This window comes from Streptomyces sp. NPDC045899, assembly GCF_056431485.1.
The window spans coordinates 1-55,955 of record NZ_JBWKKP010000013.1 but is presented as its reverse complement, the minus strand read 5'-3'; the positions used below and the strand labels follow the sequence as shown (position 1 = coordinate 55,955).

The following is a 55,955-nucleotide window of genomic DNA, read 5'->3' as shown; positions in this document are numbered from 1 at the left end:
CCGCCGCTGGCGTCGACCTGGATACCGGTGGTCGACGGATCGGCGATGAGGGCCGCCGCGAGCGCGCGGTCGTCGCTGGAGCGCACCAGATAGCGGTGCGGACGGTCCGTCATCAGCCGGCGGATCTTGCGGAAGTCACCGGAGGCGGCGTGCCGTCCGGCGACGATCACCTCGATATGGGAGGCGAGTTGCTCGACCTCCTCCAGGATGTGCGAGGAGAACAGCACGGTCGTGCCGTCGTCGCCCATCCGCCGCAGCAGCTCCATCAGCTGCATCCGCTGGCGCGGGTCCATCCCGTTGAACGGTTCGTCGAGCAGCAGCACCGACGGTTCGTGCACCAGGGCGGAGGCCATCTTCACCCGCTGGCGCATGCCCTTGCTGTAGGTGGAGATCTTCCGCGACCCGGCGTAGTCCATCTCGACGGTGTCCAGCGCCTTGCGGGCGGCGCCGCGCGGATCGGGCAGCCCGTGCAGTTCGGCGTTGGCGATGACGAACTCGCGGCCGGTGAGGAAGTCGTACATCCCCTCCCGCTCGGGGACCAGCCCGATCTGGCGGTACACCTGCTCATTGCGCCAGATCGGGGCGCCGTCGAGGGTGACCGATCCGGTGGAGGGGGCCAGGAAGCCGCCCATCATGTTGATCAGGGTGGACTTGCCCGCGCCGTTGGGTCCGAGGAGGCCGGTGACCCCGGGGCCGATCGTCATGGTCACGTCGTTGACGGCCACGACGTTCCCGAACCAGCGGGAGACATTGTCGATGGCGATCGTGGTCACAGCCCGACCTTTCGGTAGCGGCGCATCAGCAGGCCGTACGAGCCGGCGGTCAGGCCGAGGAGGACGAGGAGGTAGACGAGACCGGTCCCGGTGGAGGGGCCGTACTCGCCGGGAAAGGCGGAGGTGGCGCCGAGGAACGCGGTCTGCACCCCGTCGACGAGGGTGATCGGCGAGAAGAGGCCGAGCCAGCTGATCGCGTCGGTGCTGCCCTGGTCCCAGGAGATGGCCTGAACGGTGCTCACCGCGCCGTAGGAGATGGTCAGTACGGCGATGACGGCGGCGACACCGAAGCCGCGGCGCGGTGTCATGGCGGCGAGCACCAGGCCGATACCGGCGAAGAGGAGCGAGAGCAGAGCCACGGAGACCAGTCCTTGTGCGAAGCCCTTCGTCTGTTCGGCGAAGTCCAGCTTGGCGAGCAGGGCTCCGACGTACAGGATCAGCAGGGGCATCGCGGTGAGGAAGAAGATCGCGGAGGCCAGGGCGGCGAACTTCGCCGTCACGTAGTCCACCGTCTTGATGGGGCGCGAGAAGTACAGCGAGATCGTCTTGAAGCGCAGATCGCGGGAGACGGCCTGGGGTGCCTGGGCGGCGGTGTAGAGGCCGATCACGGCCTGGAGCATGATCGCGTAACCGGTGTACTCCACGGGGAGCTTGTTCGCCTGGGTGGCGACCGCCACCGCGACGATGATCGCGGCGGGCAGGCACATCACGGCGAGCATCAGCATCGGCCCGACCTTGGACTTCGCCGAGCGGCCGAGGCCGTAGGCGCCGCGCAGGCTCTGCGAGAAGAGTGAGCGGCGGGCGTAGGCGCGGCCCAGGCGGGCGCCCTCGTAATGCCGGTAGCCGATGTTGTGGATGACGTCGGCGCGCTGCTGGGGCACGGTCTCAGGCGGCATCGACGGCACCTCCCTTCCCGTGGGCGCCGGTTCCGTCGGTGCCGGGTGCGTCGGTGCCGGTGCCCCTGGCGGGGGCGTCGGCGGCGGCGGGTTCGTCGTCGGAGCGGAAGATCTCCGCGATGCGGTGGCGGCGCTGCTCCATGCGGACCAGACCGAGGCCGAGTTCGGCGATGGCGTCGCGGACGGTGTCGTAGGTCTCGTCCCCCGCCACGTCGACCAGCAGTACGTGGTCCGAGGCGGGCGCCCCGTCGGCCCCGCGTCCGGCGGGCTGGACGGTGAGCCCCGCGCGGTCGAGCGCGGCGCGCAGCACCCCGGTGCCGTCCGGGTGTTCCGCGGTGTCGGTGACCTCGACCGCGAGGGAGGCGGTGGCCTGGGTGAAGTCGCTGGTGGAGCTGGAGCGGAGCAGCTTGCCGCCGTCGATGACCACCACGTGGTCACAGGTGCGCTCCAGCTCGCCGAGCAGATGTGAGGTGACCAGGACCGAGATGCCGAAGTCGGTGTGCACACGGCGGATGAGGGCGAGCATGTCGTCCCGGCCGACCGGGTCCAGACCGTTGGTCGGCTCGTCCAGCAGCACCAGCCGCGGATCGTGCACCAGCGCCTGGGCCAGCTTGACCCGCTGCTTCATACCCGTCGAATAGCCGCCGATGGGCCGGTACCGCTCCTCGTACAGGCCCACATGGCGCAGGGTGTCGGCGGTGCGCTCACGGGCGGCGGACGGTGGCAGCCCGGACATGCGCGCCATGTGGACGACGAACTCGGTGGCCGAGACATCGGGCGGCAGACAGTCGTGCTCGGGCATGTAGCCGACGCTCTCGCGGATGGCGCTGCCGTCCTTGGCCACGTCGAGGCCGAGCACGGTGGCGCGGCCCTCGGTGGCGGGGGAGAGACCGAGCAGGATCTTGATCAGGGTTGACTTACCGGCACCGTTGGCACCCACCAGGCCGGTGACGCCCGGTGTGATGTCGACGGTGAGCCGGTCGAGGGCGGTGACCCTGGGGAACCGCTTGCTCAGGCTTTCGGTGGCGATCACAGTCACGTGTTCGACCGTAGTGGGCCGAGCCACATCCGGCGTCAGTCCTGATGGCTGGATTTACGTAGTCCTCGGGTCGGAGGCGCCCGTAGGGGAACGGCACCCCCAGGAGGGGGTTACCCGTGGTATCCACAGGAGGAGGAGGCCCTCTTGACGGCGATTTCGAACGCCGCGCATGGTCGTCCTGGGCACGGTTCGCCGGGTTCATGCGTGGAAGACGCCGTGAAGACGCCGTCTCCTGCGGGGACGACGCCGGATTCATGCGCGGAAGCCGATTCCCGCGCGGAAGGGGAGGACAGCGTGAGGGACGGGATCGCGGGAGCGGCCGAGCGCACGATCCGTACGGGAGGGGTGGAGCTGTGCGTCGCCGAGCTCGGTGATCCGGCGCGGCCCACCGTGGTGCTGCTGCACGGCTATCCGGACAGCAAGGAGGTGTGGTCGGAGGTCGCCACCCGCCTCGCCTCGGGCGGATCGGGCTTCCATGTCGTGCTGTACGACGTGCGCGGCTGCGGCCGCTCCACCGCCCCGGAGCCGCTGCGCGGCGGCTTCACCCTGGAGAAGCTCACCGATGACTTCCTGGCCGTGGCGGACGCGGTCTCGCCGGACCGGCCGGTCCATCTGGTGGGCCACGACTGGGGCTCGGTGCAGGGCTGGGAGTTCGTCACGGTCCCGCGCGCCCAGGGGCGGATCGCCTCGTTCACCTCGCTGTCCGGCCCCGGCCTGGACCACTTCGGTCACTGGATCAGGAAGCGGATGACCCGGCCCACCCCGCGCCGCGTCGCCCAGTTGCTGGGCCAGTCCGCCCGCTCCTGGTACGTGGGCGCGCTGCACACCCCGAGGCTGCCGGAGGCGCTGTGGCGCGGTCCGCTCGGCCGGTCCTGGCCGGGCGTCCTGGAGCGGCTGGAGCGGGTGCCGAGCGAGAGCTATCCGACCGCCTCGCTGCCCGGTGACGCGGCGCACGGCGCCTGGCTCTACCGGGACAACGTGCGCGAGCGGCTGCTGCGCCCCCGGGAGGACGCCCATGCCCACGCCCCGGTCCAGCTGATCGTCCCGACCCGGGACCCCTTCCTCTCCCAGCGGCTCTACGACGATCTGGAGGGCTGGGTGCCGGACCTGACCCGGCGCACCCTCGCCGCCCGCCACTTCATGCCGCGCTCCCGGCCCGATCAGCTCTCCGCGTGGATCACCGAGTTCATCACCTCCGTGACGGAGGGCGCCCCGCGCCCGGGTTCTGCCTCACCCGGTCCGTACGCCCAGCGGTTCGGCGGCCAACTGGTGCTGGTCACGGGCGCTGCCGGGGCCGTCGGCCGGGCCACCTGCGTCGCGTTCGCCGAGGCGGGCGCCCGGGTGATCGCCGTGGACCAGGACGCGGAGGCCGCGGCGCACATCGCCTCGCTGGCGCGCTCGGCCGGGGCGCCGCACGCCTGGGCCGAGGCGGTGGACATCGCGGACGAGCGGGCCGTGGAGAAGCTGGCCCACAAGGTCTCCGCCGAGTACGGCGTGGTGGACGTGCTGGTCAACAGCGCCGAGGAGGGGCTGTCCGGCTCCTTCCTGGGCACCTCGGCGGACGCCTGGCGCCGGGTGCTGGACACCAATCTCTGGGGCGTGGTCCACAGCTGCCGGGCCTTCGGCGGTCAGATGGCCGACCGCGGCCAGGGCGGCCACATCGTCAACACCGCTTCGGCCGCCGCCTTCCGGCCGTCCCGGTCGCTGGCCGCGTACGGCGCCTCCCAGGCCGCCGTGGTGCGGCTGAGCGAATCGCTCCGCGCCGAGCTCGCGGACCGGGACATCGGCGTCTCGGTGATCTGTCCCGGTTACGCCCGCACCCGGGACGACCGGCCCACCCGGCGGCTGGCCCCCCGGGCCTATCCGCCGGAGAAGGTCGCGGACGCGATCCTGCGCGCCGTGCTGCGCGACGCGGCGGTGGTGCCGGTGACCCCGGAGGCGAAGGCCGCGGCCGTGCTGTCCCGGGTCGCCCCCGTGGCGCTGCGCGCAGCCGCCCGGCTGGGGCGCCGCCCCAGGTGAGGCCAGGAGGCGGTGCGGGGGCGGCGCCGGTCCGGGCCTACAGGCCCGGCGCGCCCCACACCGGGAACCAGCGGCCCAGGTCCTCCTCGATCGTCAGATCGTCCCCGAGCATCGCCCGCACCTGGAGTTCAAGTCCGTTGTCGCGCTTCTCGGCTCCGCCCGGCAGCGGTGCGAAGGGGTAGAAGGTGCCGCGTTTGTAGAGGTAGACCAGCGCCAGCGACCGGCCGTCGGAGGCGTTCCGGAACCCCAGCAGCGAGCACAGCAGCTGAGGGCCGAACCCCCCGTCCTGGAGCAGGGTGTTGACCGCGTGCAGATCGTTCACCAGGGCGGCCGTATCGTCCGGCGGCTGCCGCGCCAGCAGCCAGGTGTAGCCGTACGTGTCCCGGCTGAACTCCACCGGCACCCCGTCCCGTCCGGCCCCCGTGTCCGCGTCGAGCAGCTCCCCCACATCCTGCCGGAGCCGGGCGAAGGCCCCGCCCTCCACGCTCGCGAAGCACACCGACCCCAGACCGGTGGGGGTGAACCCCGCTCCCGCCTCCAGGGTGACCGCCGCCCCCGGCAACCCGAAGAGCCGGTCGAGGTCGGGGCGTACGGGCTTGCTGCGGCCGAGCACGGCGTCCCAGAACCCCACGCCGCTCAGCCCCTTCCCGCCTGGCCGAGCTGTGCCGAGATCCGGCCGAGCTGGTCCAGCCGCTGCTCCAGCGTCGGATGCGAGGAGAGCAGCCGGCTCATGCTCCGGCCGGAGAGCGCCGGGGCGAACCAGAACGCGTTGTACGGCTCGGCCTTGCGCAGATCGCGGGTGGGGATCCGGGCCATCTGCCCGGTCACCTTGGTCAGGGCGGCGGCGAGCGCCGAGGGCCGCCCGGTCAGCAGGGCGGCGGCCCGGTCGGCGCTCAGCTCGCGGTAGCGGGACAGCAGCCGGGTCAGCAGAAAGCTGATCGCGTAGACCACGGCGCTGACCAGCGGGATCAGCAGGACCGCGATCGCGGTGTTGTTGTCGCGGCTGCCGCCGCGGGTCAGCCCGCCCCACAGCGCGACCCGGGTCATCATCCCGGCCAGCACCCCGAGGAAGGAGGCGATGGTCATGACCGCCACATCGCGGTGCGCGACATGCGACAGCTCATGGGCGAGCACCCCCTCCAGCTCATCCGGCTCCAGCCGCCGCAGCAGACCGGTCGTCGCACACACCAGGGCGTTGCGCTGGTTGCGTCCGGTGGCGAAGGCGTTGGGCACATCGGTGTCGGCGATGGCCACACGCGGTTTGGGCATATCGGCGAGGGCGCACAGCCGGTCCACGGCACCGTGCAGCTCGGGCGCCTGCTCCGCGGTGACCTCCTTCGCGCCCATGCTGTAGGCCGCGATCCGGTCGCTGAACCAGAACTGCGCCACGAACAGTCCGCCCGCGATGATCAGGATCAGTGGCCAGGCGCCCCGCACCAGCGCCAGCAGTACGCCGACGAAGACCACGTAGAGCAGACCGATGAAGAACATCGTGGTCACCATGCGGGCGGTCAGCCCCCGGTCCGGGGCGTATCGGGTACGCGCCATGGATGCCTCCACGGGACTACGGCAGCGAAAGCCTCTATACCCGATTCTGCCCCTTATGTCGGCCTTCACCGCCTGTGCGGGTCCTGACCGCCCCGGAGCCCCTTGGCGAGGGGCGCGAGGCGGCGCGAGGCGGCGGCTCAGCCGGTGCCGAGCTGCGCGGCACCCTCCGTGGCGATCCGCTCGAAGACCCGCTGGTACGCCGCGAAGATCGAGTCCGGGATCGGCCAGTGCACCACGATCTCGTCGAAGCCCAGCGCCGCATGCTGCCCGGCGAAGTCGACGAAGGCGTCCACCGAGGCCAGCGGACCGGCGCCGTCCGGGGTGAACCCGGTGAGCAGGATCTTCCGGAGCTCGCCCGCGTCCCGTCCGGCCTCCGCGCACGCCTTGCCCAGCGCCTCGACCTGGCGGGCGATGGCCTCCACCGAATCGGCCGCGGTACCGGTGGCGGACACCTTCGGATCCCCCGTGGTCACCCACGCCTGGCCGTGGCGCGCGGCCAGCCGCAGCCCGCGCGGACCGGTCGCGGCCACCGCGAACGGCAGCCGGGGCCGCTGCACACAGCCCGGGATGTTGCGCGCCTCCAGCGCGCTGTAGTGCTTCCCCTCGTACGTCACCGCGTCCTGGGTCAGCAGCCGGTCCAGCAGCTCCACGAACTCACCGAAGCGGTCCGCGCGCTCCCGCGGGGTCCACGCCTCCTCATCGGCGCGGCGCAGCGCCGTCGCGTCGAAGCCGGAGCCGCCCGCCCCGATCCCGAGCGTGATCCGGCCGCCGGAGACGTCGTCCAGCGTGATCAGCTCCTTGGCGAGCGTCACCGGGTGCCGGAAGTTGGGCGAGGTCACCAGCGTGCCGAGGCGCAGCCGCGAGGTGGCCGCCGCGGCGGCGGTCAGCGTGGGCACCGCGCCGAACCAGGGGCCGTCGCGGAACGGCACCCGCCAGGACAGGTGGTCATAGGTGTACGCGCCGTGGAAGCCCAGCTCCTCGGCGCGCCGCCACAGCTCCCGGCCGCCCTCGGACCAGCGCTGGACGGGAAGGATCACGGTGCTCAGTCGCATACGGACGAGCCTAAGCGGTTCCGCGGACAGCTCCGCACGCCGACGACCGGCGGCCGGGACCGGTGGGCCGCGGCTCGCGACCGGCGGCCGGGGAGGACGGGCGTAGGGCCCGCACCACCGGGCATACGTACGCACCCGAGCCCCTTCGCACACCGATGAGCGGCATATGCGGGAGGATGGTTGCCGTGACTCCAGCAACCGAGCGGCCCGGGAATCCGGCCACAGACCGTTCCGGCACCGGCTCACCCCGGCCCCGGCTGATCGCCACCGACCTCGACGGCACCTTGCTGCACGACGACAAGACGGTCTCCGACCGCACCGTCGAGGCACTCGCCGCCGCCGAGCGGGCGGGCATCGAGGTCTTCTTCGTGACCGGCCGCCCGGCCCGCTGGATGGATGTCGTCAGCGCCCATGTGCACGGCCACGGCCTGGCGATCTGCGCCAACGGCGCCGCCGTGGTCGATCTGCACCAGGGCGGCAAGCTGATCAAGGTCCGCCCGCTGGACCCGGACGCGGCGCTCTCCGCCGTCATGGCGCTGCGGGCGGCGGCCCCGGGCACCTCGTTCGCCGTGGAGCGGACCGAAGGCATCTTCTACGAGCCCGAGTACCCGCCCTTCCACCTCGACCCGGGGGCGGTCCACGCCTCCGCCGAGAAGCTGCTCGACGACGGCTTCGCCCACGCCGACCAGCCGATCATCAAGCTGCTCGCCCACCACCCGGAGCTGGCCCCGGACGCCTTCCTCACACTCGGCCGCTCCGCCGCGGGCGAGCACGGTTCCTTCACCCGCTCCAGCCCGACCGCCCTGCTGGAGATCAGCGGTCCCGGCGTCAGCAAGGCCAGCACCCTGGAGCAGTGCTGCGCCGAGCGCGGCATCACCGCCGAGGAGGTCGTGGCCTTCGGCGACATGCCCAACGACCTGGAGATGCTGAGCTGGGCGGGCACCTCGTACGCGATGGCCAACGCCCACCCGGACGTACTGGCCGCGACCACCCACCACACCGCCGCCAACACCGAGGACGGCGTCGCCGCCATCATCGAGCGGATCCTCGCGGGCTAGGCGCTGTCCTGCCGGAACGTTTCGGGAACCACCCGCCTCCCGCCCTCACACGACCGCCCCCCGGTCCGAGAGGGCCGGGGGGCGGTCAGCCGGACCGGATGATCCGTCGGGATCACCAGTAGATGACCGTGTAACCGTCGCCGCCCTCTTCCCCGGCGGGACCGTTGGAGCCGGGGGTGCCGCCGCCCGGGCCGCCGGCGCTGCCGTCGCCGCCCTCGGCGGTGTCATCGGTGGGCAGCTCGACGATGCCGTCGGCCGAGTCACCGCCCTCACCGCCCTGAGCGCCGTCCTCGCCGTCCTCACCGGTGCGGTTCACCGCGGAGGGGCTGTCGCACGAACCCGTGCCACCGTCACCGCCGGTGCCCGGGATACCCGGGGCGGCGCCACCGCCGCCACCGCCGGTGCCGCCCGTGCCGCCCGTGGCGGCGAGCAGGATGTCACCGCCGTCGTCGGTCACGGAGGTGGCCGACCCGGTCCCACCGGTGCCACCGCTCCCACCGGCGTTGCCGCCCGCGGGACCACCCGGCCCGGCGGTACCGGCGGTACCGCCTTCGCCGAGGTCCACGCTGTAGGACTGTCCGGGCGTGACATTGAGGACGCACCAGGTGAAGCCACCGGCTCCGCCGCCGCCACCGGTGCCGCCGGTGCCGGTCAGCGTGGCGCTGGCACCGCCGCCGCCACCGCCGCCACCGCCGCCCGCGCCCCATGCCTGGACGTGGACCGAGGTGACGCCGGGGGGAGCGATGAACGTCCCGTCCTCGGTGAACTCCTGAACACCGCTGACATCGGCCGGCGGCCTCGGGGGCTTGGGATGACCGCCGCCGCGCGCACCGTCATCGGCCTGCGCGGCGGGCGCCAGGGTCAGGCCGGAGGCGGCGAGCACCGCGGCGGCAGTGGCGAAGAGGACCCGACGACAGGTCCGGGAACGCTGGGGAGTTGAGCTCTGACTCTTCACGTGATGGCTTCCTTCCCCGTGCCGGCCCGGCGGCGCTCGGCGCCGCCCGCTGTCACGGAGTGGGTTGGGATACGTGAGGGCCGGACGGCCCGCGAGCCTCATCCCACCGTCGGCCGGGGGACACCGCACTCCGGAGAAGCGCGGCTTGCGCCTGACAGGTGAGGGTTTCCACTGGCCGGGCTACCCGGCCGTGTCCTACCCGCATCTCCGGCTACAGCGGGACCTCCCACACCACCGACGTGCCACCGCCGTCCGCGCCGAGCCCCGGCCCCACCCGGCTCGCACCGCCCAACGACTCGGCCCGGCGCGCCAAGTTGGCCAGACCGCTGCGCCGTCCGCCCGCCGGAGTACCCACCCCGTCGTCCGCGACCGTCAGCCGTACCCCGGCCCGCCCCCGCGCGAGCCGCGCGGTCGCGTCCACGACCACCTCGACACGCCCCGCGCGGGCGTGCCGGACGACATTGGACAGCGCTTCGCGCAGCGCCGCGATCAGATTCGCCCCGGCCGGTTCGCCGACCCGCGTATCGACCGCTCCCACGAAACCCAGCGACGGCTGGAACCCCAGCGGCACCGCGGCCGCCCCCACCTCCCGCAGGACCCGGGCGCGCAGCCCGGCGGGCGGCTGCGACGGGTTCTGACGCAGTGTGAAGATCGCCGTCCGCACTTCCTGGATGGCCGCGCCCAACTCCTCCACGGCCCGCTCGATCTGCTCCCGCACCTCCGGCGCGGCCGACCGGCGCTGGACGCTCTCCAGCGTCATCCCGGTCGCGAACAGCCGCTGGATGACGAGATCGTGCAGATCCCGCGCGATCCGGTCGCGCTCCTCCAGTACCGCGACCCGCTCGCGGTCGCGCTGCGCCTCGGCCAGCACCAGCGCCACCGCGGCCTGTGCCGCGAACTGAACGGCGAGCGTGCGCTCCGCGGCCGTGAACGCGGGCGCGCCGGGCGCGCGTGGCGTGGCCAGCACCCCCAGCACCCGGTCACCACCGCTCAGCGGCAGCATCATGGCCGGTCCGTACCGGCCGAGCACCCCGGTGATCAGCCGGGGACGGGATGACGGGTCGTCGAGGAACACCGGCTTCCCGGCCAGCAGCCGCGGTACGGCCGGGGCGCGGGCCGGGAGGACGGTGCCGAGCAGTGCCGACGGATCGTCGGCGTCCGCCGCCACGATCCGCAGCCCCCCGGACGCCTCGGGCAGCAGCACCACCCCCGCCGCCGACCGGGCGAGCTGACGGGCCTTCTCCGCGACGACGGCCAACGCGTTCTCGGCATCGCCGGAGAGCAGGGAGTGGGTGACCGCCACCGAGCCCTCGATCCACCGCTCGCGCTGCCGGGTGGCTTCATGGAACCGGGTGTTGCCGATCGCGATCCCGGCCTCGGTCGCCAGCACCTTGACCATGTGCAGATCGGAGACGGTGAACTCGCCACCGCCCCGCTTCTCGGCGAGGCACAGATGACCGAAGGTCTCCTCCCCGACCCGGATCGGCACCCCGATGAACGCGTGCGGCAGCGGGTGGTCCAGCAGGAAACCGGCCGGATGCGCCCCCGGCGGCAGCCCCGCGAACAGCGCCCCGCACCGCTCCCGGTCCGCCTCGGTGGCGCCGTAGCTGACCACTCCGGCCAGCCCCTGGCCCGCGGCGTCGTTCACCCCGATCACGGCGCAGCGCGCCGCCGCCAGCTCGGCGGCGGTCTCCGCGATCCGGTCCAGTACGGTGCGCAGCTCCAGCCCGGTACCGATGGAGCGCATCGCCTCCAGCAGCCGGGGCAGCCGCGCGGTCAGCTCGGTGGACAGGCCCCGGAGCCCGCGGGTCGCCTCCGCGGCGACCTCCAGGGGGTCCGGAGTGGGGGCTGCGGCCACCATGCATCGAGCGTAATGAATGCCGCCCGGCCCTGCCGCCGGACGGCAGGGCCGGGCGGACGGCCCACGGCGGAAGGCGGGCGCGCAGACCCGTCGGCGCGACGGTCCCCCGGGGCGCGGGCGCCGAAGGCGGGCGCACAGTCGTCGGGGCGACGGTCCCCCAGAGGACGGGCGGCATCCGCCCCGGGAAACGGGCTCGCGCCGCCCGCGCGCGCACCCCCGGCCCGCCACAGGACCACGGCCGAAGCCACACGCACAGGCCTTACGGCGGCACGACGGTCGTCCAGAGCGCCGGGGGGCATCCGCCCCGGGAAACGGGCTCGCGCCGCCCGCGGCGCGCACCCCTGCCCCGCCACAGGGCGGCGGTCGGCGCCCTGTGGCGGGCCCGTCGGCGCGACGGTCGCCCAGAGCGTGGGCGGCATTCGGCCCCGGGGCACGGACCGCGCGTCCGCCGCGTGGCCCCGGGCACGGGTGCCGACCCCCGCCCGGGGCCACGCCCCGCGCCCGAGGGCGAGCGCGGACGCGGGTCAGACGGCGGTGGGTACCGGGATCCGCCGCGCCCTCGCTTCCGTGCCCGCCGCGAGGCGGGCCTCCGCGGCTTCGCGGGCCAGCAGACGGCGGAAGGGGCCGTCGGCGGCCGCCAGCTCACGCGGGGTGCCGCGCTGTACGGCCCGGCCGCCGTCCAGCACGATCACCTCGTCGACCGCCTCCAGACCGGTCAGCCGGTGCGTGATCAGCACCGTCGTCCGGCCGTGGGTCGCGGAGAGGAGATCGGTGGTCAGGGCGTCGGCCGTCGGCAGGTCCAGGTGCTCCGCGGGCTCGTCCAGCACCAGGACCGGGAAGTCCGCCAGCAGCGCACGGGCCAGGGCGAGCCGCTGCCGCTGACCGCCGGAGAGCCGGGCTCCCAGTTCACCGGCCATCGTGTCCAGGCCGTCCGGCAGTCCGTCCACCCAGTCCAGCAGCCGGGCCGCGGCCAGCGCGGCACGCAGCGCGTCGTCGTCCGCGCCGGGGCGGGCCAGGCGCAGGTTCTCCCGCAGCGAGCTGTCGAAGACGTGCGCGTCCTGGGCGCAGAGTCCGACCAGCCGCCGTACCTCGTCCCCGTCCAGGGCCGTCGCGTCCCGTCCCGCCAGGGTGTACGTACCGGGTCCGGCGTCCAGGAACCGCAGCAGCACCTGGGCCAGCGTGGTCTTGCCGGCGCCGGACGGGCCGACGACGGCGATCCGGCGGCCCGGGGTCAGCTCCAGGTCGAAACCGTCCAGCGCGGGCGTCCGCCGCCCCGGGTGGTACGCGGTGACCCCGCGCAGCACCAGCGGGAAGGGCGCGTCCGGCGCCCCCTGCCGGACCGTCGCCTCCGGCTCGCGCACCGGCGGCCGGGCGTCCATCACCTCGTACACCCGCTCCGCGGCCCGCCGCGTCCGCTGCCGGTGCCGCACCGCGAGCGGCAGCCCGGCGACCGCCTCGAACGCGGCGAGCGGAATGAGGACGACAGTGGCCAGCCACACCCCCTGGATCCGTCCGTCCGCCACGGCGCCCACTCCCGCCCACGCCGCGGCGGCGACGGTCAGTCCGCAGGCCAGCGCCGAGAGCCCGGCACCCACACCCGTGGCGGCGGCACCGCGCCGGGCGATCCGGGTCAGTACCCCGTCGGTCCCGCGCACCGCGTCCAGACGGCGCGGCAGCGCGCCCGCGACCGTCAACTCCGCGGTTCCGGAGAGCAGATCCACGACCTCGGCGGACAGCGCGCCGCGCACCGGCGCCAGCCGCCGTTCCGACCGCCGCGCGAACGCCCCGGAGACCAGGGGCACTCCGGCCCCGGCCACCAGCAGCCCGGCGGCCAGGACCGCCCCGGCCTCGGGCAGCACCCACGCGGTGAACCCGACGGATGCCACGGCGACCGTCACGGCGGTGGCCACGGGCAGCAGCCAGCGCAGGAAGTAGTCCTGCACGGCGTCCACATCGGCCACCAGCCGGGAGAGCAGATCGCCGCGCCGCGCCCGGCCGAGCCCGGCGGGTGCCAGCCGTTCCAGCCGGCGGTAGACGGCGACCCGCAGATCGGCCAGTACGCGCAGCGCGGCGTCGTGTGAGACCAGGCGCTCGGCGTAGCGGAGGACGGCCCGGGCGATCCCGAACGTCCGGGTCGCGGTGACCGCCACCATCAGATAGAGCACGGGCGGCTGCTGCGCGGCCCGTGAGATCAGCCAGCCGGAGACGGCCATCAGGCCCACGGCGCTGGCCGGCGCCAGACCGCCCAGCAGCAGCGCGAGCGCGAACCTCCCGCGCGATCCGCGCGCGGCCGCCCGCACCCGGGCCAGCGCGCCGGATACGACGGCGGCCCCCGTCGCCGCGTCGTCCGCCATCCCATGCGCCTCGTCACGCGGAGACCCGGCCGCCCATGCGGCGGGTACGGCTGCCGCGGCGCCGTCGGCGTCCGGTCCGGCCGGCGCGAGCGTGTCGCCCGTACCGGACCCGCGCTCGTCCTCCACCAGGCCCATGTCATGCGCCGCCGCACCCCCACCGGCCCCGGACTCATCGGACGTCCGCTCCCCGCCCGGCAGGCTCAGCACACGGTCGGCCAGCGGCAGCAGGGCCGGGCGGTGGACCACCATCAGGACCGTGCGGCCGGCCGCCAGGCGGCGGACCGCCGCCACGACCGCCGCTTCGGTCTCACCGTCGAGATTGGCCGTCGGCTCGTCCAGCAGCAACACCGGCCGGTCGGCGAGGAAGGCGCGCGCCAGCGCGATGCGCTGGCGCTGCCCCGCGGACAGGCCGGAGCCCAGTTCACCGAGGCGGGTCGCGGGCCCCTCCGGGAGCGCGGTGACGAAGTCGAGCGCGCCCGCGTCCCGCAAGGCGGCCCGTACGGCCGCGTCATCGGCGTCCGGCCGGGCCAGCCGGACGTTCTCGGCGATCGTCCCGGCGAAGAGGTACGGCCGCTGGGGCACCCAGGCGATCTGCCGCCGCCAGCTCTCGGGGTCGAGTGACTTCAGGTCCTGCCCCCCGAGCAGGATCCGGCCCGCGGACGGCTCCGCGAAACCGAGCACGGCGTTCAGCAGGGTGGACTTCCCCGCGCCGCTGGGGCCGACGACGGCGACCGTCTCCCCGGGCCGCAGCTCGAACGACGTCGTGGCCAGGGACGGTTCACCGCGTCCGGGGTGGCGGACGACCAGTCCGTCGACGGTGAGCGCGGCCTCCCGGGCGTCGGGGGCGCTCGTCCGCCCCGCGGCCGACGGTTCACGCTCCAGCACCGCGAACACCTCGTCCGCCGCCGACAGTCCCTCGGCGGCGGCGTGGTACTGCGCACCGACCTGCCGGAGCGGCAGATACGCCTCGGGTGCCAGCACCAGCACCACCAGCCCGGTGTACAGCTCCATCTCGCCGTGGACCAGCCGCATTCCGATGCCCACCGCGACCAGCGCGACCGAGACCGTCGAGAGCAGTTCCAGCGCGAAGGAGGAGAGGAAGGCCAGTCGCAGGGTCTTCAGGGTGGTCCGCCGGTAGTCGGCCGTGATCGCGCGGATCGACTCGGCCTGGGCCTTGGCCCGCCCGAAGACCTTGAGCGTCGGCAGTCCGGCGACCACATCGAGGAAATGCCCGGAAAGCCGGGACAGCAGCCGCCACTGACGGTCCATCCGCCCTTGGGTGGCCCAGCCGATCAGCATCATGAACAGCGGGATCAGCGGCAGGGTCACCATGATGACCAGGGCGGAGATCCAGTCGGCGGTGACGATGCGGGCGAGCACCGCCACCGGCACCACCACCGCGAGACCCAACTGCGGCAGATAGCGCGCGAAGTAGTCGTCGAGCGCGTCGATCCCCCGGGTGGCCAGGGTGGTGAGCTCACCGGTCCGCCGTGAGTCCAGCCAGCCCGGCCCCAGCCGGACCGCCCGTTCCAGCAGCCGCACCCGCAGCTCCGACTTGACCGCGGCGCTCGCCCGGTGGGCGGTCAGCTCGGTCAGCCAGGAGACGGCCGCCCGGCCGACGGCGACCACGGCCAGCAGGATCAGCGGGCGGGTCAGCGCGTCCACGCCCGCACCGCGCTGGAAGGCACCGACCACCACCTCGGCGATCAGCATCGCCTGCGCGATGACCAGACCCGCTCCGGCCAGGCCCAGCGCCACCGAGGCGGCGAGGAAGAACCGGGTGGCCCGTGCGTACCGCAGCAGCCGGGGGTCGATTGGTTTCACGTGAAACACACCCTCCCGCGAGACTCAGTGAGCGCTCGGCTCGGGGATGTGCTGGGTTCCGATCCGCTTGCGGAACACCCAGTACGTCCACGCCTGGTAGGCCATGATCAGCGGCGCCATGATGACCGCGACCCACGTCATGATCTTCAGCGTGTAGGGGCTGGAGGCCGCGTTGGCCGCCGTCAGGCTCCACCGCGGATCGAGCGAGGACGGCATGACGTCCGGGAAGAGCGCGAGGAAGAGCATGGCCACCGCCGCCGCCACGGTCACCCCGGACAGGGCGAACGCCCAGCCCTCCCGCCCGCGCCGGTTCATCACCAGTGCCACGGCCAGGGCCAGAACGGCGATCACCACGGCCACCAGACTGCGCCCGTCACCGCTGTGGGCCTGGGTCCAGACCAGGAACGGCAGGGCGACCGCGACGGTGGCCAGGCCGAGCACACCCGCCAGGCGCCGCGCCCTGGTCCGGATGTCACCGGTCGTCTTGAGCGCGGCGAAGACGGCGCCGTGGAAGGTGAAGAGCACCAGGGTCACCACACCGCCGAGCACGGCGTACGGGGAGACCAGGTCCATCAGCCCGCCGGCGTAGTTCTTGTCCGAGCCGATCGGCACCCCGCGCACCAGATTGGCGAAGAGGGCGCCCCAGAGGAACGCGGGCAGCAGCGAGCACCAGAAGATCGCGTTCTCCCAGTTGCGCTGCCAGCGCTCCCCGGGCCGCTTGTGCCGGTACTCGAAGGCCACGCCGCGCAGGATCAGACAGACCAGGACGGCCAGCAGCGGCAGGTAGAACCCGCTGAAGAGCGTGGCGTACCAGTCGGGGAAGGCGGCGAAGGTCGCCCCGGCCGCGGTGATCAGCCACACCTCGTTGCCGTCCCACACCGGGCCGATGGTGTTGATCAGCACCCGGCGTTCGGTGCGGTCGCGCGCCAGCAGCTTGGTCAGCACACCGATGCCGAAGTCGAAGCCCTCGAGGAAGAAGTAGCCCGTCCAGAGGAAGGCGATCAGCACAAACCAGATGTCGTGCAGGTCCGGTGACATGGCTCTCTCAGCTCTCTTCCACTCGTCTCTTCCGCGCGGTCCGTCAGTACGCGAAGGTCAGCGGCTTGTCGGCGTCCGCGTCGGCCTCGGCGGCCCCGCCGCCCGGGCCGCCGGAGGGCAGCCGCAGCCTGGGGTCCTTCGCGGGCGGCTTCTCGTCGGTGTCCGGTCCGGCCTTGGCGTACTTGGCCAGCAGCCGTATCTCGACCACCGCGAGCACCCCGTAGAGGAGGGTGAAGACGCCCAGTGAGATCAGCACCTCGGTCTGGCCGACCCCGGGGGAGACCGCGTCGGAGGTCTTCATCAGGCCGTAGACCACCCAGGGCTGGCGGCCCATCTCGGTGAAGATCCAGCCGAAGGAGTTGGCGATCAGCGGGAAGCCCATGGTGAGGATGCCGATCCGCCAGGACCAGGTGGTGAACAGCGGGCTCATCTCGCGCTTCTTGGTGAGCATCAGCCGCGGCACCTCGTACTCACCGGTGCGGAACGCGGGGTCCAGCCATCGCTTGCGGCGGGTCGTCCACAGTCCGATCAGTCCGGCGGCGAACGAGGTCATGCCGAAGCCGATCATCAGCCGGAATCCCCAGAAGGTCATGAAGATGCTGGGGATGTAGTCCTCGGGCTCACCGCCGTAGGCGGCGGCCTCCTGGCGGGCGATGTCGTTGATCCCGGGCACCGCGTCGGTGAAGTTGCTGTGCGAGAGGAAGGAGAGCAGTCCGGGCACCTCCAGCTCCACGCTGTTGTGGCCCTCACCGACATCGCCGACGGCGAAGACCGAGAAGGGGGCGGGCGCCTGGGTCTCCCACAGCGCCTCGGCCGCCGCCATCTTCATCGGCTGCTGCTCGAACATCACCTTGCCGAGCTGGTCACCGCTGATCGCCGTACCGAGCCCCGCGATGACGGCGATCACCAGACCCACCCGCAGCGAGCTGCGCATGGCGCCGATCTGCTGGGTGCGCTTCTCGCTCAGCCGCTCACCGCGCAGCGTGGCGCGCTTGGCCCGCCACAGGTGGAAGGAGGCGATACCGATCACGAAGGCGCCGCCGGTGAGGAAGGCCGCGGTGAGCGTGTGGAAGACCACGACCAGGGTGGTGTTCTGGGTGAGCACCGCCCAGATGTCGGTGAGCTGCGCCTTCCCGGTGGCCTTGTCGATCGTGTAGCCGATGGGGTGCTGCATCCAGGAGTTGGCGGCCAGGATGAAGTACGAGGACAGCACGGTGCCGAGCGAGACGATCCAGATACAGGCGCAGTGGATCTTCTTGGGCAGCTTGTCCCAGCCGAAGATCCACAATCCGATGAAGGTGGACTCGAAGAAGAAGGCGAGCAGCGCCTCCATCGCCAGCGGGGCGCCGAAGACATCACCGACGAAGCGCGAGTAGTCGGACCAGTTCATACCGAACTGGAACTCCTGCACGATGCCGGTCACGACGCCCATCGCGATGTTGATCAGGAAGAGCTTGCCCCAGAACTTGGTGGCGTGGAAGTACTTCTCCTTGCCCGTGCGGACCCAGGCGGTTTCCAGACCGGCGGTGATCGCGGCGAGAGAGATCGTCAGCGGGACGAAGAGGAAGTGGTAGACGGTGGTGATTCCGAACTGCCATCGCGCTAGCGACTCCGGCGCCAGAGCCAGATTCACGGATCTCTCCTTACGGTCTTGCCTGCGCCCCCGGGGGAGCTTGTGAACGTATTCACATTCACAAGCCATCATCGCACATGCCTTCGCCCCCTCCCACCTGGGGGTGGTAGGGGGCGAAGGGGGTACGTAGGGATATCCTTTGCGCTTCGGTCAGGGGCCGGTGAACCCCTTGACAGCGCCGGGTCCGGGCGCCCGGACCGCCGGGTTCAGAGCTCCTTGCGGAACCGCTCGGCGACCGTCAGGAAGAGGTCGTTGGCCTCCCGCTCACCGATGGTCGCGCGCATCCCCTCACCCGGGAACGGCCGCACCACCACACCCGCCGCCTCGCACGCCGCCGCGAAGTCGGCCGTCCGCTCCCCCAGCCGCAGCCACACGAAGTTCGCCTGCGAGTCCGGGACCGTCCAGCCCTGGCCGGTCAGCGCCTCCCGCACCCGGGCGCGCTCCGCCACCAGCGCGTCCACCCGCTCGCGCAGCGCGTCCTCGCTGCGCAGCGAGGCCACCGCCGCGTCCTGGGCGAGCTGGCTGACACCGAAGGGCACGGCCGTCTTGCGCAGGGCCGCGGCGACCGGCTCATGGGCGATGGCGAAGCCCACCCGCAGCCCGGCCAGGCCGTACGCCTTGGAGAAGGTGCGCAGCACACAGACATTGGGCCGGTCCCGGTAGAGCTCGATGCCGTTCGGCACCCGGTCGTCCCGGATGAACTCGATGTACGCCTCGTCCAGCACCACCAGCACATCGGACGGCACCCGGTCCAGGAAGCGCTCCAGCTCGGCCCGGCGCACCACGGTGCTGGTCGGATTGTTGGGGTTACAGACGAAAATCAGCCGTGTGCGATCGGTGATCGCGGCCGCCATCGCCTCCAGATCGTGTTCCTCGGCATCGTTCAGCGGCACCCGCACCGAGGTCGCCCCCGCGATCTGCGTGATGATCGGATATGCCTCGAAGGACCGCCAGGCGTAGATCACCTCGTCACCCGGTCCGGCCGTGGACTGGACCAGCTGCTGGGCCACGCCGACCGAGCCGGTCCCGGTGGCCAGGTGGTCCAGCGGTACGTCGAAGCGGCTCGCCAGCTCGGCCATCAGCCCGGTGCACGCCAGGTCGGGGTAGCGGTTGAAGGAGGCGGCCGCGCCGACCGCGGACTCCAGCACCCCTGCCAGCGGCGGATACGGGTTCTCGTTGGAGGACAGCTTGAAGGCGCGCGGGCCGCCCGCGGCAGCCGGTTTGCCGGGCTTGTACGTCGGAACGTCATCCAGCGCGGCGCGCAGCTTGGGGCTCTTCTCGGTCACCGACAGTCCTCCTCGACCCATCCCGTCGCGTCCCGTGCGCAGCGTCGCGCAGGGCAATACTGCACACCTTATGAGGATTCCCCCGTCCCGCGTACCCGCCGGAGCGGTCCGCGCAGCCGCCGCCCGGGCCGCGTGGTGAACGGGGGGAGCGCCCCGTTTTTGGATGCGCGCCGGTGGCGAGCGCCGTGGCGCGCGTCACCCGTGAAGGTGAGTTGAGACCTCTTCGAGACATGGAGCAATCAGCAGGCGTGGATATGCCAGAGGCGATGAGAAATCCGCCGAATCCCTCAACTGGCTTCACTTCCAAGGGGATTGAGGAAGGCGCTCATGCAGAAACGTGCCTTCCGAATACCGATGGCGAATTCGCGCAGACTCCCCGCGCGCGCCCTACTATCGGCTGGCCATGACAGCAGCAGGGAAGCACCAGGTGAGCCGGTCGACCGGCCGCCGGTTAGGGCGGGCGGGCATCCGGGACGTGGCCGCCGCCGCCGGGGTCTCCATCACGACCGTCTCCGACGCGCTCAACGGCAAGGGCCGGCTCCCGGACGCCACCCGCCGCCATGTCCGCGAAGTCGCCGAGCGGCTGGGCTACCGCCCGTCCGCCGCGGCCCGCACCCTCCGTACCGGAAAGTCCGGCCTGATCGGCCTGACCGTGACCACGTACGGGGATGAACCTTTCACCTTCACCGAGTTCGCCTACTTCGCCGAGATGGCGCGGGCCGCCACCTCCGCCGCGCTCGCCCGCGGCTACGCCCTCGTCATCCTCCCCGCCACCTCCCGTCACGACGTGTGGTCCAACGTCGCGCTCGACGGCACGGTGGTGATCGACCCCTCCGACCACGATCCGGTCGTCACCGAACTGCTCCGCCAGGGCATCCCGGTGGTCAGCGACGGCCGTCCGGCCGGCACCCTCCCGGTCACCGCCTGGGTGGACAACGATCACGAGGCCGCCGTGCTGGGGCTGCTGGACCATCTCTCCGAGGCCGGGGCCCGTCGGATCGGACTGCTCACCGGAACCTCCACCGACACCTACACCCGGCTCTCCACCACCGCCTATCTGGACTGGTGCGAGCGCGTGGGCCAGGACCCGGTCTACGAGGAGTACCCCGCGCACGACCCCTGTGCCGGGGCCGTGGCCGCCGACCGGCTGCTCGCCCGGCCCGACCGCCCCGACGCGGTCTACGGTCTCTTCGACCCCAACGGCACCGATCTGCTCGCCGCCGCCCGCCGCTACGGTCTGCGCGTCCCGGAGGACCTGCTGCTGGTGTGCTGCAGCGAGTCCGCGGTCTACCGGACCACCGAGCCGCCCGTCACGACGCTCTCCCTCAAACCGCGCCGGATCGGCACCGCGGTCGTACAGTTGCTGATCGACGCCATCGAGGGGGTCGACACCGACCAACCGGTGGAGCAGGTCATACCCACGGAATTGATGGTGCGGGCGTCGTCACAGCGCCGCCCGCCCCGTACGACGGTCAGCGCGCCGCGCAGCCGTGCCGGAGGCTGATCTGAGAGCGACTCAAGGATGACCCGAGCAGGACCTGGGGCCGATGGACTTCCCCTACCGGGCCAATCCGGGATAAAAGTCCGCCCGAGCAGGATCGAGTACCGATTGACAGCCCCCTGGTGCGTCACAAGCCCTCACCGTCATTCCTATGATGGGCGGACGACACCGCGGACCGCCGTCGACCAGGCAAGGTCCACAAGGTGGCACGGCGGCGCGATGGTGGAGGGGTCGATGACTCAGGGGGCCGGTCTGGAAGCCACGGCAGGGAACACGGCGGCGACTCCGCACGTGCCCGCGTACGGGGCGTCCACGCCGCCCGGAGCGGTTCCGCCCGCCCCCCTGCCGTCCGTGCCGGGGGGCCAGGTTCCGGTGCCGTCCGGGCCGTCCGCACCGCCGGTGCCCGTGACGCACGGGCGGGTGCCACGCGGTCAGTCACCGGCGCCCGCCCCGGCGCCCGCGCCCGCCTCCCCGGCGCCCGCGCCGTCCGCACCGGAGCCCGCCCCGGCCGCGCCCGCCCAGGCGCCGCCGCCGCGCGAGTACACACCGACCGAGCGGCTGCCCATCATGGGTCCGGGCCACACCCTCCCGGACACCCCGCTGGTCCCCCCGCAGGACCGGCCGACCGTGGCCTTCACCCCGGTGCCCGAGCCCGAGGAGGGGCCGCTCGCCGAGGACGAGGGGCCCGGCCCGCTGTACGTCGTGGGCGACGTCCACGGCTACTACGACGAGCTGCGCGAGGCGCTCGCCGCCGAGGGCCTGATCGACGCCAAGGGCAACTGGTCCGCGGGCAACACCCGCCTGTGGTTCCTGGGCGACTTCACCGACCGGGGCCCGGACGGCATCGGGGTCATCGACCTCGTCATGCAGCTCTCCGCCGAGGCCGCCGCCGCCGGTGGCTACTGCAAGGCGCTGATGGGCAATCACGAACTGCTGCTGCTCGGTGCCAAGCGGTTCGGGGACACCCCCGTCAACTCCGGTGCGGGCACCGCCTCCTTCCAGGCCGCCTGGCTGCTCAACGGCGGCCAGCGCAGCGATATGGAGCGGCTGGAGGACCACCACCTCCAGTGGATGTCCCGGCTGGACGCGATGGCCGAGGAGGACGGCCATCTGCTGGTCCACTCCGACACCACCGCCTATCTGGAGTACGGCGACTCGATCGAGGCGGTCAACGACGCCGTCACCGAGGCGCTCCAGCGCGGTGACGCCGATGAGTGCTGGGACATGTTCCGCAAGTTCACCAAGCGGTTCGCCTTCCGGGACGAGGACTCCGGTCCGCTGGCCGCCCGCGAACTGCTCGACGCCTACGGCGGACAGCGCATCGTCCACGGCCACAGCCCGATTCCGTATCTGCTCGGCGAGGTCGGCTCCGAGGACGACGAGGACGGCGGCGCGCCGGTCGTCGAGGGACCGCATGTCTATGCCGACCAGCTCGCCGTGGCCATGGACGGCGGCGTCACGATGGCCGGGAAACTGCTGGTCGTGCAACTTCCGCTGAGTGAATGAGGGTTCAGCGAGCGCTTACGCGGGAAGATAGAGGGTTTCACCGACGCGGAAGCAATTCGCGAAACTTGCTGTCACCTCGCGCCGGATCGGCTCTACCATCGGCTTATCCGTCGCAGGCTCTCCTCCGTTTCCGCCGGACGGCCCGGTGTACGCCGGGCCACAAGGCCCTACGGAGTATCGGGGGATGCACCATGAAAAGCGCTCCGCACCTGCTGATCGAGGACCGCCCGGAGTTCGAGCGCGTCCTCGACGAGGCGCTGCGTACCGCGGACCTCCATCCGGACCTCACCGGTACCGGGCGGCTCACCGCAGACCAGCTGCGCACGATGGCGCTCGGCGCCTCGGCCGCCATAGCGGCCTGCGCCGCGCCCGAGTACCAGGACTTCGTGGCGGCACGCGCCCGGCTGCGCGAGCCCGCCCCGGCCCGTCCTCTCGCGGGGCTCGCGGACCCGGCGGAGGAGGACGGCGCCACGGGCCTGGCCGGGGCGGTGCAGGATGCCGCGGGGGCGGGGCTGGTGGCCATGCTCGCCGTGCTGGCCCCGGTGCTCGCGGGGACGGCCGCGATCATCTTCCTGCTGGTCGGCTATGTGCTGAGCGTCCTGGACCCCGCACCGTCCATCGCCCACCCCATGGTCACCGCGGGCTGGTTCTTCGCCGCGCTCGCCGCCACGGCCATGCTGATCGCCGCGGTCGGTCTGCTGCTGACCGCGCTGCGCAACGGCTCCAGCGCGATCAGGGGCGGTGCGCGCAGTGAGGGTCTGGAGGAGATGGACCGGGCGCGGGAGGTGTGGCGCCGGGCCCTGATGCAGCGCGGTGTGCTGCCCTTCCTGCGCGAGGCGCTGGCGAATCCGTCGGCTCCGGCCAAGGCGTCCGACGCCTATGTCCCGAGCCGGTCGGAGGCGGTCGGGCGGACCCCGCACCTGGGGTACAGCCGCCCCGGTTTCAGCACGGACGACGAGGGGCCCAAGGCCCGCCCGCGCTACAGCAGTCCGGACTACTCCAGCCCGGACTACGGCGGTCCGGAGCACCAGCCGGACTGACCGAGCGGTCCACCGGTCCCGCCCCGGGCCCGGTGGACCGGAGCTCAGGTCGCGTCCCCGGGCCGGAGCTCAGGTGAGCTCCAGCCCGCCGTCCACCGTGAGCACCTGGCCGGTGAGCCAGGCCGCCCCGGAGTCGGCGAACCGCAGGATCCACCCCGCGACCTCGTCCGGGTCCCCGCGCCGCCCCAGCGGGATACGGGCCTCCTCGTCCGCCGTGATCTGGTCGATCACCGCGAACGGCAGACCGGAGGCGGCCAGCGCCTCGCTCTCGGTCGGACCCGCGGCCACCGCGTTGACCCGGACCCCGTCGGGCGCCAGCTCCAGCGCCCAGCTCCGGGTCAGCGCCTCCAGCGCGGCCTTGGCGGCACCGTAGTGCGCGGCACCGGCGAGCGGACGGTGTCCGAAGGTGCTGGACACATTGACGATCGCGCCCCGCGCCGTGCGCAGCGACGGCAGCGCCGCGCTCACCAGCACACTGGGCGCGACCACGTTGACGTCCAGCAGCCGGACCACCCGGGCCGCGGTGACCTCCGCCAGGGGCATCGCGGCGAACACCCCCGCGTTGTTGACCAGTACGTCCAGTCGGCCCCAGCGCTCCAGCACGGCCCGGACGACCTCCTCGGCGGAGCCGTCCGCGGTGACGTCCGCGGGGTGCGAGGCGATGCCCGGATGGCAGGCCGCGGTCTCGGCCAGTGCCTCCGCCCGCCGCCCGACCCCCAGCACCCGCGCGCCCTCCTCCGCGAACGCGGTCGCGGTGGCCCGTCCGATCCCTGATCCCGCTCCGGTCACGATCGCGACCCGCCCCTCGAGTCGGCCGGCCGTCGCCCCCGGCCCGGTCATGGGTGCCCGGCGGTGCGTGCGGATGTGGACACGGTTCCAGCATGACGCCGCCGCGGCAGAGCGGCCACCCGGCCGCGTTGCCGCCCGAATCCGCCGGGTCTAGGCTCGGATTGACCATAGGCGCGCCTCTATCGATGACATCGACACGAGGGGCAATGGGATGCCTGCGACGAAGAAGATCCTGGTCGTCGTCACCAATGTGGACGAGTACGAGAAGACCGGGATGCGGACGGGGCTGTGGCTGGGCGAGCTGACCCACTTCTGGGACGTCGCCGAGCGGGGCGGTTACGCCATGGACATCGCCAGTCCGTCCGGCGGGAAGGTGCCGATCGACCCCGAGAGCCTGTCCCACGAGGTACTGGGCGAACTGGGCACCGGCAAGCGCTACGCGGACCGGGAGTACATGGATCTCCTCGAGGACACCAAGAGGATCTCCGAGGTGAACCTGGACGACTACGACGCCATCTACCTCACCGGCGGCCACGGGGTGATGTTCGACTTCCCGCAGAGCCAGGACCTGGAGGACCTGATGGCGCGGTTCTACGAGACCGGCCGGGTGGTCTCGACCGTCTGCCACGGCGCGACCGGCCTGCTGAACGTGGTGCTCAGCGACGGACAGCCCCTGGTGCGGGGGAAGCGGGTGACCGGCTTCTCCTGGCCGGAGGAGGAACTGGCGGCGCGCGCGGACGCGGTGCCGTACAGCCTCCAGGAGGAGCTGACGAAGCTGGGCGCCGACTACAGCACGGCCGCCGAGCCCTTCGACACCTATGTGGTCGAGGACGAGCGGCTGATCACCGGTCAGAACCCGGGCAGCGCGAAAGCGGTGGCCGAGGCGGTGGTCAACCGGCTGGAGGCCGCCTGAGCGGCGACGGTCGGGACGGCGGGCCGGGCGCCGGTGGTGCGGACGGCAGCGGCCCGGCGGAGGTCAGCCGCAGCAGCGCCTCGCCCGTGGCGTACAGCTCGATGAGCAGGGGACGCAGCGCCCGGCCCGCCTCGGTCAGCGTGTAGCGGGTGCGGACCGGGAAGCCGCGTTGCCGCTCCACCGCCACCAGCCCGCGTTCCCGCAGGGTGCGGAGCCGGTCGCTGAGCACTTTCGGCGACAGCTCCGGCAGCAGGTCCCGCAGCTCGGTGAAGCCGCGCGGACCGCCCATCAGCTCGCGGAGGAGCAAGGTCGCCCAGCGCCCCGAGACCGCCGCGAGCGCGGCCTCGACCGGGCAGTCCGGTTCGGGCCGGCGGGTACGGCCCGAAGGGCTCGGCACCAGGTCGTCGTCCCAGTCACCCGCGTCGTCCCGGTCGCCGCCGTGGGTTTCCGTTTGGTGACCCACTCGGGCGGGGGCTTGGCTGGCCATATGACGCATCCTCCCAGTGTGCGGCTGGCGACCGAGGCCGCCGCGCACCCCCATGCCTTCGCCGCCGCCTTCAACACCTTCGACCCCGACGTACTCGACCAGGTCTACGAACCCGGCGCGGCCTTCGCGCCCGAACCGGGCCGTCTCGTCACCGGAGCCGAACGGCGGCGCGCCAACGGGGAGTTCCAGCGGCTGCGGGTGCCGATCCGGGTGACCCCCCGCCATACCTACACCGTCGGCGACATGGCCCTCCTGATCGTGGACTGGGCCGTGGAGGGCATCGCGGCCGACGGCGGCGAGGTCCGGCTGACGGGCACCGCGACCGATGTGGCCCGCCGCGGCCCCGATGGTTTCTGGCGCTATGCCATCGACGTGCCGTTCGGCACGGCGCCCGCCCGGCCCTCGTGACACGGAACCACCGCCGGGCGGCCCCTGCCCTGATCGGGGCCGCCCGGCGGTGGACGGGGGCGGCGGACCCACTCCGCCCCGGACGGCTGTCGCGTCAGTCCGCGATCGGCAGATAGACGCGGTTGCCCGCTTCCGCGAACTCGCGGGACTTCTGGAGCATCCCCGCCTCGACCTCCTCCATCGAGGCCCCGTCCGAGCCGAAGCGCTCGGAGATGTCCCGGCTGATCTTCATCGAGCAGAACTTCGGCCCGCACATCGAGCAGAAGTGCGCTGTCTTGGCGGGTTCGGCCGGGAGGGTCTCATCGTGGAAGGAGCGTGCGGTGTCCGGGTCGAGGGCCAGGTTGAACTGGTCCTCCCAGCGGAACTCGAACCGCGCGTCGGACAGCGCGTCGTCCCATTCCTGGGCGCCCGGATGGCCCTTGGCCAGGTCGGCGGCGTGCGCGGCGATCTTGTAGGTGATCACGCCGGTCTTGACGTCGTCGCGGTCCGGCAGGCCCAGGTGCTCCTTGGGGGTGACGTAGCAGAGCATCGCCGTGCCCCACCAGGCGATCATCGCCGCGCCGATGCCCGAGGTGATGTGGTCGTAGGCGGGGGCGATGTCCGTGGTGAGCGGGCCCAGGGTGTAGAAGGGCGCCTCCTCGCAGATCTCCTGCTGGAGGTCGACATTCTCCTTGATCTTGTGCATCGGGACATGGCCCGGCCCCTCGATCATGGTCTGGACGCCGTGCTCCTTGGCGATCTTGTTGAGTTCGCCGAGGGTGCGCAGTTCGGCGAACTGCGCCTCGTCGTTGGCGTCCGCGATCGACCCCGGACGCAACCCGTCGCCCAGCGAGTAGGTGACGTCATAGGCCGCGAGGATCTCGCAGAGCTCCTCGAAGTGCGTGTAGAGGAAGCTCTCCTGGTGGTGGGCCAGACACCAGGCCGCCATGATCGAGCCGCCGCGCGAGACGATGCCGGTCTTGCGGCGGGCGGTGAGCGGTACGTACGGCAGCCGGACGCCCGCGTGGACCGTCATGTAGTCGACGCCCTGCTCGGCCTGTTCGATGACCGTGTCCTTGTAGATCTCCCAGGTCAGCTCCTCGGCCTTGCCGTCGACCTTCTCCAGGGCCTGGTAGAGCGGCACGGTGCCGATGGGCACGGGGGAGTTGCGCAGCACCCACTCACGGGTGGTGTGGATATTGCGCCCGGTGGACAGGTCCATGACCGTGTCGGCGCCCCAGCGGGTCGCCCAGGTCATCTTCTCGACCTCCTCCTCGATGGAGGAGGTGACCGCGGAGTTGCCGATGTTGGCGTTGACCTTCACCAGGAACCGCTTGCCGATGATCATCGGCTCGATCTCGGGGTGGTTGACGTTGGCGGGCAGCACGGCCCGGCCCGCCGCGATCTCCTCCCGGACCACCTCGGGGGAGACGTTCTCGCGTACGGCCACGTACTCCATCTCGGCCGTGATCTCGCCCCGCCGGGCGTACGCGAGCTGGGTGACCCCAGTGCCGTCCCGGCCGCGGCGCGGCTGGCGCGGACGGCCGGGGAAGACCGCGTCGAGATTGCGCAATCCGCCCCGGGGAGAGGTGTGTTTGAGCCCGTCGTCCTCGGGCCGGACCGGACGGCCCGGGTACTCCTCGGTGTCACCGCGGGCGATGATCCAGTTCTGCCGCAGCGGGTGGAGACCGCGGCGGACGTCGGTGTCGATCTGGGGGTCGGTGTACGGACCGGAGGTGTCGTAGAGCGTCACATCACGGCCATTGGTGAGGTGCACTCGGCGGACCGGGACCTGGATGTCGGGGCGGGAACCCGTGACATATCCCTTGTGCCACCCGATGTCGGTGGCGTTCTCGCGCATGCGTGCATCCTGCTGAGTCATGAGACCCACTCCCTACGCCGGCATTACCCGGTAACAGGTTCAGCGGTCGGCGCAGCTGTCGCGTCAGCGCCCTCTCAGCCCGGTGCTCCGAGCTCCCGCGTTTGCAAAGGTGCCCCCACGCTAACGGTTCTCCGGCGGAACTGAACAGGGGGCCCGCCCCGCCCGCGGCGACTTGCGATGATGCGGACGTGACCCCGACGCCACAGCACCCCCAGGCCGGACCGGACGGTACGCCCGGTCCGCCGCCCGCCCACGACCACCATCCCGACGACGGCCACGGCCGGCCGTCCGGCGCTGGTCACGGCCATGGACACAGTCATGCCCACGGTCCGGCCACCCCCGTCTCCGCCCGGCTCCGCAAGGTGATCGCCGCGGTGCTCATCCCCTTCGCGGCGGCCGTGGCCGCCGGGCTGATCGTGCTCTGGCCGGGCGGTGCCCCCGACCACTCGGCGGGGCAGCGCAGCGGACTCGGATTCGACCAACAGACCGTCTCCGGACGGGTGGTGAAGGTCGAGGAGATCAACTGCGCGGACGCGGGGGCCCAGCCTCAGGCACCCAGCGAACCGGGCCAGGACGGCGCGGCGCCGAACGGAGGGGGCGGCGCGAACGGTGGCAAGGGCGGCCGCTGTGAGAAGGCCACCGTCGAGGTCACCTCGGGCAAGGACGAGGGCCGCCGGTTCCCCGAGATCATCCAGCCCAGCTCCTCGCGGAAGCTCAGCGCGGGACAGGAGGTGAAGCTGGCGTACGCGCCCAAGGCACCGGAGAACCTCCAGTACTCCGTCTCGGATGTGAACCGGTCCCTGCCGATGGCGCTGCTCGCCGGGCTCTTCGCACTCGCCGTCGTGGCGGTCGGCCGGCTGCGCGGGGTGTTCGCGCTGGTGGCGCTGGCCATCAGCTTCGGGGTGCTGACCCTGTTCATCCTCCCGGCGATCCTCCAGGGCTCCAATCCGCTGGTGGTCGCGGTCATCGGGGGCAGCGCGATCATGCTGCTGGCGCTCTACATGTGCCACGGGCTGACGGCGAGAACGTCCGTGGCCGTTCTCGGCACCCTGGTCTCACTGCTGCTGATCGGCGTCCTGGGTTCGGTGTTCATCGGCTGGGCGAGTCTGACCGGCAACACCGACGACCAGACCGGTCTGGTGCACGGCCTCTATCCGGACATCGAGATAAGGGGTCTGCTGCTCGCGGGAGTGATCATCGGCTCGCTGGGCGTGCTGGACGATGTGACCGTCACCCAGACCTCGGCGGTGTGGGAGCTGCGCGACGCGGACCCCACGGCGAGCCGCCGGAAGCTCTACGCGGCGGCGATGCGGATCGGCCGGGACCATATCGCGTCCGTCGTCAACACCCTGGTGCTGGCATACGCGGGTGCGTCGCTTCCGCTGCTGCTGCTGTTCTCGATCGCGGACAGCGGTGTGGGGACGGTGGCGACGAGCGAGATCGTCGCGGAGGAGATCGTACGGACGCTGGTGGGCAGCATCGGGCTCGTGGCCTCGGTGCCGGTGACCACGGCGCTGGCCGTGCTGGTGGTTTCCGCGGACCGTACCCCGCCGGGCGCGGCGGCGGGCGCGAGCCCGACCGGACGGGCGGACGTACCGGGGCAGCCGGGACCGCGCGGCGGCCGGGGCGGGCGCGGTAAGCGCCGCCGGGCCCGGGCGCGTTGAGCGACGGCGCTCATGGATGCCGGGCGACGGCGGCGGCGGGCGCGTCGAGCGACGGCGGCCGCGGAACCGGCCGGGCCGGACGGCGGCGGGGGCGGCGCGGCGGACGGGCCGGGCCCCGCCGCCCCGCTATCCCGCGTACCGGTCCTCGGCGAGGATGCGGTCCAGTTCCGCGTCGAGGTCACCGACCGGATCGCAGGCCTTGGGCTCCTCACCGAACGGCACCAGCCGGTCCGTACGGTCCAGGAACGCCACCAGCGGGGCGGCCCCGGCCCTGAACAGCGCCCGCTCGCTGCCCACTTGGAGTCTGATGAAGACGTCGGAGAGGCCCTCGGGCGCGGCGGGCGCGATCCGCACATCGCCCTCACCTGTGGGTCTGCTCAGCCCGTCCAGCAGCAGCTCCCGGGCGAACGCCCAGCTCACCGGGGCGTCACCGGGCAGATGGAAGGTGATCTCCACCGCGTACGGATCACCGCTGTCATAGGACAGCTCCACCGGGATCCGGAAGGAGAGGTCCTGCGAGACCAGGAAGGTCATCGTCACTTCCGCCTGGACTGTGTCACGCATATCACGCATCGTTCGCCGCCCCGAGTTGTTTGCGAGTGGCCAGGTGTGAGCCGATCGGCAGGGAGTTGAAGGCTTGGCCGACTCTGGAGCGTAGCGACTCGATTGCGGGGCGGAGTCGGTTTGCCTCATGTGAGGGAACGGAAATCGCCGGAGTTGCCGTGGCGGAGGCGGTGTGCGAGCCCGCGGCGGCGGTCGGCCGGAGCACTGCGGGCGGGCGATCGTGCTTGTCACGCCGATCCGGGCGGCATCCGGCCGGAACGCGGGAGTCCGGGGCCGGTGCGCGGCCCGTATCGATGTTCGCTGTCGTCAACAGGCACCCCCGGGGTGTGTTGCGAGGCAGACGCCGGGTGAAGAACGCCGAGGACTCGCACTCTAACGGGAGGGGTGCCACGGGGCCGGTGTCCGCCCCGCGGTGTCCCTCGCGCGGCGTACCCGCGCGGGAACACTCCGGGTCGGCGGCCGGACGCACCGGCCGCGGTGCCGGGCGCCGGGATCAGCGGCCCCGGATCACCAGTCGCCGCGGGAGGACGAGGAGGAGCTGAACTTCCGCACCAGATAGATCAGCCCGGCGATCAGCGCCACCAGCAGCAGCGCCTTGAAGACCAGTTCCACGACGAACCCGAGCACGGTCAGGATCAGTCCGCCGAACACGGCCAGGACGAGGACCGGTATCGCGATCCAGGTCACCCACCAAGGCAAGCCCTGGAATATGCCCTTCGTGGTCACGCTGATCCCTGCTTTCGTCTTGGGCCCGACCGGCGCTCGGTCCTTCGCCGTCGGACGGGAATCCCCTGCCACCGATGCTAGGGCGGGGCGGAAGCCCGCGGGGCGTCCGCGTCCCCCGTACTCCCCTGACCGGACCCCTACGGGACCGGAACCCTCCCGTCAGCTCTCCGGCGGAGAGAACACGACCATGACCCGCAGATCCTCGGTGATGTGGTGGAACTTGTGGGCCACCCCGGCGGGTACGTAGACCACGCTGCCGCGCGCCACCTGGGTCGTCTCCATCCCCACCGTGATCGAGGCCCGGCCGCTCAGCACCAGGTAGACCTCGTCCTGGGCGTGCGGTGACTGCGGGTCGCTCTGGCCCGCGTCCAGCGCGTACAGCCCCACGGACATGTTCCGCTCCCGCACGAACTGCAGATACGCGCCATCGTTCGCGGCCCGCTCCGCCTCCAGCTCATCCAGCCGGAACGCCTTCATCTGTCTCTCCACCCCTGCCTGCCGGGCCCCTGACTGTCGCGGGGCCTGTCTGCGACGATCTCAACCATGAAGAATTTTCTCGTCAAGACGCTCGCGAACGCAGGCGCCCTCGGCGTCGCCATCTGGCTGCTCAAGGACATCACGCTCACCGGTGACAACACCGGCCGCAAGACGCTCACCCTCATTCTGGTCGCCCTGGTCTTCGGCGTGGTGAACGTGGTGGTGAAGCCCATCGTCAAGGTGCTGGCGTTCCCGCTGTTCATCCTGACCCTCGGGCTGATCACCCTGGTGATCAACGCCCTGATGCTGCTGCTGACCTCCTGGGTGGCCGGAAAGCTGGACCTGACCTTCCATGTCGACGGCTTCGGCACCGCCGTACTCGGTGGCCTGATCATTTCCATAGTCGCCTGGGCGCTCCACATGGTGCTGCCCGACGACGACTGATCACGGCCGGGGATGATGGACGACATGACACCTCCGCCGCCCTACCGCGTCTGCTTCGTCTGCACCGGCAACATCTGCCGGTCACCGATGGCCGAGGCCGTCTTCCGCGCCCATGTCCGGGATGCCGGGTTCGACGGCCTGGTCGAGGTGGACAGCGCGGGCACCGGTGCCTGGCACGAGGGCGACGGGGCCGACCACCGCACCGTGGCGGTGCTCACGGCCCACGGATATGAGCAGGACCATATCGCCCGGCAGTTCCGTGCCGAGTGGTTCGACCGGCTGGACCTGGTGATCGCCCTGGACGGCGGCCACCTGGACGAGCTGCGCGCCCTGGCCCCGACCCCGGGCGACGCCGCGAAGGTGCGGCTGCTGCGCGCGTACGACCCGGACGCCGATCCGGACGCCCCGGGCGGCCTCGACGTACCGGACCCCTACTTCGGCGGGCCGGACGACTTCGCGGAATGCCTGGAGATGGTCGAGGGGGCGAGCGGCGGACTGCTGGCGGCCGTCGAGGCCGCCCTCGCCGACGACGGGACGGACCCCGAGCCGGGCGCCGGGACCACCGCCGGGAAGGAGGCCGTATGACCGGCGACGGCACCCGCGCCGTACGGGCCGGACTCCCCGAGGCCGAGGCGTACGAGCCGGCCCTGCCGGGCCCGGTCTTCGCCGCCCACTACCACCTGCCCGGGGACGCCGCCGGTCCGTACACCTACGGCCGGGACGCCAACCCGACCTGGACCCTGCTGGAAGGGGCGATCACCGAGCTGGAGGCACCGGGCTCCGGTGCCGAGACGGTCGCCTTCGCCTCCGGTATGGGCGCGATCTCGGCGGTCCTGCTGTCCCGGCTGCGCCAGGGCGACACGGCCGTCCTGCCGTCGGACGGCTATCAGCTGCTGCCCGCGCTGATCGAGCGGCTGGAGGGCTTCGGCGTCACGGTGCGCACCGCGCCCACCGGGAACGACGCCCAGTTGGCCGCGCTGGACGGCGGTGTGCGGCTGCTGTGGCTGGAGACGCCGTCCAACCCGGGTCTGGACGTCTGTGACATCCGCCGCCTGGCCGACGCCGCCCGGGCGCGCGGTGCGCTGGTGGCCGTCGACAACACCCTCGCCACCCCGCTCGGGCAGCGCCCGCTGGAGCTCGGCGCGGACTTCTCGGTGGCCAGCGGCACCAAGGCGCTCACCGGCCACGGCGATGTGCTGCTCGGCTATGTCACCTGCCGCGATCCGGAACTGGCCGCCTCGGTGCGCGCCTGGCGCAAGACGGTCGGCGCGATCCCGGGCCCCATGGAGGCGTGGCTCGCGCACCGCTCGCTGGCCACCCTCCAGCTGCGGGTGGACCGCCAGGCCGCGACCGCCCTCGCCCTGGCCGGAGCACTCGTCGGCCGCCCCGAGGTCACCGGGCTGCGCCACCCCGGACTGCCGGACGATCCCGCGCATCCGGTGGCGGCGGCGCAGATGCGCGGTGGACGGTTCGGGTGCGTGGTCTCCTTCACGCTCCCGGACAAGGAGCACGCGGAGCGCTTCCTCGGCGGGCTGCGGCTGGTGGACGACGCCACCAGCTTCGGCGGCGTGCGCTCCACCGCGGAGCGGCGCGGGCGGTGGGGCGGTGACGCGGTCCCCGAAGGCTTCGTCCGGTTCTCGGTGGGCGCGGAGGATCCGGACGATCTGATCGCCGATGTGCTGCGGGCGCTCGACGCGGCCCGCACCCCGGCGGATGGCTGAAAGCCGATGGGCACACGCGTACGGGCGTCTCAAGCCTCCCCCCTCGTGGCTTGAGACGCCCCGGTGCCCCAGATGGAGAACCGCTTGATTAAGGCTAGTTGACTCAGCGTCAGTGTCCAATCACAGTAGCGACATGGACCTATCGGCATATTTATAGTTGCCATGCGGCGGAGGGGCGTCGAGGCGAGGGGAACGCATGGATCTGGCCCTCTTACGCACGTTCGTCATGGTGCACCGGGCCGGGTCGTTCACCCGTGCCGCCGGACTGCTCGGGCTCTCCCAGCCCGCCGTCACCGGCCAGATCCGCACCCTGGAGAGACAGCTCGGCCGTCCGCTCTTCCTCCGCACCGCGCGCGGCGTCGTCCCCACCACCGTCGGCGATGAACTGGCCCACAAGGTCGCCCCGCACCTGGACGCGCTGCTGGAGGTCGCCGAGGCGGGCCTCGACGACAACGTCCCCCTGCGCACCCTGCACCTCGCGGGGCCACCGGAGTTCACCGCGCTGCGTGCGCTGCCCGCGCTCACCGCCCTCGTCGCCCAGGGGCTCGCCGTGCGCTGTGCGTTCGGTGGCACCGAGGAACTGTTCGAGGGGCTGGGCGCGGGCCACCACGATCTGGCCATCGCCACCTCCCGCCCGCGCGGCCGGCTGCTGGAGGCCGCGCCGCTGTGCGACGAGGAACATGTGCTGATCGCGTCCCCGCGCTGGGCCGCCCGGCTCGGCGGCCCCGCCGTGATCCGGACCAAGGGCGCCCGGGTGCTGGAGGCGCTGCCGGTCGTCGAGGTGCACGAGAGCCTGCCCCTGGTCACCCGCTACTGGTCCACCGTCTTCGACACCCGGCCGGTCACCTCCGGCACGATCATCGCGCCCGATCTGCGGGCCGTGCTCACCTGTGTCGCGCGCGGCGCCGGGCTCGGTGTGCTCCCCCGCTATCTGTGCATGGACGCGCTGGACGCCGGGGAGGTCGTGGCGCTGCTCAGCCCACCGGTGCCACCGCTGCGCACCTACTTCCTGGCGGTGCGGTCCGGTGCGCTCGCGCTGCCGCATATCGCCAAGGCGTACGACTGGCTGCTGCGCTCCGCTGTGGACTGGTGAGTAGCGGGTTTCATCGGCGGACGGCTGCGGCAGATGTCCTGCATGACCGAACGACCCGTGGTCAAGCGCACCGCCCGTGCCATCCTGCTCGACGGCGAGCCCGACCCCCGGATGGTTCTGATCAAGCGGACCAAGCCCGGTCTGGCGCCGTACTGGATCACTCCCGGCGGCGGGGTGGAGCCCGAGGACTCGACCGTCGTCGACGCCCTGCACCGCGAGGTGGACGAGGAACTGGGCGCGAAGGTGACCGACGTGGTGCCCGCCTTCGTGGACACCGTCCCGTACCCCGGTGAGGGGGAGGAGGGGCCGGAGGGCGTGAAGGTGCAGCACTTCTTCGTCTGCCGACTGGCCTCGATGGACCTCTCCCGGCGGCACGGCCCGGAGGTGGACGAGCCCCGAGGGGAGTACGAGGTGGTGCGCGTCCCCTTCACCCGCGAGGGCATCGCCTCGGTCGGGGTGGTGCCGCCGTCGCTGCGCGCCTATCTCGACGCCAATATCGAAGGGATGCTGGCGCTGCTCGCCGACGACCTCGGCTGAGCCCGTCCCGTCCTGCCTTCCCGCGCCCGGCCGGTCACCTCAGCGGAACCAGCCGCCGAACGGCTGCTGGCCGCCCGCGTGCGCGGCCCGCTGCCGCGCCTCCGCGAGCACCCGCTCGGCCTCCTCCCGCCATGCCTCGGGGTGCGACGGCCCGGCCGTTCCGTCCGCCGCCCGCTCCCGCGCCGGCGGGACCGCCCGGCGTCCCTCGCGCGCCTCGGCCGCGGCGCCGAAGAAGTCGCCGCCCTTGCGCCTGACGTCGTCCGTGCCCCAGGCCCGCTCCTGCCCGGATTCGGTGTCCTGGTCGCGGTCCTGGTTCCGGTCACCGTTCTGGCCGCGGTCGCGCCGCTGGTCGTGGCCGCCGCCCCGGCGCTGGGCGGGCACCTTCTGGAGGTGCGGGATGTGCTTGGCGCAGTGGATGTACGCCTCCTCCACCGTCACCTCGACCCACACCACGGCCCGCCGCCCCGGGACCGGATCGACCGGCAGACCGGGGTGGGCCGCGCGCATCTCGGGGTCCTCCACCACCCGCGCCCGGCCGTTGACGTGCAGACCGATCCGGTCCCGCAGAAAGTCGATCATGAGGATGCCGAGGTGCGGGTTCTCCTCGATATTGCCGAGGCTGGCGAGCACCCCGTTCCCCCGGTACTCGGGATAGGCGAGGGTGCGTTCGTCGATCACGACCAGGAACCCGGGCGGCCCGGCCCGGAAGGTGCTGTCGCACTCCCCGTGCCGGTCGGCGGTGGCCAGGAAGAACATCTCCTGACGGCCGATGAACTCCCGCATCCGGACATTGAGGTGGTCGAGCACCTGCTCGTCGTAGAAGCGGTCGGCGCGGTCGGCGGTGCCCAGACGCGCCTGGAGAACGTGTTCGCCGTCGCTGCCCGGACGTCCGGTCCGGACCCCGTGCCCCTCGTTGTCCACCGTCTCTCGTCCCCCGTTCCCGATCGCCGTCGACCGTCTCTTGCCGACCTCTGGGCCGCCGGCCGCCGGTGCGTGACCGCGCGGCCCGTGACCGCGGATCCGCCCCGCGGCTAGCCGCCCGCCGCCACCAGTTCCTCGATCGAGTCGTGCCGTATGCGGTCGGACGGTATGCCGATACCCCTCAGGGTGTCGACCCCGCTGCGGATCATCCCGGGCGGCCCGGAGAGGTATGCGTCGAACGCTCCCCACGGGCCGTACTGCCGCACCGCGTCGGGGAGCCTGCCGCTGAGTCCGTTGGTCGGTCCGTCGGAGACGACCGGACGGACCGCGAGCCAGGGGTGTGCCTGGGCCAGCCGCAGCATGGTGTCGATGTCATAGAGGTCGTGGTCGTTGCGGGCGCCGTAGAAGACCTCGACCGTCCGCTGGCGGCCGTGCTCGGCGACGTCCTCGACCATGGCCTTGATCGGCGCTATCCCGGTGCCGCCGCCGAGGCACAGCAGCCCGTTGTCGCTGGAGTGGTCCACCGTCATCGAACCGGTGGGCGGGCCGAGCCGGATCACATCACCGGGACGGGCCCGGTTGACCAGCGCGGACGACACCCATCCGGCAGGAACCGCCTTCACGTGGAAGGAGAGCAGCCCGTCGGAGCGCGGCGCGGAGGCGAAGGAGTAGTGCCGCCACACCCGCGGCCACCACGGCGTCTCGATGGAGGTGTACTGGCCCGCCAGAAAGGGGTACGGCTGGTCCGGCCGGACGGTCACCACGGCGATGTCGGAGGTGCGCCGCTCGTGCTCGACCACCTCGGCCTGCCACCACGGCGGGGCGTGCCGCTCGTCCTCGGCGGCCGCGTCGATCATGATCTGGGAGATCGCGGTGTAGGCGCGCACCCAGGCCGCCTCGGTCTCCGCGCTCCAGGAGTTGACCGCGTAGTGGGTGAGCGCCCCGATGAGGCATTCGCCGACCGCCGGGTAGTGCTCGGGCTGGGTGCCGTACTTGCGGTGGCCGCGGCCGAGCCCGCCGAGGTACGTGGTGAGCACCTCGGGGTCGTCGACCAGCTTGGCGGCGGTCAGCAGCGCCCGGAAGAGGCGGTCGCGCTGGGCGTCCATGGCGGCGGGGAACAGCGGCCGCAGCTCGGGGTGCTGGACGAAGAGCAGCGCGTAGAAGTAGGCGGTGACCTTGTCGCTCACCGGCTCGATCTCGGCCATCGTGCGGCGCAGCAGGATCGCGTCGGGAGAGGCGTCCTCGGAGGCGGTGAAGGTCGCGCCGGTGTCCGGGGAGCCGGACGGCGCGGCGTCGGCTTCGGCGTCGGGGGCGGCAGGGGCGGGGCTTGCCGGAGCCGTTGCCGCCGGGCCGGACGCGGCGGGCCCCGGGGCCGGACGGGCGTTCTCGGGGGCGGGCGCCTCGGCCGGGCGCTGGTGCTCCTGGCGCCAGGGGGCCTTGTACCGGTGGGCCTCACGCCGGGGGGCCTCGGCCGGTGGGGCCGCGGAGGGCGGCACCGCGGAGCCGTCGGGCCGCGCGGGCGCCGGGGGCGGGGTGCGGCGTTCGGCTCCGGTGCCAACCGGACGTATCGGGCTCACCGGTCGCCGTGGCGCGGCTTCCTCGGCCTCCCGGTCCTGAACGGGCCGACCGGGCGCGCCATGCTCCGGAGCGCCGTCGTGGCCCGGGGCCTCAGACTGGTCCTCGGCCGGTTTCCTGCTCGGGGTGAACCAACCCCATGCGCCACTGTTTCCGCCGGAACCGTCGTTCCCGGCCGACGACGTGGTGGTCGGAGCGTCCATGGTTGCCTCGCCTCGAACATCTTTCTGTCGGTCTTCGCACTTCCCCGGAGGGAAAGTGCCCGCAATTCACCGCTCTGGCGCGCTGGTTCATGTGAGATCGATCCTGACGTCCCGCTCCATAACTCTCTGTTCAAGCAGCTTGCCACGCATGTTCTCGGCACCGGCAACATGACCGAAGTCCAGGAAGCACGGACCGTGTTCCCGATAGGCTGGTTGGCCGGGGTTGCCCGGATGCGGCCAGGCTCCGCGGCAGCGTCCTGCACGGAACCGGACTCGACCCTACCGGGCGTAGTTAAATGCACAAGCCCTGAGCAGGGGGCCTCCATTACACCCGCCAACTCTGGTAATACCCGTAGTTACCGCTGGTTGCCCGTCAATTCGTAAGCACCCCAGAGATCACGTCCGGTATACGCACACGATGCGATATGGCTCACATGATGGTCGGCGTTCACCGCGACCGAGTGGGGAACTACGGCGAACAGCTCGGCGTCCGACATCGAATCGCCGTAGGCCACACAGTGGGCCCTCGTCAACCCGAACCTCGCGCACAGTTCATCGGCGATGCGGACCTTCGCGGCCGGGGTGAGGATGCCCGCCGGATCCAGCGGCTCCCGGAACGGCACCGACGGCCAGGCCGAACCGTGCGTGGCGTCCGCACCCCACTCCAGCAGCCGTTCCACGAAGAATCCGGGCGACAGCGAGATCACCGCGCAGCGCTCGCCGCGCGCCCGGATGTCGGCCCACACCTCACGTATGCCGGTGAGCCATGGCGCGCCCTCGAAGGCCGCCGTCACCTGCGCCTCCGTCAGCTCGCCCCACAGCGCGACGGCCCGCTGCGCGAACTGCGCGGTGCTCAGCCGTCCCTCCGCGAAGGCCCGCTCCAGCTCGCCGATCTCCCGCTCCAGGCCGAGCTGACGCGAGATCTCGACGGCCGCGGCCGAACCGTGGATCAGGGTCCCGTCCAGATCGAACAGATGCAGTCTGGTCATGGGAGCCGAGGGTAGAGGGATATGCCACGGAACCGACCACGGGAGTACCCGGGGATACTCCCGCCGCCAGACGCCGGATCCGCCGCGCCGCGCCACCGTGAGGGGTATGCAGCAGCTCAAGCGCCCCGTCCGCCGGGCCCTCCTCGTCGTCCACGTCATCGTCTCGGTCGGCTGGCTGGGCCTGTCCCTGGGGCTGCTGGCCCTGGGCATCACCGGGGCCACGGCCGGGTCGGCCGAGTCCGCCGGGGCCGCGTACCGGTCGATGGACGTCATCGGCGACTGGCTCCTGGTCCCCATCGGTCTGCTGGCGCTGATCAGCGGGGTGGTGCTGTCGCTGGGCACGCCCTGGGGGCTGGTCCGGTACCACTGGGTGCACATCAAGCTCTGGCTGACACTGATCACCACCGGCGCCACGGCCCTCGCGCTGCGCCCGAGCATCGACGACGCCGTGGCCGATGTCGCGGCGGGCCGGGAGGTCGGGGCCACCGCGAGTCTGGTGGCGGCCCCGTCGGTCAGTCTGAGCGTCTACGTCTTCCTCACCGCGATCTCGGTGATCAAGCCATGGGGGCTCACGGCACGGGGACGGCGGCTGCGCGGCGCCCGGCGGTGAGCACCCGGCCGCCCGGAACCCGCCGAACCGCCGGCCGAGCACGCCCGGCCGAGCCCGGCAATACTTGCAAACGCGGTCAATTTCATCGCTGGACTATCCTGGAACCCGGCTCACCGCCGAGCCACCGGCCCACCCGGGCCATCGAGCCAGCGAAGGAGGGGTTCCATGCCGGACGAGCCGCAGGGGACCACCGCTCCGGCGTGCGCCGCCACCCCGGCCGCCGGTCAGACCCTCGCCCAGGGCTGGTGCGCCCTGTCCTCCCTGCACGGCCGGATCGAGGCGCATATCGAGCGCGCCCTCCAGGCACGGCACGGGCTGAGCGTCCGCGAGTTCTCGGTGCTCAACGTGCTCAGCGGCCAGCACGACGGCGAGGGCGGCCACCTCCAGATGAAGCAGGTCGCCGACTCCGTCGTGCTCAGCCAGAGCGCCACCACCCGTCTGGTGACCCGGCTCGAGGACCGCGGTCTGCTCGCCCGCTACATCTGCCCCACCGACCGCCGCGGGATCTACACCAACGTCAGCCCCGAGGGGCTGGCGCTGCTGGAGGAGGCCCGGCCGACGAACGACACCGCGCTGCGCGAGGCGCTCGAGGACGCCGCCCGGCGCCCCGAGCTCGCACCGCTGGTCGCCGCCGTCGAAGGGCTGTGGACCCCGGCCCCGGCGTGACCGGCGGGCCGCCTGACGGCGGGCGCCCCACGAGGTGGTCGTAGGCTCGCGGTCGTGAGCGACTTCGAGATCCGGCGCGCGACCGCCGACGACATATCCGCCATCGTGGCGATGCTGGCCGACGATCCGCTCGGCGCCCAGCGCGAGTCGGTCGACGACCCCGCGCCCTACCGCGCCGCCTTCGACCGGCTGGACCGGGACCCCAACCAGCGGCTGGTGGTCGCGGTCCGGGACGGCCGGACCGTCGGCACCCTCCAGCTGACCGTGATCCCCGGGCTGTCGCGGCGCGGCGCCACCCGCTCGATCATCGAGGGGGTCCGGATCCACGGCGACGAGCGCGGCAGCGGACTCGGCACCCGGCTGATCGAGTGGGCGGTGGCGGAGTCGCGCCGCGAGGGCTGTGTCCTGGTACAGCTCACCTCGGACGCCACCCGGATCGACGCCCACCGCTTCTATGAGCGGCTCGGCTTCGAGGCCAGCCACATCGGCTTCAAACTCCCGCTCTCCTGAAGGAGAGCGGGAGAGGCGGCGGCCTCAGAGCGCCGTGAGGTCGACGGCCTCGGCCATCCGCCGGTAGCCCGCCGCGTTGGGGTGCTTGGCGTCCCCCGAGTCGTACGCCGGGTCGAGCGCCAGCGGGTCCGACGGCGAGGCCATGATCTCCGCGAAGTCGACGACCGCGTCGAACTCTCCGGAGGTGCGGATCCATTCGTTGATCGCCGCTCGCTTCGCCTCGGAGCGCGCGGTGTGGTACTCGGCGCCCTTGAACGGCAGGATCGTCCCGCCGATGGCCCGGACGCCCCGGGCGTGGGCGCGACCGATCAGCTCTTGGTAGGAGGCGATCACCTCCTCGGCGGAGATCTGCGGGTTCGGCCGGTAGGTGGGCAGGTCCACCTCGCTGAAACCGATGTCGTTGAGCCCCTCGAGGACGATCACCGACCGTACGCCCGGCTTGTCCAGCACATCGCGCTGGAAGCGGGCGGCGGCGCGCTCCCCGTACCAGCGCGAATCGTTGCGCAGCAGATTGCCGCCGATCCCGGAGTTGAGGACCGGCCGCGGGGTGCCCGCGGCGGCGAGGCGCTCGGCCAGCAGGTCGGGCCAGCGGTGGTGGGTGTCGTTCCCGGAACCGAAGCCGTCGGTGAGGGAGTCGCCGAAGGCCACCACGGTGTCGCGGCCCTTCGCGTGCCCCTTCCTGTGCCCCTTCGCACCGCCCGTGACCTCGACGTCGGACAGGTAGTACCAGGAGTGGGTCCGCCCGGTGAAGGCCGCTCCGGTGCGGTCGTCCCGGTGGTCGCCGTCGGCTCGGTAGCTGGTGGCGTACGCCTGGGCGTGGAAGGTGGCCGGGCCGGTCGGCCGCCGGAAGTACAGCGTCACCGTCACCGACTCGAACGGGGCCAGCCGCAGCGGCGCCGCGTCGCTCGCCGTCTCACCGCCCGCCGGGATCTCCACCGACCTCCGGTGGCCGAAGGTGAGTCCGCGCAGGGTCGCGGGGTGGACGGCCGGACCGTGCGCGGTACGGGCGATGGTCGCCCCCGTCACTCGCAACGGAGCGGTGCCGTAACGGTTGGAGAGCCGGATGCGGGCCGCGGTGCCACCGCCGGTGACCCGGACCACCTGGCGCACGGTCTGGTCGGCGAAACCGGTCTCGGCCCAGTTGGGTTCGAAGCCCGCGCTGGGGCGCTGGACGGGAGCGGCCCATCCGGCCGTCCAGCCGGTGCGCGGCCGTTCCCGGCCGTCGGCCGGGCCGCCGGGCCGGGCCGTGGCCACCCCGGAGGCGGCCACGACGGCGGAGAGCGCGAGCAGGGACGTACTGAGGCGGAGCAGCGAGGAGCGCACGGCGGATCTCCTGGAGGAGGCGGGAGGGGACGGGCCGGGCGGCCCGTCCGGGAACCACCCTGCGCCGCCGCGCACACCCCACCCAGCCCTCCGCCGTGCGTACCACCGGCGGGGTCAGGCTACGGAAGAGCCCGCGTCAGGGGGTGCGCCAGCCGGCGGGGTCGACCCCGCCGGGCACCGAACCGTCCCGCGGGTACGGCTCCCGGGTGAACACGAAGGTGCCGAGGTCGAGATGGGCGGGGCCGCCGTCCTCGCCCGGCACCACCCGCAGCGTCTCCCCCGCGTGGTAGCCGTCGAGTCCGGTCCAGCTGCCGTCGGCCTCGGCACGGAACCGCGATCCGCGCCCTCTCCCGCCGACCGGGGACAGTTCCAGCGCGCGGTCCGCGCACAGCCGCAGCTGATAGGGGGCGGCACCCCAGAACCAGGGCCCGGTCAGCGCCAGCAGCGCCGGATCCACCTCGGTCAACGGCCGCCAGGGGGCGGGGATCCGGGGCTCGTGCTCGGCGGTGATCCGCACCAGATCGGCGGCGACGGCGCCGACGGCGGGCCCCGCGGTCACATTGGCCAGCGCGATCCCGGCGAGCCGGTCCTCCGCGCTCACCCACAGCGTGGCCAGGAAGCCCGGCATGGAACCGCCGTGGCCGTACAGGAACCGGCCGTCGCGCCGCGCGAGCTGCACCCCGAGGCCGTAACCGCCGTCCCAGTCCTGGCCGTCGGGGGCGACGGCGGGCGTCCGCATCTCGGCCAGGGTCGCGGCGGCGAGCACCCGGTCGTCCCCGTCGAGGAGGAAGGCGGCGAAGCGGGCCAGATCCGCGGCGGTGGACCACAGCTGCCCGGCCGGGGCCATCAGCCCGGTGTCCTCGGCCGGTTCGGGCAGCAGCACATCCGCCCAGGGGTGCACGGCCCATCCCCCGGCATACGGGGAGCGCGGCTCCAGGGAGGTGCGCGCCATCCCCAGCGGCTCCAGCACCTCGTTCCGCAGCACCTCGCCCCAGGGCGCGCCGCGCAGCCGCTCCACGAGCGCGCCGAGCAGCGCGAACCCGGGGTTGGAGTAGTGATGGCGGCGACCGGCGGGGTGGACCAGCGGACGGTCACCGAAGAGGTCCGCCGTCCCGGGCCGCAGGGTGCCGGGCGTCCGCTCCCACCAGGGGCCGCGCGTCTCGGCGGCCAGTCCCGAGGTGTGGGCGAGCAGCTGGGCCACGGTCGCGCCCCCGGCCTCCGGCACCTCCAGGTGCTCGGCCAGCGGATCGGCGAGGTCGAGCAGCCCCTCGTCCCGCAGCCGCATGACCAGCACGGCCACGAAGACCTTGGTGAGCGAGCCGATGCGGTACTGGGTGTCGGCGTCCGGGGCGAGGCCGTCCACACCACTGCGCGCGCCCGACCACACCATCCGCCCTTCCCGCATCACCGCGCCCACGAGCGAGGGGGTCCGTCCCTCGTTCTGGGCGACCGCGACCCGGTGCAGCAGGGCGCGGCGGGTGGCGGGCAGCAACTCGGTCCAGTCGGCGGCGTCTTCCGGTGCGCTCATGTCCGCACCCTACGGCCGGGGACACCGGGCGCGGAATCTCTCTGGCCTTGACGCCGGGGTCAAGGTCTACCGTCCTGGCATGCGGATCGGAGAGCTGGCCGAGCGGGCGGGAATCACCACCCGCACCCTGCGCTACTACGAGTCGCTCGGGCTGCTGCCCGCGCGGCGCACGGGCAACGGGTACCGGGCGTACGACGAGGACGACCTGCGGCTGGTCCGGGAGATCCGCACACTGCGCGACTTCGGCATCGGCCTGGAGGAGACCCGGCCGTTCCTGGAGTGCCTGCGCTCGGGCCACCCGGCCGGTGACTCCTGCCCCGCCTCGCTGGAGGTGTACCGGCGCAAGCTGGCCGAACTGGACGACTGCATCGCCCGGCTGACCGGTGTGCGCCGACGCGTCGAGGAGCAGCTCGGCCAGGCGGAGCGGGCGCGGGCGGCGCTGGAGGCGGAGGCGACGGCGCCGGAGGGAGCGCCCGAGCCGCGCTGCGCGCTGGCACCGCCGCCGTCCCTCGAGGACCCCACGGGAGAAGGAGACCGACGATGACACCAGGGACGCGGACCGCGGGAACGACGCGGCACGGGGGAGTGGTCACGGTCACGGACGAGACGTTCGCGACGGAGGTCCTGGCGGCCGGGGTGCCGGTGCTGGTGGAGTTCACCGCCGCGTGGTGCCCGCCGTGCCGCATGCTCGCGCCGGTGCTGGCGGAGATCGCCCGGGAGGAGGCGCACCGGCTGAAGGTGGTCGAGCTGGACGTGGACGCGAACCCGCGCACCACGGCGGCGTACGGGGTGCTGTCGATGCCGACGCTGATGGTGTTCCGGGACGGCGAACCGCTGCGCTCGACGGTCGGCGCCCGTCCCAAGCGCCGTCTGCTGGAGGCGCTCGCGGACGTGCTGTAGCACCCCGTCCGCGGCCCGGGCGCGGCGGCGCCCGGGCGGACGGTGCGGGATCTCAGCCGGCGCTCAGCGGCTGTTCAACGGCCACTCAGCGGCTGCTCAGCGGCTTGCCGTACTTGTGGGCCGTGGACGGGTACGGAAGGTCGAGCGTGCGGGGCGAGAAGGCCGCCGAGCCGTTGGCCGAACCGCCGCGGAAGAGCCATACGGCGCCCAGGGAGGCGTTCTCGCCAGGGGATCCGACGGTGACATCCGGTACGCCGTCGGCGTTGTGGTCACCCGAGGCGACCGCCGCGCCGAAGGCGTCGCCCGCCTCGGCGACGCCCGGGACACCCACCGTGTCCTGGTTCCAGGTGACGGACCTGGCGGCGCCGCCCGCGTCGAGCAGGCCCTCGGGGCCGCCGGAGAGCAGCCAGGCGGCGCCCGCCCCCGCCCGGCTTCCGATGGCTTCACCGGGAGCACCCGCGATCAGGTCGTCGCGGCCGTCGCGGTTGACGTCGGCGACCGCGAGGGCGGCGCCGAAGCGGTCGCCGTCCTCGGCCACGCCCGGGACACCCGCCGTGTCCTGGTGGAGAGTCTGGGCCCGGGTGCCGAACGAGCCGCTCGCGGGGCTTCCGTAGTGGACGTGGATGCCGCCCCCCTTGGCGAGTTCCTCGGGGCCGCATGGATCGTCGATGTTCTCGTCGGCGATCTCACGGCACTCGCCGAGGGCCAGGTCGTCGTGGCCGTCGCCGTCGAAGTCGCCGGCGGCCAGGGCGGTTACACCGGCGTTGTCCGTGTTCCAGAAGTTGGCCATCTCGGACCGGTCGGCGTCCCACTTCCACAGCCGCACATGGGACTGTGTGCTGGGGCTGCCCGCGGTCCAGTACGCCAAGGCCAGGTCCGCCGTACCGTCGCTGTCGAAGTCTCCGGTGGTCAGGACGGGGGCGCGGCCGCCCATGGGGGCGCTGACCACGGTGGTGACCATGCTGTCCTCGCCCTGGATGACCCGGGCGACGACCTTGTCCGTGCCGCCGATCACGATCTCCTTGTCGGCGTCGCCGGTCAGCTCGGCCGCCACGACGGACGTGCCGTACGCGGCCGACGGCGACCGCCCGGTCAGGACAGTCGAACCCGGTCCCGGCCCGCCCGTCGAGCCGCCCACGGCGATGACCATGCCCGCGTCCGTCCCGCGGTCGGTGACGTCCTCGCCGGGAACACCGGCGAGCAGTTCCGCGATGCCGTCGCCGTTGAGGTCCACCAGGGCCACGGACGCGCCGAAGCGGTCGCCCGCCTCCGGAGTGCCGGGCACCTCGGGAGTGGCCTGGGTGACACGGATGCTCCCGTGGGCACCGACGCCCTTCGGACCGCCCCGGACGACGTTCACATACCCGGCCTTGGCCCGGCCGCCGACGGTCCCGTCCGGGACGCCGACGGCGAGGTCCGCGTAACCGTCGCCGTTGAAGTCGCTGGTGGCGGTACGGGGTGCGGCGGTGGCGCCGGACGGGAACACGAAACCGGCGGTGGCCACGGCGGCGGCCGCGATGGCATAGGTCAGGGTGCGGCAGCTGTGTGGCACGGAGGCCCCCACTCGGTCGACGGGTACGGGTCATCTGGTGTGACCGTCGAAGGGCGGAGCTGGTTGTACGGAGTTCACCGGCGATTGTTGCCGCGTCAACGATGAGCGGACGAGGGTGGCGTCAGGTCTGGGCCATGTCGACGAAGCGGGAGTAGTGGCCCTGGAAGGCCACGGTGATGGTGGCCGTCGGGCCGTTACGGTGCTTGGCCACGATCAGGTCGGCCTCTCCCGCGCGCGGTGACTCCTTCTCGTAGGCGTCCTCACGGTGCAGCAGGATGACCATGTCGGCGTCCTGCTCGATGGATCCACTCTCACGGAGGTCCGAGACCATCGGCTTCTTGTCGGTGCGCTGTTCGGGACCACGGTTCAGCTGGGAGAGCGCGATGACCGGCACTTCCAGCTCCTTGGCCAGCAGCTTCAGGTTTCGCGACATGTCCGAGACCTCTTGCTGACGGCTCTCGGGGCGGCGGGCGCCGCCGGACTGCATCAGCTGGAGGTAGTCGATGACCACCAGTTGGAGGTCACTGCGCTGCTTCAGCCGACGGCACTTGGCGCGGATCTCCATCATCGACAGGTTCGGGGAGTCGTCGATGTAGAGCGGCGCCTGGGAGACATCGGGCATCCGGCGGGCCAGCCGCGTCCAGTCCTCGTCGGTCATGCTGCCGGAGCGCATATGGTGCAGGGCCACGCGGGCCTCGGCGGACAGCAGCCGCATCGCGATCTCGTTGCGCCCCATCTCCAGCGAGAAGATGACGCTGGGCATGTTGTTCTTGATGGAGCAGGCGCGCGCGAAGTCCAGGGCCAGGGTGGACTTACCCATGGCGGGACGGGCGGCGATGACGATCATCTGGCCCGGGTGCAGACCGTTGGTCAGCGAGTCGAGATCGGTGAACCCGGTGGGCACTCCGGACATCTGACCGCTGCGCGAACCGATCGCCTCGATCTCGTCGAGCGCACCCTCCATGATGTCGCCGAGCGGCAGGTAGTCCTCACTGGTGCGCTGCTCGGTGACGGCGTAGATCTCCGCCTGGGCGTTGTTGACGATCTCGTCGACGTCGCCGTCCGCCGCGTATCCCATCTGGGTGATGCGGGTACCGGCCTCGACCAGACGGCGCAGCACGGCGCGTTCGTGGACGATCTCCGCGTAGTACTCGGCGTTGGCGGCGGTGGGAACCGACTGGACGAGGGTGTGGAGATAGGAGGCGCCGCCCACGCGGGTGATCTCACCGCGCTTGGTCAGCTCCGCCGCGACCGTGATGGGGTCGGCCGGTTCGCCCTTCGCATACAGGTCCAGGATCGCCTGGTAGACGGTCTCGTGGGCGGGGCGGTAGAAGTCATGGCCCTTGAGGACCTCCACCACGTCGGCGATGGCGTCCTTGGAGAGCAGCATGCCGCCGAGCACGGACTGTTCGGCGTCGAGGTCCTGCGGCGGGACACGCTCGAAGCCGGAGCCCTCCCAGGCGCCTCCCCCGTCTCCGTCACGTCCGCGCTCGTGCTGGTCATCACGGCCCCGGCCGCCGCCTTCACCGCGGCGGAACCGGGGGGACGGGAACCGCTCGGCCGGACCGGAGTCCGCCCACGGGTCGTCCATGGGCTCGGGCACGCTCACCCCGCCACCTCCTCCCGTCCGCGGTAAGGAACCTCGCCATGGCTCTTTCATAGAGCACGGCTACGACATAACTGAGCGGCCGGCTTCCGGTCACGACGCGTCGAGTTCCGGTGGATTCGAGGGACGGATGCGGTGGCGGGCGCCGGACCACGGTAGGCCCGTGGGGGCCGCCAGCCAACTTGGTTATCCACAGGCCATGTGGATGATGTGAGTCATCCTGTGGAGAACTCCCGTGAACCTGTGCACGGCCCGGGGGACAGCGCTGTGGACAAACACACAATCACCCTGAGGCCACCCGCCTGACCTGGTATTTCTCTATCCAGGGGCTGTGCAGAAGAAAAACTTCCATCCCCGGGGCAAGATCACGACAAAGGGCGCAGAGAAGATCGCCGCGCGCGCCGCCATGTAAGGACTGATTGCCTCTTGCATGTCTTACCTGTGGAAGATTACATTGCCGTCATGACACAGGCCCCCACGAGCCCCTCGCGCACCCCGCGCACCTCGCGGAGCGATGTCCGGCGCCATGACCGCGAGATCCTCGCGCTCGCCGTGCCCGCCTTCGGCGCGCTCGTGGCGGAGCCCCTCTTCCTCATGGTGGACAGCGCCGTGATCGGCCATCTGGGCACGACCCAGCTCGCCGGGTTCGGGGTGGCCGCAGCCCTGCTGTCCACCGCGGTCAACGTCTTCGTCTTCCTCGCCTATGCCACCACCGCCGCCGTGGCCCGCCGGATCGGCGCGGGCGACCCGGCCGGAGCGATCCGCCAGGGTATGGACGGTATCTGGCTCGCCCTGCTGCTGGGCGCCGTCGTGGTCGCCGTCGCGATCCCGGCCGCTCCCGCGCTGGCGGATCTCTTCGGCGCCTCGGCGACCGCCGCCCCGCACGCCACCACCTATCTGCGGATCAGCACGCTCGGCATCCCCGCGATGCTGGTGGTGCTCGCGGCCACCGGGGTGCTCCGCGGCCTGCAGAACACCCGTACCCCGCTCTATGTGGCCGTCGGAGGCTTCGCCGCCAACGCCGCGCTGAACGCCACCCTGGTCTATGTCGCCGGGCTCGGTATCGCGGGCTCCGCCTGGGGCACCGTGATCGCCCAGAACGCCATGGCCGCCGTCTACCTCCTGGTGGTCGTCCGGGGCGCCCGGCGACACGGCGCCTCGCTGCGGCCCGACGCCGCCGGGATCAGGGCCTGTGCCCACTCCGGGACACCGCTGCTGATCCGCACCCTCTCGCTGCGTGCCGTGATGCTCATCGCCACGGCGGTGGCCGCCCGCCTCGGTGACACCGATATCGCCGCCCACCAGATCGTGCTCGGCCTCTGGAACCTGCTGGCCTTCGCGCTCGACGCGATCGCCATCGCGGGCCAGGCGATCATCGGACGCTATCTGGGTGCGAGCGACGCCGAGGGCGCCCGCGCCGCCTGCCGCCGGATGGTGCTGTGGGGCGTGGTCTGCGGCGTGGTCCTCGGACTTCTGGTGATCGTCTCCCGGCCGCTGTTCATCCCGCTGTTCACCACCGATCCCGTGGTACGGGACACCCTGCTGCCCGCCCTGCTGGTCGCGGCCGTCACCCAGCCGATCTCAGGAGTGGTGATGGTGCTCGACGGGGTGCTGATGGGCGCGGGCGACGGACCGTATCTGGCCGGGGCGATGCTGATCACGCTCGCGGTCTTCGCCCCGGTGGCGCTGCTGGTCCCCCCGCTCGGCGGCGGGCTCACCGCGCTGTGGTGGACCATGACGCTGATGATGGTGGCCCGGCTGGTCACGCTGTGGCTGCGGGCCCGCTCCGGCCGCTGGATCGTCACCGGCGCCGTCCGCACCTGACCGGACCCGCCCCGCCACGCCGACCGCACCCGCGGCGACACGGGGCCACCGCGACACGGAGGGGCCACGAAGGGCCGAGGAACGGCGGAGGGCCGCACCCCGCAGGGGTACGGCCCTCTCTCACGCTCTGCGGAGCGCCAGGGTCAGCCGGCGACGACCTCGACGCCGACCTTGGCGGAAACCTCGGCGTGCAGACGCACGGACACCTGGTGGGCGCCCAGGGTCTTGATCGGCGACGTCACCTCGATGCGGCGCTTGTCCACGTCCGGGCCACCCGCGTCCTTGATCGCCGAGGCGATGTCGGCCGGGGTGACGGAGCCGAACAGACGGCCGGCGTCGCCGGCGCGGGTCTTCAGCTGCACCTTGACGCCCTCGAGCTGAGCCTTGACCTCGTTGGCCTGCTCGATCGTGGCGATCTCGCGGATGCGACGACCGCGGCGGATCTGCTCGACGTCCTTCTCGCCACCCTTGGTCCAGCGGATCGCGAGACCGCGCGGAACCAGGTAGTTGCGGGCGTAACCGTCCTTGACGTCCACGACGTCACCGGCGGTGCCGAGGCCAGAGACCTCGTTGGTGAGGATGATCTTCATGAATCGGTCACCCTTCCCTTATCGCGCGGTGGAGGTGTAGGGCAGCAGCGCCATCTCACGGCTGTTCTTCACGGCCGTGGCGACGTCACGCTGGTGCTGGGTGCAGTTGCCGGTGACCCGGCGGGCACGGATCTTGCCGCGGTCGGAAATGAACTTCCGCAGCAGGTTCGTGTCCTTGTAGTCGACGTAGGAGATCTTCTCCTTGCAGAACACGCAAACCTTCTTCTTAGGCTTGCGAGCAGGCGGCTTCGCCATTATCTCTCTCCAGTGTGATCAAGAAGTTTGTGCTGGTCGCCCGGACCAGGCCGCGCGTTGTTTCACGTGAAACCGCGTGAAACAACGCCCATGGGCCTAGAAGGGCGGCTCGTCCGAGTAGCCGCCGCCGGAGTTGCCGGAGCCGCCGCCCCAGCCACCACCGCCGCCGCCCTGGCCGCCGCCACCGGCGGGTGCTCCGGTCGCCCAGGGGTCGTCGGCGGGAGCGCCGCCGCCCTGCTGCTGACCGCCGCCGGGGCCACCGCCCCAGCCGCCACCGCCGCCGCCCTGGCCGCCACCGCCGCCGTAGCCACCCTGTCCACCGCGTCCGGTGGTCTTGGTGACCTTGGCCGTGGCATTGCGCAGGCTGGCGCCGACCTCATCGACATCCAGCTCGTAGACCGTGCGCTTGACCCCCTCACGGTCCTCGTACGACCGCTGCTTCAGACGGCCCTGCACGATCACGCGCATACCGCGCTGAAGCGACTCGGCCACGTTCTCCGCGGCCTGCCGCCACACCGAGCAGGTGAGAAAGAGGCTCTCGCCGTCCTTCCACTCATTGGTCTGACGGTCGAACGTACGGGGAGTGGACGCGACGCGGAACTTCGCGACCGCCGCACCGGAGGGGGTGAAACGCAGCTCGGGGTCGTCGACGAGATTGCCGACGACCGTGATGACGGTCTCGCCTGCCATAGGGGTACCTCTCGGCGTACTGCTGGGCTGCTTGCTACTCGTTGCGATACGGCCCGGAGACCGGTGAACGCCTAGGCGCTCAGTGGGTCTCGGGGCGGAGGACCTTGGTCCGGAGGACCGACTCGTTCAGGTTCAGCTGCCGGTCGAGCTCCTTGACGACCGCAGGCTCAGCCTGGAGGTCGATGACCGAGTAGATGCCCTCGGGCTTCTTCTTGATCTCGTACGAGAGACGACGACGGCCCCAGGTGTCGACCTTCTCGACCTTGCCGTTGCCCTCACGGATCACGGAAAGGAAGTTCTCGATCAGCGGGGAGACAGCGCGCTCCTCGAGATCGGGGTCGAGGATGACCATCACCTCGTAGTGACGCATGTGGAACCCACCTCCTCTGGACTCAGCGGCCACGGTCGTTCCGTGGCAGGAGGGTCGTAATGCGTTCTGTGACGATGCCTGTGCAGACACCACCGCAGACGGTACACACTACCCGGCCACTGCCTTCCGCTTGAAATCCGGGCCACTCGCCCCGCAATCTGTACACATCGGATGTGAGCGGCGTTACAGTTCGCCGCCCTGCCTATATGGGTCTACCCGGAGGTGCCCCATGGCTCAGGCAGCACAATCGCAGCACGGCTTGCTCTCCTTCCTGGACACCGACGGCAAGTCGCACCCCATCCAGAACACGCTCGCCGTGAGCACGCTGGTGATCGGTGTGATCGCCTTTGTGACGGCACAGTTCACCAGCCTCCACCTGCTCAGTTCATGGGCCGGACTGATCGGCATGATCACCGGAGCCTGGGGCCAGCTGATCTCCGCGACCACCGCGGAGCGCTTCCTGCTGATCATCGGACTCGGCGCCTCCGCCGTGGGCTTCTATCTCGGTATGGCGCACGGCGGGCTGTTCGGCGGCCTCCTCGGCTGATCCCGACCGGGCCCGGGTCGGCCCCGGGCCCAAACAGGGCGCGTCCCGGTCGCAGTAGGCTTCGGCGCGAGAGCCGGAGCCCCGACCATGGGGACACACCTGCTGAGGAGCGCCCCGCATGAGCCTGACCCTGAGGACGATCAGTCGAGAGCAGCATCTGGCGTACATCCAGAGCCTGCCTTCGGCCAGCCACATGCAGGTACCGGCATGGGCCGACGTCAAGGCGGAATGGCGCTCGGAGAACCTCGGCTGGTTCGACGCCTCCGGTCAGCTCGTCGGCGTGGGTCTCGTCCTCTACCGCCAGCTGCCCAAGATCAAGCGGTATCTCGCCTACCTCCCCGAGGGCCCGGTCATCAACTGGTACGCGCCCAACCTCGAGGACTGGCTGCGCCCGATGCTCGCCCACCTCAAGCAGCAGGGGGCGTTCTCGGTGAAGATGGGCCCGCCGGTGATCATCCGCCGCTGGGACGCCGCCGCGATCAAGTCCGGTATCCAGAGCCCCGATGTGAAGCGCCTGCGCGATGTCGAGGCCACCCACATCGAGCCCCGCGCCTTCGAGGTCTCCGACAAGCTGCGGCGGATGGGCTGGCAGCAGGGTGAGGACGGCGGAGCGGGCTTCGGCGACGTCCAGCCGCGCTATGTCTTCCAGGTGCCGCTGGAGAACCGCTCGCTGGAGGACGTCCACAAGAGCTTCAACCAGCTCTGGCGACGCAACATCAAGAAGGCCGAGAAGGCCGGTGTCGAGGTCGTCCAGGGCCGCTACGAGCACCTGGGCGAGTGGCAGCGGCTCTACGAGATCACCGCTGAGCGCGACCACTTCCGGCCGCGGCCGCTGAGCTACTTCCAGCGCATGTGGACGACCCTCAACGCCGAGGACCCCAACCGCATGCGGCTGTACTTCGCGATGCACGAGGGCGAGGCCGTGGCCGCCGCCACCATGCTGATCGTCGGCGGCCATGTCTGGTACTCCTACGGCGCCTCCGCCAACCACAAGCGCGAGGTCCGGCCCTCGAACGCGATGCAGTGGCGGATGCTCCGCGACGCCTACGCGCTCGGCGCGACCGTCTACGACCTCCGCGGCATCAGCGACTCGCTCGACGAGTCCGACCACCTTTTCGGGCTGATCCAGTTCAAGGTCGGCACCGGCGGGCAGGCTGCCGAGTACCTCGGCGAGTGGGACTTCCCCCTCAACAAGCTGCTCCACAAGGCGCTGGACATCTACATGTCCCGCCGCTGACCCCGATCCGCTGCTTCCCCACAAACGCTGCATATCTCCAATACACCGCGGCAACGAGAAAGGTTCCGGGACCGGCCAATGGCGCTCACCCTGTACGTCGACACCGCGCGCTGGCGAGCGCACCAGCACTCTGTGCTTCAGCAGTTCCCGGGGATCGTCCCCGTGTGCAAGGGCAACGGCTACGGCTTCGGCCACGAGCGGCTGGCCGAGGAGGCCGCCCGCATCGGCGCCGATGTCCTCGCGGTCGGGACCACCTACGAGGCCGCCCGCATGAAGGACTTCTTCAGCGGTGACCTCCTGGTGCTCACCCCGTTCCGCCGCGGCGAGGAGCCGGTCCCGCTGCCGGACCGGGTGATCCGGTCGGTCTCCTCCGTCGACGGTGTGTACGGCCTGGTGAACGCGCGCGTGGTCATCGAGGTCATGAGCAGCATGAAGCGGCACGGCATCACCGAGCAGGACCTGCCCCAGCTCCACGCCGCGATAGAGAACGTCCGGCTGGAGGGGTTCGCCATACACCTCCCGCTCGACCGCACCGACGGCATCGACGCGGTCGAGGAGGTCATCGGCTGGATGGACCGGCTGCGCGCCGCACGGCTGCCGCTGCACACCATGTTCGTCAGCCACCTCAAGGCCGATGAACTCGCCCGGCTCCAGCAGCAGTTCCCGCAGACCCGGTTCCGGGCGCGCATCGGCACCCGGCTGTGGCTGGGCGACCACGACTCGACCGAGTACCGCGGCTCCGTCCTCGACGTGACCCGCGTCGCCAAGGGGGACCGGTTCGGCTACCGCCAGCAGAAGGCGACCTCGGACGGCTATCTGGTGGTCGTCGCGGGCGGCACCTCGCACGGCGTGGGTCTGGAGGCCCCCAAGGCCCTGCACGGGATGATGCCCCGTGCCAAGGGGGTGGCGCGGGCCGGTCTGGCGACCGTCAACCGCAACCTGTCGCCGTTCGTCTGGGCCGGCAAGCAGCGCTGGTTCGCCGAGCCGCCGCATATGCAGGTGTCGATCCTGTTCGTGCCGGGCGATGTCCCGGCGCCGCAGGTGGGGGACGACCTGGTGGCCCATCTGCGGCACACCACGACCCAGTTCGACCGGCTGCTCGACCGCTGAACCGCCCAGGCCGGGACGGGCTCCTCAGGGAGCCCGGACCCGGTCGGCGGGGACGGCCCCGCCCGTAGCGGCGGTCCGGCCAGGAGGGGCCCCGGCGCGCGGAGGCGTCAGCCCCTTTCCGTTCCCCGGTCGCTCATCGCCGCGCCCTCGTAGCGCGCCCGGCGCCGGGCCTCCCCCAGGACGAAGACGTCGGGCGCCCCGTCCAGCACGCCTCCCGAGGGGTCGTCCGACCCGTCCTGGCGCACCGGGTCCCGTTCGGGCATCAGGGCGTCCCGCACCACCAGCGCGCACAGGTACAGCGTCCCCAGCACATGCAGGACGATCGCCAGTTGGTACCCCTCGGGCGGCAGCCCGCGGTGCTGATCACCGCTGCCGGTGTACGCGAGGTACATCCAGATCCCGAGGAAATACATCACCTCGCACGCCTGCCAGACGAGGAAGTCGCGCCAGCGCGGCCGGGCAAGCGCCGCCAGCGGGATCAGCCACAGCACGTATTGCGGTGAGTAGACCTTGTTGGTGACGACGAACGCCGCGACGATCAGGAAGGCCAGCTGGGCCAGCCGTGGCCGTCGCGGGGCGCACAGCGCGAGGGCCGCCACTCCGACGCAGGCCAGCACCATCATCGCGGTGGCATAGGTGTTGACGTCGTCCATGGGGTTGTCGGCGCGCTGCGAGACGATCAGCCACACCGAGCCGAAGTCGACGGGCCGTTCCTGGCTGAAGGTGTAGAACATCTTCCAGCCCTCGCGCACATGGGGCCCGCCGTCCCGCCAGTCGATCATCACCGGCACGTTCACCACGAGCCAGGCCGCCACGGCACCGCCGGTCGCCGACCAGAAGGCCCGCCAGCGCCCCGTGCGCAGACACAGCAGGAACAGCGGCCCGAGCAGCAGCAGCGGGTAGAACTTCGCGGCGGTCGCCAGTCCGAGCAGGATCCCGGCCGTCAGCGGGCGGCCGCGCGACCACATGAGCAGCGCCGCGGCCGTGAGGGCGACCGCGAACAGATCCCAGTTGATGGTGGCGGTCAGCGCGAAGGCGGGGGCCAGCGCGACGAACATGCCGTCCCAGGGACGCCGCCGGTGGGTTCGGGTCACGCAGACCGCCATGACCGCGGCGCAGACCATCAGCAGGCCCGCGTTGACCATCCAGTAGATCTGCTCACGGTGCTGCATGGCGCTCTCGCTCGTGCCGTCATGCGGGGTGAGCCAGGAGGCCACCTCCATGAAGAGCCCGGTGAGCACCGGGTACTCCAGGTACTCCATCCCGCCCGAGACCTTCTGCGGAATGCGGTGGAAGTACGGCACGAGGTCGTCGGCGAAGCCACGGCCGCTGTAGAGGTGCGGGATGTCGGAGTAGCAGGCGTGGGTGTACTGGGCGGTGTTGCCGAAGAACCAGCCCCCGTCGTAGCAGGGCATCTTCTGCGCCATGCCCAGGGCGAACATCCCGATGGCCACGAGCGCGACGACCCGCACCGGTGTCCACCAACTGGTGCCGAGCAGCGCACGGCGCCCGACGGGGCCACCGATCACCTCGCTGGCCGCCCTGGCGACCGGATCCTCGTCGGTCGGCCGTACGGGCTGGGCCTGTGGGTCCTCGCGCACGCTCATGGGGGCCATCCTGCCGTACCGGTCCCAGGGGTGCCGTAAGGACCGTCCGGACGCCCCTGAGCGGCCCCAGGAGGCCACCAGACCCCCGCGGAAGGCTTCCTTGGCACCGAACCGCACCGAACGCCGCATCGGCCGGGAGAAGGGCCTCTCAGCCGCGGAGGTCTCGGCGGGCCGGGAACGGCGGCGGGGGGGGGGGGGGGGGGGGGGGGGGGGGGGGGGGGGGGGGGGGGGGGGGGGGGGGGGGGGGGGGGGGGGGGGGGGGGGGGGGGGGGGGG

The 55,955-nt window shown here is 72.0% G+C and carries 52 protein-coding genes (1 of these 52 running past the window's edge); 22 read left to right on the top strand and 30 right to left on the bottom strand.

Annotation, left to right across the window (positions count from 1 at the left end; genetic code table 11):
- The 3 genes in view from AC07FT_RS20480 to AC07FT_RS20470 are tightly spaced (each overlapping or abutting the next) and all read right to left on the bottom strand, a layout consistent with a single transcriptional unit that may run on beyond the window.
- Positions 1 to 773: the 5' portion of an ABC transporter ATP-binding protein gene (locus AC07FT_RS20480; protein WP_479177491.1), read on the bottom strand. It extends 154 nt beyond the left edge of the window; the window shows 773 of its 927 coding nt (coding positions 1-773); its start codon is at positions 771 to 773; its stop codon lies beyond the left edge, outside the window.
- Positions 770 to 1,669 (bottom strand): ABC transporter permease, encoded by a 900-nt coding sequence (locus AC07FT_RS20475; protein WP_479177490.1) that lies wholly within the window; start codon positions 1,667 to 1,669, stop codon positions 770 to 772. The genes AC07FT_RS20480 and AC07FT_RS20475 overlap by 4 nt, the downstream gene beginning before the upstream one ends.
- Positions 1,659 to 2,702: an ABC transporter ATP-binding protein gene (locus tag AC07FT_RS20470; RefSeq protein ID WP_471192616.1), complete on the bottom strand. Its 1,044-nt coding sequence runs from the start codon at positions 2,700 to 2,702 to the stop codon at positions 1,659 to 1,661. The genes AC07FT_RS20475 and AC07FT_RS20470 overlap by 11 nt, the downstream gene beginning before the upstream one ends.
- 300 nt (positions 2,703 to 3,002) lie before the next feature.
- Between AC07FT_RS20470 and AC07FT_RS20465 the strand changes: the two genes are divergently transcribed.
- The gene (locus tag AC07FT_RS20465) at positions 3,003 to 4,727 is read left to right on the top strand and encodes an SDR family oxidoreductase (RefSeq protein WP_479177489.1); all 1,725 of its coding nucleotides are present in this window, start codon (positions 3,003 to 3,005) and stop codon (positions 4,725 to 4,727) included.
- A gap of 37 nt (positions 4,728 to 4,764) precedes the next feature.
- Here AC07FT_RS20465 and pspAB read toward each other — a convergent pair whose 3' ends face one another.
- The 3 genes from pspAB to AC07FT_RS20450 all read right to left on the bottom strand — a co-directional run bounded on the left by pspAB (position 4,765) and on the right by AC07FT_RS20450 (position 7,327).
- Positions 4,765 to 5,358, bottom strand: coding sequence for a PspA-associated protein PspAB (pspAB, locus tag AC07FT_RS20460; RefSeq protein WP_471191876.1), 594 nt, complete (start codon positions 5,356 to 5,358; stop codon positions 4,765 to 4,767).
- A 5-nt stretch (positions 5,359 to 5,363) separates the two neighbouring features.
- Complete coding sequence (htpX, locus tag AC07FT_RS20455) at positions 5,364 to 6,275, bottom strand: zinc metalloprotease HtpX (RefSeq protein WP_254745986.1); 912 nt, start codon at positions 6,273 to 6,275, stop codon at positions 5,364 to 5,366.
- 137 nt (positions 6,276 to 6,412) lie between these two features.
- Positions 6,413 to 7,327: an LLM class flavin-dependent oxidoreductase gene (locus AC07FT_RS20450; protein WP_479177488.1), complete on the bottom strand. Its 915-nt coding sequence runs from the start codon at positions 7,325 to 7,327 to the stop codon at positions 6,413 to 6,415.
- A gap of 176 nt (positions 7,328 to 7,503) precedes the next feature.
- Between AC07FT_RS20450 and AC07FT_RS20445 the strand changes: the two genes are divergently transcribed.
- Positions 7,504 to 8,385, top strand: a complete 882-nt coding sequence (locus tag AC07FT_RS20445) for a Cof-type HAD-IIB family hydrolase (RefSeq protein ID WP_479177487.1) — start codon at positions 7,504 to 7,506, stop codon at positions 8,383 to 8,385.
- Between the two features lie 112 nt (positions 8,386 to 8,497).
- On the opposite strand, the gene AC07FT_RS20440 is transcribed toward AC07FT_RS20445, so the two are convergent.
- From AC07FT_RS20440 to hisC, 6 genes are all read right to left on the bottom strand, one after another.
- Positions 8,498 to 9,340: a hypothetical protein gene (locus AC07FT_RS20440; protein WP_479177486.1), complete on the bottom strand. Its 843-nt coding sequence runs from the start codon at positions 9,338 to 9,340 to the stop codon at positions 8,498 to 8,500.
- 211 nt (positions 9,341 to 9,551) lie between these two features.
- Positions 9,552 to 11,201, bottom strand: coding sequence for a sensor histidine kinase (locus AC07FT_RS20435; protein WP_479177485.1), 1,650 nt, complete (start codon positions 11,199 to 11,201; stop codon positions 9,552 to 9,554).
- Between the two features lie 524 nt (positions 11,202 to 11,725).
- A complete protein-coding gene (gene cydD / locus AC07FT_RS20430) occupies positions 11,726 to 15,379 on the bottom strand; it encodes a thiol reductant ABC exporter subunit CydD (RefSeq protein WP_479177484.1) in 3,654 nt (1,217 codons plus the stop codon).
- A 24-nt stretch (positions 15,380 to 15,403) separates the two neighbouring features.
- Complete coding sequence (gene cydB, locus AC07FT_RS20425; RefSeq protein ID WP_479177483.1) at positions 15,404 to 16,417, bottom strand: cytochrome d ubiquinol oxidase subunit II; 1,014 nt, start codon at positions 16,415 to 16,417, stop codon at positions 15,404 to 15,406.
- Between the two features lie 43 nt (positions 16,418 to 16,460).
- On the bottom strand, positions 16,461 to 18,050 hold the full coding sequence (locus AC07FT_RS20420) for a cytochrome ubiquinol oxidase subunit I (protein WP_471191900.1): 1,590 nt from the start codon (positions 18,048 to 18,050) through the stop codon (positions 16,461 to 16,463).
- 206 nt (positions 18,051 to 18,256) lie between these two features.
- Positions 18,257 to 19,336, bottom strand: a complete 1,080-nt coding sequence (hisC, locus tag AC07FT_RS20415; RefSeq protein ID WP_479177482.1) for a histidinol-phosphate transaminase — start codon at positions 19,334 to 19,336, stop codon at positions 18,257 to 18,259.
- A 403-nt stretch (positions 19,337 to 19,739) separates the two neighbouring features.
- Between hisC and AC07FT_RS20410 the strand changes: the two genes are divergently transcribed.
- From AC07FT_RS20410 to AC07FT_RS20400, 3 genes are all read left to right on the top strand, one after another.
- Positions 19,740 to 20,840, top strand: coding sequence for a LacI family DNA-binding transcriptional regulator (locus AC07FT_RS20410; protein WP_431771971.1), 1,101 nt, complete (start codon positions 19,740 to 19,742; stop codon positions 20,838 to 20,840).
- Between the two features lie 231 nt (positions 20,841 to 21,071).
- Positions 21,072 to 22,343, top strand: a complete 1,272-nt coding sequence (locus AC07FT_RS20405) for a metallophosphoesterase (RefSeq protein ID WP_479177481.1) — start codon at positions 21,072 to 21,074, stop codon at positions 22,341 to 22,343.
- Between the two features lie 191 nt (positions 22,344 to 22,534).
- On the top strand, positions 22,535 to 23,383 hold the full coding sequence (locus AC07FT_RS20400) for a hypothetical protein (protein WP_479177480.1): 849 nt from the start codon (positions 22,535 to 22,537) through the stop codon (positions 23,381 to 23,383).
- A gap of 69 nt (positions 23,384 to 23,452) precedes the next feature.
- Here the strand turns inward: AC07FT_RS20400 and AC07FT_RS20395 are convergent, their stop codons facing one another.
- On the bottom strand, positions 23,453 to 24,172 hold the full coding sequence (locus AC07FT_RS20395; protein WP_479177479.1) for an SDR family NAD(P)-dependent oxidoreductase: 720 nt from the start codon (positions 24,170 to 24,172) through the stop codon (positions 23,453 to 23,455).
- 211 nt (positions 24,173 to 24,383) lie between these two features.
- Here AC07FT_RS20395 and AC07FT_RS20390 point away from each other — a divergent pair, with 211 nt between their 5' ends.
- Complete coding sequence (locus AC07FT_RS20390) at positions 24,384 to 25,085, top strand: type 1 glutamine amidotransferase domain-containing protein (protein ID WP_479177478.1); 702 nt, start codon at positions 24,384 to 24,386, stop codon at positions 25,083 to 25,085.
- Here AC07FT_RS20390 and AC07FT_RS20385 read toward each other — a convergent pair.
- Positions 25,063 to 25,572 carry a winged helix-turn-helix transcriptional regulator gene (locus AC07FT_RS20385; protein WP_479177477.1) on the bottom strand — a complete coding sequence of 170 codons (510 nt, stop codon included), beginning with the start codon at positions 25,570 to 25,572 and terminating at the stop codon, positions 25,063 to 25,065. The two genes, AC07FT_RS20390 and AC07FT_RS20385, sit on opposite strands and share 23 nt — an antisense overlap.
- On the opposite strand from AC07FT_RS20385, the gene AC07FT_RS20380 reads away from it, so the two are divergent.
- Positions 25,573 to 25,980 (top strand): YybH family protein, encoded by a 408-nt coding sequence (locus AC07FT_RS20380; protein ID WP_471191916.1) that lies wholly within the window; start codon positions 25,573 to 25,575, stop codon positions 25,978 to 25,980.
- Between the two features lie 94 nt (positions 25,981 to 26,074).
- Here AC07FT_RS20380 and thiC read toward each other — a convergent pair whose 3' ends face one another.
- On the bottom strand, positions 26,075 to 27,841 hold the full coding sequence (gene thiC / locus AC07FT_RS20375; protein WP_479177476.1) for a phosphomethylpyrimidine synthase ThiC: 1,767 nt from the start codon (positions 27,839 to 27,841) through the stop codon (positions 26,075 to 26,077).
- Between the two features lie 188 nt (positions 27,842 to 28,029).
- Here thiC and AC07FT_RS20370 point away from each other — a divergent pair, with 188 nt between their 5' ends.
- On the top strand, positions 28,030 to 29,505 hold the full coding sequence (locus tag AC07FT_RS20370; protein ID WP_479177475.1) for a YibE/F family protein: 1,476 nt from the start codon (positions 28,030 to 28,032) through the stop codon (positions 29,503 to 29,505).
- A 126-nt stretch (positions 29,506 to 29,631) separates the two neighbouring features.
- On the opposite strand, the gene AC07FT_RS20365 is transcribed toward AC07FT_RS20370, so the two are convergent.
- The 3 genes from AC07FT_RS20365 to AC07FT_RS20355 all read right to left on the bottom strand — a co-directional run bounded on the left by AC07FT_RS20365 (position 29,632) and on the right by AC07FT_RS20355 (position 31,272).
- A complete protein-coding gene (locus AC07FT_RS20365; protein ID WP_362440807.1) occupies positions 29,632 to 30,069 on the bottom strand; it encodes an SsgA family sporulation/cell division regulator in 438 nt (145 codons plus the stop codon).
- Positions 30,070 to 30,576: 507 nt separating this feature from the next.
- Positions 30,577 to 30,795 carry a DUF5326 family protein gene (locus tag AC07FT_RS20360; RefSeq protein WP_254745945.1) on the bottom strand — a complete coding sequence of 73 codons (219 nt, stop codon included), beginning with the start codon at positions 30,793 to 30,795 and terminating at the stop codon, positions 30,577 to 30,579.
- Between the two features lie 159 nt (positions 30,796 to 30,954).
- The gene (locus tag AC07FT_RS20355; RefSeq protein ID WP_254745943.1) at positions 30,955 to 31,272 is read right to left on the bottom strand and encodes a cupin domain-containing protein; all 318 of its coding nucleotides are present in this window, start codon (positions 31,270 to 31,272) and stop codon (positions 30,955 to 30,957) included.
- Between the two features lie 66 nt (positions 31,273 to 31,338).
- On the opposite strand from AC07FT_RS20355, the gene AC07FT_RS20350 reads away from it, so the two are divergent.
- From AC07FT_RS20350 to AC07FT_RS20330, 5 genes are all read left to right on the top strand, one after another.
- A complete protein-coding gene (locus tag AC07FT_RS20350) occupies positions 31,339 to 31,716 on the top strand; it encodes a phage holin family protein (protein ID WP_254745941.1) in 378 nt (125 codons plus the stop codon).
- 24 nt (positions 31,717 to 31,740) lie between these two features.
- On the top strand, positions 31,741 to 32,301 hold the full coding sequence (locus AC07FT_RS20345; protein WP_479177474.1) for a low molecular weight protein-tyrosine-phosphatase: 561 nt from the start codon (positions 31,741 to 31,743) through the stop codon (positions 32,299 to 32,301).
- The gene (locus AC07FT_RS20340) at positions 32,298 to 33,437 is read left to right on the top strand and encodes a cystathionine gamma-lyase (protein WP_479177473.1); all 1,140 of its coding nucleotides are present in this window, start codon (positions 32,298 to 32,300) and stop codon (positions 33,435 to 33,437) included. Before AC07FT_RS20345 ends, AC07FT_RS20340 begins: the two co-directional genes overlap by 4 nt.
- A gap of 196 nt (positions 33,438 to 33,633) precedes the next feature.
- Complete coding sequence (locus AC07FT_RS20335) at positions 33,634 to 34,530, top strand: LysR family transcriptional regulator (RefSeq protein ID WP_471191925.1); 897 nt, start codon at positions 33,634 to 33,636, stop codon at positions 34,528 to 34,530.
- Between the two features lie 42 nt (positions 34,531 to 34,572).
- On the top strand, positions 34,573 to 35,067 hold the full coding sequence (locus tag AC07FT_RS20330) for an NUDIX domain-containing protein (RefSeq protein ID WP_471191927.1): 495 nt from the start codon (positions 34,573 to 34,575) through the stop codon (positions 35,065 to 35,067).
- Positions 35,068 to 35,106: 39 nt separating this feature from the next.
- On the opposite strand, the gene AC07FT_RS20325 is transcribed toward AC07FT_RS20330, so the two are convergent.
- The 3 genes from AC07FT_RS20325 to AC07FT_RS20315 form a co-directional block, all read right to left on the bottom strand.
- A complete protein-coding gene (locus AC07FT_RS20325; RefSeq protein WP_479177472.1) occupies positions 35,107 to 35,988 on the bottom strand; it encodes a pyridoxamine 5'-phosphate oxidase family protein in 882 nt (293 codons plus the stop codon).
- A gap of 110 nt (positions 35,989 to 36,098) precedes the next feature.
- Entirely contained in the window at positions 36,099 to 37,766 is a 1,668-nt protein-coding gene (locus AC07FT_RS20320; RefSeq protein WP_479177471.1) for a globin domain-containing protein, read from the bottom strand.
- A 356-nt stretch (positions 37,767 to 38,122) separates the two neighbouring features.
- Positions 38,123 to 38,755, bottom strand: a complete 633-nt coding sequence (locus AC07FT_RS20315; protein WP_479177470.1) for an HAD family hydrolase — start codon at positions 38,753 to 38,755, stop codon at positions 38,123 to 38,125.
- A 106-nt stretch (positions 38,756 to 38,861) separates the two neighbouring features.
- Here AC07FT_RS20315 and AC07FT_RS20310 point away from each other — a divergent pair, with 106 nt between their 5' ends.
- The 3 genes from AC07FT_RS20310 (at position 38,862) to AC07FT_RS20300 (ending at position 40,541) form a co-directional block, all read left to right on the top strand.
- The gene (locus AC07FT_RS20310; protein ID WP_479177469.1) at positions 38,862 to 39,365 is read left to right on the top strand and encodes a DUF2269 domain-containing protein; all 504 of its coding nucleotides are present in this window, start codon (positions 38,862 to 38,864) and stop codon (positions 39,363 to 39,365) included.
- Between the two features lie 165 nt (positions 39,366 to 39,530).
- A complete protein-coding gene (locus AC07FT_RS20305) occupies positions 39,531 to 40,031 on the top strand; it encodes a MarR family winged helix-turn-helix transcriptional regulator (protein ID WP_479177468.1) in 501 nt (166 codons plus the stop codon).
- A gap of 54 nt (positions 40,032 to 40,085) precedes the next feature.
- Positions 40,086 to 40,541: a GNAT family N-acetyltransferase gene (locus AC07FT_RS20300; RefSeq protein WP_479177467.1), complete on the top strand. Its 456-nt coding sequence runs from the start codon at positions 40,086 to 40,088 to the stop codon at positions 40,539 to 40,541.
- Positions 40,542 to 40,565: 24 nt separating this feature from the next.
- Here the strand turns inward: AC07FT_RS20300 and AC07FT_RS20295 are convergent, their stop codons facing one another.
- Both AC07FT_RS20295 and AC07FT_RS20290 read right to left on the bottom strand, forming a co-directional pair.
- Positions 40,566 to 41,864, bottom strand: coding sequence for an SGNH/GDSL hydrolase family protein (locus AC07FT_RS20295; RefSeq protein WP_479177466.1), 1,299 nt, complete (start codon positions 41,862 to 41,864; stop codon positions 40,566 to 40,568).
- Positions 41,865 to 42,000: 136 nt separating this feature from the next.
- Positions 42,001 to 43,392 (bottom strand): serine hydrolase domain-containing protein, encoded by a 1,392-nt coding sequence (locus AC07FT_RS20290; RefSeq protein ID WP_479177465.1) that lies wholly within the window; start codon positions 43,390 to 43,392, stop codon positions 42,001 to 42,003.
- A 79-nt stretch (positions 43,393 to 43,471) separates the two neighbouring features.
- On the opposite strand from AC07FT_RS20290, the gene AC07FT_RS20285 reads away from it, so the two are divergent.
- Together AC07FT_RS20285 and trxA are read left to right on the top strand one after the other, a co-directional pair.
- The gene (locus AC07FT_RS20285; RefSeq protein ID WP_479177464.1) at positions 43,472 to 43,936 is read left to right on the top strand and encodes a MerR family transcriptional regulator; all 465 of its coding nucleotides are present in this window, start codon (positions 43,472 to 43,474) and stop codon (positions 43,934 to 43,936) included.
- Positions 43,933 to 44,292, top strand: a complete 360-nt coding sequence (gene trxA, locus AC07FT_RS20280) for a thioredoxin (RefSeq protein WP_479177463.1) — start codon at positions 43,933 to 43,935, stop codon at positions 44,290 to 44,292. Before AC07FT_RS20285 ends, trxA begins: the two co-directional genes overlap by 4 nt.
- 85 nt (positions 44,293 to 44,377) lie before the next feature.
- On the opposite strand, the gene AC07FT_RS20275 is transcribed toward trxA, so the two are convergent.
- Positions 44,378 to 45,844 carry an FG-GAP-like repeat-containing protein gene (locus AC07FT_RS20275; protein ID WP_479177462.1) on the bottom strand — a complete coding sequence of 489 codons (1,467 nt, stop codon included), beginning with the start codon at positions 45,842 to 45,844 and terminating at the stop codon, positions 44,378 to 44,380.
- Between the two features lie 121 nt (positions 45,845 to 45,965).
- On the bottom strand, positions 45,966 to 47,453 hold the full coding sequence (gene dnaB, locus AC07FT_RS20270; protein ID WP_479177461.1) for a replicative DNA helicase: 1,488 nt from the start codon (positions 47,451 to 47,453) through the stop codon (positions 45,966 to 45,968).
- A gap of 459 nt (positions 47,454 to 47,912) precedes the next feature.
- Here dnaB and AC07FT_RS20265 point away from each other — a divergent pair, with 459 nt between their 5' ends.
- Complete coding sequence (locus tag AC07FT_RS20265; protein ID WP_479177460.1) at positions 47,913 to 49,274, top strand: MATE family efflux transporter; 1,362 nt, start codon at positions 47,913 to 47,915, stop codon at positions 49,272 to 49,274.
- Positions 49,275 to 49,417: 143 nt separating this feature from the next.
- On the opposite strand, the gene rplI is transcribed toward AC07FT_RS20265, so the two are convergent.
- From rplI to rpsF, 4 genes are all read right to left on the bottom strand, one after another.
- Complete coding sequence (rplI, locus tag AC07FT_RS20260; protein WP_479177459.1) at positions 49,418 to 49,864, bottom strand: 50S ribosomal protein L9; 447 nt, start codon at positions 49,862 to 49,864, stop codon at positions 49,418 to 49,420.
- 18 nt (positions 49,865 to 49,882) lie between these two features.
- Entirely contained in the window at positions 49,883 to 50,119 is a 237-nt protein-coding gene (rpsR, locus tag AC07FT_RS20255) for a 30S ribosomal protein S18 (RefSeq protein ID WP_003978893.1), read from the bottom strand.
- A 96-nt stretch (positions 50,120 to 50,215) separates the two neighbouring features.
- Complete coding sequence (locus tag AC07FT_RS20250) at positions 50,216 to 50,809, bottom strand: single-stranded DNA-binding protein (RefSeq protein WP_479177458.1); 594 nt, start codon at positions 50,807 to 50,809, stop codon at positions 50,216 to 50,218.
- A gap of 79 nt (positions 50,810 to 50,888) precedes the next feature.
- Entirely contained in the window at positions 50,889 to 51,179 is a 291-nt protein-coding gene (gene rpsF / locus AC07FT_RS20245) for a 30S ribosomal protein S6 (RefSeq protein WP_123106135.1), read from the bottom strand.
- A gap of 229 nt (positions 51,180 to 51,408) precedes the next feature.
- Between rpsF and AC07FT_RS20240 the strand changes: the two genes are divergently transcribed.
- From AC07FT_RS20240 to AC07FT_RS20230, 3 genes are all read left to right on the top strand, one after another.
- Positions 51,409 to 51,726 carry a hypothetical protein gene (locus tag AC07FT_RS20240; RefSeq protein WP_479177457.1) on the top strand — a complete coding sequence of 106 codons (318 nt, stop codon included), beginning with the start codon at positions 51,409 to 51,411 and terminating at the stop codon, positions 51,724 to 51,726.
- A gap of 118 nt (positions 51,727 to 51,844) precedes the next feature.
- A complete protein-coding gene (locus AC07FT_RS20235; RefSeq protein ID WP_432036913.1) occupies positions 51,845 to 52,963 on the top strand; it encodes a lipid II:glycine glycyltransferase FemX in 1,119 nt (372 codons plus the stop codon).
- 78 nt (positions 52,964 to 53,041) lie between these two features.
- Positions 53,042 to 54,073 carry an alanine racemase gene (locus AC07FT_RS20230; RefSeq protein ID WP_471191988.1) on the top strand — a complete coding sequence of 344 codons (1,032 nt, stop codon included), beginning with the start codon at positions 53,042 to 53,044 and terminating at the stop codon, positions 54,071 to 54,073.
- A gap of 107 nt (positions 54,074 to 54,180) precedes the next feature.
- Here AC07FT_RS20230 and AC07FT_RS20225 read toward each other — a convergent pair whose 3' ends face one another.
- Positions 54,181 to 55,680, bottom strand: a complete 1,500-nt coding sequence (locus AC07FT_RS20225; protein WP_479177456.1) for a glycosyltransferase family 87 protein — start codon at positions 55,678 to 55,680, stop codon at positions 54,181 to 54,183.
- Positions 55,681 to 55,955: the final 275 nt, after the last annotated feature.

Coding starts and splice junctions, on each gene's coding strand:
- AC07FT_RS20475 (WP_479177490.1), bottom strand. CDS start 1,669: ATGCCGCCTGAGACCGTGCCCCAGCAGCGCGCCGACGTCATCCACAAC.
- htpX (WP_254745986.1), bottom strand. CDS start 6,275: ATGGCGCGTACCCGATACGCCCCGGACCGGGGGCTGACCGCCCGCATG.
- AC07FT_RS20450 (WP_479177488.1), bottom strand. CDS start 7,327: ATGCGACTGAGCACCGTGATCCTTCCCGTCCAGCGCTGGTCCGAGGGC.
- AC07FT_RS20445 (WP_479177487.1), top strand. CDS start 7,504: ATGGTTGCCGTGACTCCAGCAACCGAGCGGCCCGGGAATCCGGCCACA.
- AC07FT_RS20435 (WP_479177485.1), bottom strand. CDS start 11,201: ATGGTGGCCGCAGCCCCCACTCCGGACCCCCTGGAGGTCGCCGCGGAG.
- cydB (WP_479177483.1), bottom strand. CDS start 16,417: ATGTCACCGGACCTGCACGACATCTGGTTTGTGCTGATCGCCTTCCTC.
- AC07FT_RS20410 (WP_431771971.1), top strand. CDS start 19,740: ATGACAGCAGCAGGGAAGCACCAGGTGAGCCGGTCGACCGGCCGCCGG.
- AC07FT_RS20405 (WP_479177481.1), top strand. CDS start 21,072: ATGACTCAGGGGGCCGGTCTGGAAGCCACGGCAGGGAACACGGCGGCG.
- AC07FT_RS20400 (WP_479177480.1), top strand. CDS start 22,535: ATGAAAAGCGCTCCGCACCTGCTGATCGAGGACCGCCCGGAGTTCGAG.
- AC07FT_RS20390 (WP_479177478.1), top strand. CDS start 24,384: ATGCCTGCGACGAAGAAGATCCTGGTCGTCGTCACCAATGTGGACGAG.
- AC07FT_RS20385 (WP_479177477.1), bottom strand. CDS start 25,572: ATGGCCAGCCAAGCCCCCGCCCGAGTGGGTCACCAAACGGAAACCCAC.
- AC07FT_RS20380 (WP_471191916.1), top strand. CDS start 25,573: ATGACGCATCCTCCCAGTGTGCGGCTGGCGACCGAGGCCGCCGCGCAC.
- thiC (WP_479177476.1), bottom strand. CDS start 27,841: ATGACTCAGCAGGATGCACGCATGCGCGAGAACGCCACCGACATCGGG.
- AC07FT_RS20365 (WP_362440807.1), bottom strand. CDS start 30,069: ATGCGTGACACAGTCCAGGCGGAAGTGACGATGACCTTCCTGGTCTCG.
- AC07FT_RS20355 (WP_254745943.1), bottom strand. CDS start 31,272: ATGAAGGCGTTCCGGCTGGATGAGCTGGAGGCGGAGCGGGCCGCGAAC.
- AC07FT_RS20350 (WP_254745941.1), top strand. CDS start 31,339: ATGAAGAATTTTCTCGTCAAGACGCTCGCGAACGCAGGCGCCCTCGGC.
- AC07FT_RS20345 (WP_479177474.1), top strand. CDS start 31,741: ATGACACCTCCGCCGCCCTACCGCGTCTGCTTCGTCTGCACCGGCAAC.
- AC07FT_RS20340 (WP_479177473.1), top strand. CDS start 32,298: ATGACCGGCGACGGCACCCGCGCCGTACGGGCCGGACTCCCCGAGGCC.
- AC07FT_RS20335 (WP_471191925.1), top strand. CDS start 33,634: ATGGATCTGGCCCTCTTACGCACGTTCGTCATGGTGCACCGGGCCGGG.
- AC07FT_RS20330 (WP_471191927.1), top strand. CDS start 34,573: ATGACCGAACGACCCGTGGTCAAGCGCACCGCCCGTGCCATCCTGCTC.
- AC07FT_RS20320 (WP_479177471.1), bottom strand. CDS start 37,766: ATGGACGCTCCGACCACCACGTCGTCGGCCGGGAACGACGGTTCCGGC.
- AC07FT_RS20315 (WP_479177470.1), bottom strand. CDS start 38,755: ATGACCAGACTGCATCTGTTCGATCTGGACGGGACCCTGATCCACGGT.
- AC07FT_RS20310 (WP_479177469.1), top strand. CDS start 38,862: ATGCAGCAGCTCAAGCGCCCCGTCCGCCGGGCCCTCCTCGTCGTCCAC.
- AC07FT_RS20305 (WP_479177468.1), top strand. CDS start 39,531: ATGCCGGACGAGCCGCAGGGGACCACCGCTCCGGCGTGCGCCGCCACC.
- AC07FT_RS20290 (WP_479177465.1), bottom strand. CDS start 43,392: ATGAGCGCACCGGAAGACGCCGCCGACTGGACCGAGTTGCTGCCCGCC.
- AC07FT_RS20285 (WP_479177464.1), top strand. CDS start 43,472: ATGCGGATCGGAGAGCTGGCCGAGCGGGCGGGAATCACCACCCGCACC.
- trxA (WP_479177463.1), top strand. CDS start 43,933: ATGACACCAGGGACGCGGACCGCGGGAACGACGCGGCACGGGGGAGTG.
- AC07FT_RS20265 (WP_479177460.1), top strand. CDS start 47,913: ATGACACAGGCCCCCACGAGCCCCTCGCGCACCCCGCGCACCTCGCGG.
- rplI (WP_479177459.1), bottom strand. CDS start 49,864: ATGAAGATCATCCTCACCAACGAGGTCTCTGGCCTCGGCACCGCCGGT.
- rpsR (WP_003978893.1), bottom strand. CDS start 50,119: ATGGCGAAGCCGCCTGCTCGCAAGCCTAAGAAGAAGGTTTGCGTGTTC.
- AC07FT_RS20250 (WP_479177458.1), bottom strand. CDS start 50,809: ATGGCAGGCGAGACCGTCATCACGGTCGTCGGCAATCTCGTCGACGAC.
- rpsF (WP_123106135.1), bottom strand. CDS start 51,179: ATGCGTCACTACGAGGTGATGGTCATCCTCGACCCCGATCTCGAGGAG.
- AC07FT_RS20240 (WP_479177457.1), top strand. CDS start 51,409: ATGGCTCAGGCAGCACAATCGCAGCACGGCTTGCTCTCCTTCCTGGAC.
- AC07FT_RS20235 (WP_432036913.1), top strand. CDS start 51,845: ATGAGCCTGACCCTGAGGACGATCAGTCGAGAGCAGCATCTGGCGTAC.
- AC07FT_RS20230 (WP_471191988.1), top strand. CDS start 53,042: ATGGCGCTCACCCTGTACGTCGACACCGCGCGCTGGCGAGCGCACCAG.
- AC07FT_RS20225 (WP_479177456.1), bottom strand. CDS start 55,680: ATGAGCGTGCGCGAGGACCCACAGGCCCAGCCCGTACGGCCGACCGAC.